The sequence below is a fragment of the Roseofilum halophilum BLCC-M91 genome (assembly GCF_030068445.1).
Taxonomy (GTDB): domain Bacteria; phylum Cyanobacteriota; class Cyanobacteriia; order Cyanobacteriales; family Desertifilaceae; genus Roseofilum; species Roseofilum halophilum.
On record NZ_JAQPOK010000027.1, the window covers coordinates 1 to 55,821 of the forward strand.

Below are 55,821 nucleotides of genomic sequence, written 5' to 3' on the forward strand. Positions count from 1 at the left end.
AATAAAATTAGTGAATCGGTAACACCTTCTGAATCCTTGCAAAGAGTAGTAGAAGCACCGACTTCTGACGATATCACTGAAACCGAGAATGTTAGTGAATCAGAAACGCCTTCTGAAACTGTACAACGAGCAGTAGAAGAAAGTGCTTCTGGCGAGATTTCAGAAGCAGATAGTATTACTGAATCTCCAGCAGTTTCTGAAACCCTGCAAAGAGAAGTAGAAGAGAGCATTGCTGACAATATTCCAGAAGCAAATAAAATTAGTGAATCGATAACATCTTCTGAATCCTTGCAAAGAGTAGTAGAAGCACCGACTTCTGTCGATATCCCAGCAACCAACAACATGAGTGAATCAGAAACGCCTTCTGAAACTGTACAACGAGCAGTAGAAGAAAGCGCTTCTGGTGAGATTTCAGAAGCAGATAGTATTACTGAATCTCCAGCAGCTTCTGAAACCCTGCAAAGAGAAGTAGAAGAGAGCGTTGCTGACAATATTCCAGAAGCAAATAAAATTAGTGAATCGGTAACACCTTCTGAATCCTTGCAAAGAGAAGTAGAAGAGAGCATTGCTGACGATATCACTGAAACCGAGAATGTTAGTGAATCAGAAACGCCTTCTGAAACTGTACAAAGAGTGATAGAAGAGAGCATTGCTGACGATATCACTGAAACTGAGAATGTTAGTAGATTGGAAGCTTCGTCTGAACTGGTGCAAAGAGGAGTAGAAGAAAAAGTTTCTGCCGATGTTTCTGAAACTGAGAATGTGAGTGAATCAGGAATGCCTTCTGAATCGGTGCAAAGAGTGGTAGAAGAAGGGGGATTTGAGTCTGGTGCGGAGGGGCAAAGTTTAAGAGGTTCTGATGCTAGGTTGAATGCTAAAGGTAATGTGTTGAATCGATTGTCTGCATCCGATCGCCTATTGCAAGGTCGCTGGGATGATGGTGGACAGGGTTTGATGAGGGGTGGGGGGCTGTTGGGCAGAAGGACAAAATCCCTGAATGTTAAACAGTCTGGGTTTTTGCCTGCGGGGATCTCTATGGGTGCTAAGGGGCAAGTTTCGAGTAGTGATTTGACCAATCAACCTCGAAATTTGGAGCGTTTAATTCAGGAGTCTTTGAAGAGTCGCACTGAGTTGAAGGAAAAGATTTCTCGACGTAAGGCTAGTGGGGTGAAGCCGATTAGTAAGAATGAAACAGAACTTTATGAATATTCAGAAAAGGTTACAGAAGAGGAGGAGGAGGAAGAAACAGAAGAGGATAAAACGGATGTGGTGGAATTGTTGGCTAGGGAGGTTTATGGGTTAATTTGTGAACGATTGGCGATTGAGCAGGAGCGATATGGGTCTTTTTACTCTGGTCGTTTGCCTTGGTGATTTGGTTAAATGGGAAGGATTAAGGATTAAGGAGCGAGAAAATGGGACTTTCGGATGCTTTAAAGTCTGCGACTAAGGGTGCGGTACTGACGGGTGCAGATTTGCTGATGATGGAGCAAGCTATTGAGGTTGATAAAGAACGAGAAGATACTTATGATATAGTTGAGGCCGAGAAGCAAAAAGCGGCACTTAAACTCTATCAGCAGCAGTTTCTACAAGGGGATATACGCTTAGTTAAGGCGGCGTTGATTCCGAGGGATGGGGAGGCAGCCGATATTATTCGCTTTATGTTTAATCCGGAGGAATTGCGGTTTAATCGGAGTGTGAAAATTGAGGATATGCAAGGGGCAAGGACGGAACGGGGTTTGCCTAAAGTGAATTTTGGATTTGTGGAACCTTATAAGCTTACGTTGTCGAATTTAATTTTTGATACTTATGAGTCGGGTACGAATGTTTTAAGGGAAATTCAACCGCTTTTAGATGCGGTGGATTTTAGTTCGTTTAAAGATCCGTTTGATGAACAAACGGTTAATGTAAATGGGAAAAAATATTCTTATCAGGAACGGACGTTGGCGGTTTCTCTGGGGGATTCTATGGTGTCTTCGTTTACGAAGTCTGTTAGTGGGGTTGATGTTTATGGTTTGGAGGAATATGGATCGGAAAATCTTTCTAAACAGGCGATTGAGTTAAGACGACCACCTGTGTTTTATTTTATCTGGGGAGATAAGATTTATATGCGTTGTATGGTGGAGTCTTTGGACTATAGTTTGAATATGTTTCGTCCCAATGGGATTCCAGTACGAGCGGTGGTAACTTTGAATTTGAAAGAGGTCGATCTTGGGGTGGCGAGTCGTAAGTTTAGCGAACGTCAGAGTTTTGTTCAAGGGGCTAGTTGATAGGGATGCAGATTAGGTTGTTTTGAGGAATTGAGATTATGGGTGATGAGACGCTGTTTGTTTCGACTCCGATGGTTGAGATTGAGGGAGCTACTGAGGAGGAGATGAGTCGCTTTATGCGGGATATTTTGCAAATTTCGGTGGAGGAGAGTTTGCATTTACCGGGGATGTTTACGCTGGTGGTTAATAATCCTTATAGTCCGTTGGATGATGAGACGGAAACTTGGCAACATGATGGTTTAATTCAAGTTGGTAAGAGGGTGAAGATTGGGTTTATTGGCAGTACGTCGGAGGAAAATGAACAGGCGAATCAGGATTGGTTGATTGATGGGGAGATTACGGGGATGGAAACTCATTTTACGAGTTCGACTCAAGCGCCGATTGTGATTCGAGGGTATGATTTGTCCCATCGTTTGCATCGAGGACGTTTTAATCGTTCGTTTCAGGATTATACGGATAGTGATATTGTACGGAAGATTGTGCGGGAGATGGGGATAGAGGGGGGAAATATTGATGATAGTGGGAAGACGCACGCTTATGTTTTCCAGGAAAATCAGACGAATATGGAGTTTTTGCGGGAGAGGGCGGCGCGAATTGGGTTTGAGTTGTTTGTGCAGAATGGGAAGTTGCATTTCCGCAAACCGACGGAGAGTGAGGTATTGCAATTGGCTTGGTTGAAGGAGGTGGAGAGTTTCCGGGTGCGGGTGACGAGTTCGGAGAAGGTGGATGCGGTTGAGGTGCGGAGTTGGGATTATCGGTATAAACGGCCGATTGTGGCTAAGGTCGATCGCCACAATTTAATCACTAATGTCGAAGGTAAGGGTGAGGGCATCATCGACACGAGTGATAATAATGACAGCAGTATCCATTTTATTGAGGATAATTTTGGCTCTAATTTACCGTCTCCCCGGTTGATTGTGGTGGATAAGCCGGTGTCGAGTCCGGAGGAGGCCGATCGCATGGCTCAAGCGATTTATGATGAGTTAGGAGGGGAGTTTATCTATGCGGATGCCCATGCAAACGGAACTCCTCTGATTCAGGTGGGTAAGGTGATTGAGCTAACGGGAATGGGGCGCTACAGTGGCCGGTATTATGTGACGGAAACGCGCCATCTCTATTATCAAGGGGTTTATACGACGGAGTTTAGTGTCCGGGGATTGCGAGGGGGGTCTATTTTTGATATTTTATCGCCCCAAAGTCGCCTGCGGCCGGGACAGACGCTGATGGTGGGTATTGTGACCCATAATCGAGACCCGGAGGGATTGGGACGAGTGCGAGTTAAGTTTCCGACACTGAATCCGGAACCCGATGGCAGCTCCCATGCGAGTCAGTGGGCAAGGGTGGTGAGTGTGGGTGGAGGTAAACATCGCGGGTTTGATTGTTTGCCGGAAATTAATGATGAGGTGTTGGTGGCGTTTGAACATGGGGATGTGCATCGGCCTTATATTCTGGGTGGGTTATGGAATGGACAGGATAAGCCGCCGGAACCGGTGAAGCGGACGATTTCCGATCGCGGAAAAGTGCGCCTAAGAACGTTCAAAACCCCCAGCGGCCATACGTTGCAGTTTGTGGAGGAAGACCAATATGCCAGTCGTGACGGCATTTATCTCCGCAGTAGTGGCGGTCATGAGATAGAACTTAATGATAGCGATCGCGCCCTAGAAATTACCACCAGCGGCCAAAACAAAATTCGCTTTGATGACCGCAACCAGCGCATCGAAATCCAAACTAGAGGCGGCCATCGCTACATCCTCGATGATACCCGGCACAAGATGACCCTGCAATCCACCGGAACCCTGAACCTCAATAGCTCTAGAGGCGTGCAAATCAACCCCGGAGTTGGGCAAGTCGGGGTATCTGGACATCTGAGCAGTCACACCCTGACAACCGGACAACTGACGATCGGATTGGGGGCAAATCAGGTTAATGTAGGAGAGGCGATCGCCAACTTACAACACCAAGTTAACCAACAGCAGCAAAGCTTCCAAAACTACATCCAACAGCAACAAACCCTCGACCAACGCCAAGATATGGCCAGAGCGCAACTCGCCCAAAACCTGCAACAAGCCCAAAACCAAGCCACCCAACTCACCCAAACCCAACAACAACTGCTTCAGCAACAACAAGCACTTCAGCAAGCCACCCCAAGCCCAAGTCCAAGTCCAACCCCCTAAACCCAGAGTGCCCAACTATGAGACAATATAACCCGTGTTCTCCAATGAGATCCAAACTGGAAATGCCCTCTCCCTATATCCCTCTCCCACGGGAGAGGGACTTGTTCTCCCGTGGGAGAAGGGGTTGGGGGATGAGGGCACAATGCTCCGGTTCCATCCCAAACATCCCCCCATCCCTTGAGTGACCTATCTTGGCCCTTATGGCCCCTCCTCCCCCTCTATCCCTACGGTCAACGGCGCACCCTACGCCAAGAAGTCGTCAAAGACACCATCTGGACATTTGACCAACTTCAAGGCATCCTCTACGTTGCCGTTCCCATTCGCATGACCATCATTAAACTCTCCTCTGGGGGGTTACTCGTCTATGCACCTGTTGCGCCAACCCGCGAATGCGTGCGACTCGTCAATGAATTAGTCGCCCTCCATGGAGACGTTAAATATATTATTCTCCCCACCGTCTCCGGACTCGAACATAAAATCTTTGTCGGCCCCTTCGCCCGTCGTTTCCCCCAAGCCCAAGTGTTTATTGCTCCTCACCAATGGAGTTTTCCCCTTAACTTACCCGTGACCTGGCTAGGGTTGCCGCCAAGCCGCACAGAAATTTTGCCCGCCCACAGTAGGCAAACCCCATTTAGTGCCGAATTTGACTATCATACGCTCGGCCCCATCGATCTCGGCACGGGACAATTTGAAGAAGTGGCCCTACTCCATCGGGCCACGGGTACAGTCTGCGTCACCGATACCATTATCTCTATACCTGAAAATCCACCGGCGATCGCCCAATTTGACCCCTATCCCCTCCTCTTCCACGCCAGAGACACAGCCTCAGACCCCATTCAAGACACCCCAGAAAACCGCCGCAAAGGATGGCAACGCATCTGCCTCTTTGCCCTCTACTTCCAACCCAGCGTCCTCGAAACCCCCCAATGGTCAACCGTCCTTAAACAAGCCATCAGCGCCTCAGACCGCTCCAAAAAAGCCTACTTCGGACTCTTCCCCTTCCACTGGAAACCCCACTGGCAACGGGCATTTCAACCCCTACAAGACCGGCTCTGGGTCGCCCCCATCCTGCAAACCCTGATCCTCAACCGCGCTCCCCAAGAAGTCCTCAACTGGTCTGAAAAAGTTGCCCGTTGGGACTTTCAGCGCCTCATTCCCTGCCACTTTAGCGCCCCCATCCGCGCCACCGGTTATGACTTCCGACAAGCCTTTTGCTTTCTCAAACAGCATCCCCTCACCCCCTATTCCTTACCTCCAGAAGACCTGAAACTCCTGCAAAATATCGATCGCAACTTATCGCAACGCCGCATTGTTCCCCCAGCGCAACCCAAAATATAAAGTTTTGTAACGAATTGCCGTATCCTGGGGCGATCGCCTGATAAAGCCCTAACCACAAGGGGAGGTCAATATGCTAACCACTCAGTATTATGTTAATCTTAAATATTTGAAATATCAACTTAAATTCCACTTATGCTACCTAAAGCGGATTTGCTCAAAGGCGTTGAACATCGAGAAGAAATGGCCCAAATTTTGGATCGGGCAGAACGAGCGATTAAAACTTGGGAAGTAGTAACGACAGACTTTTTATCGCCTGCGGTTTTAGCCGAATGTGAAACAGTGTTTAAGGGGTTGACAGAAGTTAATTTAGTATCTTGGGGGGGATATCCACAAGCGGAACGAAAACGGTTAGGCATTGCGCGGGAAGAACTGCCTTTACAGCCGGAAAATGTGGAAATTGCCCTATTGGAAATTGCGGGTAATTTTCTATTTGATACGGCAACCCATCGAGACTTTTTAGGGGCGATGTTGGGTACGGGAATTGTGCGGGAAAAAACAGGGGATGTAATTGTTTTAGGGGAGCGGGGAGCGCAAGTAATTGTGGTTCCGGAATTAGTAGAATTTCTAGAGATGAATTTAAATCAGGTGCGCTCGGTTCCAGTGAAAACCCAACCCATTGATATCGGGGAGTTGAAGGTAAGAGAACCAAAACGCCAAGAAATGACGACAGTAGAAGCATCAATGCGTCTGGATGCGATCGCCTCGGCCGGGTTTCGCGTCTCCCGTAGTAAAATGGTGCAAATGATTGAAACCAAGGATGTGCGCGTGAACTGGAAAGAGATTACCCAAGCCAGTTATACAGTAAAACCAGGAGATTTAATCGCCATTCGCGGAAAAGGACGGTTAGAGGTAAGCGATGTAGCGATCACCAAAAAAGAGCGCTATCGGGTGCAGATGGTTCGATGGGTTTAGCCTTGGGATTATTACCACTTAAATTCTTCGATTTGGGCGAAGTGTTCCTGAATCAGTTGATGGGGAAATTGATAGCGATCGCCGATTTTCTGGATCAACCCCTTACTACTAGCATAATTCAGAAAGCGCTGATAATCCCAAGGCATCAGATTCTCGCGATAGAGGCGATAGCGCAACATAAATTTTGGCAATAACCGGAAACTAAAACTTAAAATCCCAATCCCTGCCAAAACCGCACCGAGCATTAACCCCATCATCAACCCTAACCCTAATCCTTCCACTAAAGCCGCAATCCCCCCGCAGACGATCCCAAATAACAACGCCGTCGCGCTACCCACTCCCACTTGGTAATCCCGGTTTTGTTCCAGGGTTTGAAAATAACCCGTATTCACATCCGAAATCGCAAAACTGGTGCGATTTTCCTTTTGCATCCATTTCGCCAAAGCAATTAACCAATGTTTCGTCTCTTCTGGTTTCGGTTGTTGCTGAGGTCGATACCATTGTCCTTGAGAATCGGGACTTTCTTGGGCTAATAGACGACGAAGATAGGCATTAAAAAGATAGCGATATTGTTGCTCTGAATCCGAAATTCTAGCCCAAGCATGGATTAAAATTTCTTCATCAGCTAGGGTCATTAAATTCAGAAACAAAGGAGTTTTTGCCAACCCCATTAAAGCTGTATCTTCGCGCAAGTTATGCCATAGTTCCCGACTTCTCGCCTGGAATAAATACTCTTTGATCTGGGTGAAATTTAAGGGCTTTAACCAAACTGCCCCCTGAAGCTTGAGCCGAGTTGGAGAGCGCTTATAGGAATCAATTCTTGATGCCAAAATCAAGTTGAAGGACTGTTGAGTATTGCTTTGGAGTTCTTTGATCGCTTGTAGGGTTTGATTTTGACGATCAAAAGATAGGGTATCCAAATTATCTAAGAGAATGAGAATTTGTCCTTGAGACAACCATTTTTGAGCCAGTTTACGGGGTAATTGATAGTTGAGACCACATTGCCCAATGAGCCAGGTGTTTAAGCTGTATTTCTGCCATTGGGACAAATCAAAGAGCAGGGGAATGGGTTGATGGCTATAGGTTTGGGCCCTAGCGATCGCCTCATCTGCCAATTCTAAGAGGGTGGTGGTTTTGCCACTACCGATATGACCGAGTACCACCCAAACGCCCCCCGTTTGATCGAACAGATTAAACGGACTCGTATTTGGGTCTAATTGGGTGGTAGGCGCACCACTGAGTTTCACCTGAATATCCCCCGGCCGTCTCGCGCCTAACGGGTTCGGTTCAGTGCTTAAGGAAGTGAGTACCTGATGATGTAAAGACTGACTCAAATTCGCCTGAACATCATGGCGTACCTTGAGAAGGAGCTTCTGTCGAATCCGAGTCTGCTGGCGATCGCCAAAAGTCATGATCGTACTAAGATGTCGCAAGGACAGCGATAGGTTTTCGTTATCCTACCAGGTCTGGGATGTATTGCCTGCTGGGATACTTCGATCATGGTCATCCTTTCAACTTCCGTCAAGAATCTGGCTCAAAGTCTCGATCTTCCCCTAGGAGTCGATGACCGTCCGGTAGTATCGTCGTCCGATCGATCGTAGCATCCGTCAGATCTGCGGCTTCCGATCGAAATAAATTACATCGTTCCAGACGAGACTGGTGGAATTGAGCTGATTTCAGTTTTGCCCCTTGAAGATTCACAGCATAAAGATTCGCCTCCTGTAGATTGGCATAGGACAAATCCGCATTTTGCAGGTTAGCATAGGATAAATCTGTACATCTTAAGTCAGCATAACGGAGGTTAGCCCTGGAGAAATTAGCCGATCGCAATCGAGCATGAGATAAATTAGCTCCATGGAGTTGAGTATCGCTCAATAGACTCCCTTCTAAATCCACACGGGCTAAATTACCTTGACTTAAATTGCTATAGGGCAGGTAAGCTTGACTTAAGTTACTCTCTTGCAAATCAATTTTTCTTAAGTCAGCATCAAATAAGTTCAATTGCTGTCCCTCAATCCGTTGAAAATCTCGTCTTCCCTGTGCATATTGTTTGAGTAAAGCCTCTGAGCTGATTTTCTCCATCTTGCTTGTTATCTTGGAAACAGTACATGATTTACTGCTCGATTCCAGGCAACCCTAAAATCATAAGTAAAAATGCTTATTAAATTACTAAAATAACTTACCTTGCTTCCGTGGAAATCTTAAGGTTTCATAACTTTTTTTTTAGATTTGTAACGTAAACCACTTCTATTTTAAGATAACCTCACCCACAACCGCCCATGTCTCCATCTAACTCCTCTTACGACTCCATCGCCCAACACTATCATCAACGCACCAAATACGACCCGGAAACCATTGGTCAAAAAAATCAGGGACTCAACTGGGACAATCAACCCATTCCCTTCAAAGAGTATAAACTGGGAACCGCCATTGACCTCAAACCCTATCTGAGTCCCGATACCTCAGAGCGAGACTGGCAAAACCTATCCCGCTTTCTCCTCTGTAGCTACGGCATTACCGCTAGGGTTCCCACCCTCATGGGTGAATCCTTCTACCTGCGTTCCTCCCCTTCTGCGGGCGGATTATATCCAGCCGAAGTATATCTAATCTCCCAAGGCTCATCCCTGCTCAAACCCGGTCTCTATAACTATCAGTGCAAAACCCACAGCCTGCTGCACTATTGGGATAATCCCGTTTGGGAGAGCCTACAAGCGGCCTGTTTTAACCATCCTGCCTTAAACCAAACCTCTATGGCGATCGCCCTCACCGCCATCTTTTACCGCTCCTCCTGGCGCTATCAAGACCGGGCCTACCGGCGCATATGCCTCGATAGCGGTCATCTTTTAGGCAACTTAGAACTCGCCGGAGCCATGTACGGATACCGCCCCTATCTCCTTGGCGGATTCACCGACGATCGCATCAACGAACTACTCTATCTCGATCCCGAAACCGAAGGAACCCTCGCCATCCTCCCCCTAGTCCCCTACACCAAACCCGACATTCCCCCACCCTCACCTCCGAGCGCTCTACCCTCCGAGACCCAAACCGACTATCCTCCCCTTCCAGAAGGCAAACTTCTAGAATACCTCCATCAAAGCACCCGCATCCCTAAAAATCCCCCCCCCAAACCCGATCCCGCTCCCCCAGAATTAGATGATAAATACAATTTCCCCTTTTGCTTAAAAGTCTGCACCAAAAGCCGACCCCTAAACCTGGGAGACTTAGGGAGTACCCCTCCTCGTCGTACCACGGATGAAGCCCCTTCCCTAGAAAATACCATCCTCCAGCGTCGCTCCACCCGTTCCTATACCGGCGCTGACCTCTCCTTAGCCGAATTACAAGCACTCTTGGACTTTACCTATCAACCCCAACACTATCAAGAGCAATTTCTCGATCCCACCCCTGACTATTTCGACCTCAGTTTACTAGAAACCTTTATCGCCGTTTCTGGGGTAAGTGGATTAGAAGAAGGCTGTTATTATTATGCCCCCAGAGCGCAAGAGCTACGGCAAATCCGATTTAAAAACTTTCGCCGAGAGCTGCATTATCTGTGCTTAGGACAAGACTTAGGTCGAGATGCGGCTGCGATTATTTTTCATACCGCCGACCTAGGGAAAGCCGTAGCGAAATATGGCGATCGCGTTTATCGTTACCTGCATATGGATGCCGGTCATCTCGGACAACGGCTTAACCTGGCTGCCATTCATCTCGGCTTAGGAGTCAGTGGTATTGGTGGATTTTTTGACGATCGGGTGAATGAAGTGCTGGGAATTCCCGTAGATGAAGCCGTCATCTATATCACCACCCTAGGTCGTCCGCGCCGATTGGGTTAACGATCTCATTTTAGCTGTGTCACGGCACGACTCTTCTAAGGATTGGGGGGAAATTGGGATAACCAATCTTCTCCAATTCTTAAGGTTAAATCGGAGCTTAAGTCTCCGGTAGATGTGACTTCTAATGTGCCGATCCCCAACTCTTCTAAGAGAATTTTACCTCCTTTTAAATCTCCTTTTTGAACAACGACTTGAGTCGTTCTTAAGGGATGGGGCCAATCGGGGATAAAATAGAGATCATAATAACCTTTGGATTCTAAATAATTAGCGACTTTATTGGCTAATTCGGGTTCGGTGGTGGCGTTTTGAATGGCAATTCTGAGGGTTGTGGGGTCTCGACCGGTGGAAACGCTATAATCGGGGGTATCCCAAACGTTTCCCATCCAAAATTGCTGAAAATATTCTCGGAGGATGCGATCGCGGCCATCATCGTCCATAATCCAATAACTGGTATTCTCGAAGGGGGAGAATTGGGAAGAACCGGGGAGCATGACCATTTTCAGGGCCTCTTTGTCCATGTGCAGGGTAAACTGCATCAGAGCAATTCTCTCTTCTGCGCTCAAATTGGTATCGATATAGGGTTCCATGGTTCTCAGCACTTGCGGAAGTCGGGGAATGACCACGGGATTTTTGAGCCGTTGCTCGATAGCCTTGAGGAGTAATTGTTGACGCTGTACCCGACCAATATCACCGAGTGCATCCCCCCGAAAGCGGACAAAATCCTCCGCTTGTTGACCGTTGAGGGTTTGCCATCCGGGAAGGAGTTCAATGGTTAAGCCTTGGGTATAATCGATGTAGGACATGGGTTTGGGGACATAAACCTCTAGTCCTCCGAGGCGATCGACTAATTCGGTTAATGCTCCTCTTTGAATGCGAATGTAGCGATCGATCTCAAGCCCTTTCAGTAGCCTTTCAATGGCATTAATAGTGACATCTGGGCCACCTAAAAAGTTGACTTCATTAATTTTGCGCGTTCCCAGTTTGGGGACTTGCACTTGGGTATCCCTGGGAATGGAGAGCAGGTTAATGGTTTTGGTTTTGGGGTCAATACGCAAGAGCAATAGGGTATCACTGCGACCACTAAAACCAGGATTGGAGCCTCCATCGACTCCCATGATTAAAAGATTCATCGATCGCCTGAGACGATATTGAAAAGGATAACCCAAATTCACCAAAGGCGCTTGCTCTTGCGGTTCCTCTTGCACCATGGTAATCAGTTGTTTAGGGACTAACAAAGCGGCGATCGCCCCCAATGTGGCGGAAATCAAGGCAGTGATAATAATTACATAGCACCAGAATAACACCTGATTGGCTTGGATTATCCTAGAGCCACGATCCCATGAATCTTTGTGAGAAGAATAGTCAATCAGTCCAGACAAGTCCGTGAACCCATACACTCAACGATCAAAGGCTATTGTGACACATCGCTCCACATGCATCGTATATTGATCGATTAACAGATACTCTTAGCGAGAAAACTGCTATATGACGCAAATTCTGATTATTGGCTGTGGTGTCATTGGGGCAACGATCGCCTATGAACTCTCCTCGATACAGGGCGTGCAAATTACCGCGATCGATCGCACCCCTGGCATACAAGGCTGTACCAGCGCCGCCTTGGGAGTTCTGATGGGATGCATTAGCCAGAAAACCAAGGGTAGAGCCTGGCAGATGCGACAAACCAGTATTTGCCGCTATGATACCTTAATCCCGGAACTCGAAACCCTCTGTCAGCAACAGATTCCCTATAACCGCCAAGGGATTTTGATGCTGTGCAGTGATGAAAAAAAGTGGCAGCAAAAACAGAAATTAGCCCAAACGCGCCAGAGTCAAGGATGGGATCTACAACTTTGGAGTCGGGAAACCCTGCAAGATCGATGCCCCCATTTGAGAGTCGATCGCTGTTTGGGAGCCGTGTATTCTCCCCAAGATCGCCAGGTTCACCCCAAAATTTTAACCGAATGTTTGATTAAAGCGGCGCAAATGCGAGGGGTGCGGTTTGAGTTGGGCGAGGAAGTGGTTAATCTGGTGGCGGATGATGGGGGTTATCGGGTACAAACTCCATCCCACCAATGGCAAGCGGATCGCGTGATTATTGCTGCGGGTTTGGGCAGTCCATTTCTAGCCCAATATTTGCATCCTCCCCTCGATATTCGCCCAGTTTTGGGCCAGGCGATCGCCTATGAAGGGCAAATTTTAGGCGATCCGGAGTTTCAACCGGTGATTACCTCTGGTGATGTGCATTTAGTCCCGTTAGGAGCAGGACGCTATTGGGTGGGCGCTACGGTGGAATTTCCCGATGAAGAAGGTGAGGTGATGGCAGATGAGCAGTTGCTTGATGACGTGATTGAAGCGGCGATCGGCTTTTGTCCGAGTCTCCAACATTTAAAGATTACCGAGCAATGGTCAGGTTTACGTCCCCGTCCCCACAACCAACCCGCTCCCATTATTCGTCAACTTCCGGGTTACGAGCAGGTATGGCTTGCTACTGGTCATTATCGTAATGGGGTATTATTGGCTCCAGCAACTGCCCAGATTCTCAGGAAGAATATGGGAATTTTCAATTACAATTGAGAACCTCGATTATCTTTAAAGGTTATGCACTAATCTTAGCAAATTAGCGGAACTTAATCTTACCAACCGGATATGGCGCTATACTGTATAAAGCAGTCAACTGGCTATGGCTACTGACGTGGCAACTCTATTGCAATTAACTACAGAAATCCCCTTAAATACTTGGCTATCTGCTCCCTGGGAAGCCTTTGTCCAACAGGCTGACGCTCCAGAATCAGATCGGCTCAAAGGCTATTACTATCAGGGAAGGATGCGATTTGAACCCATGTCTACTGGCTCCGATCATTCTAATGACCATGCTTTAATTCTGTTTGCCCTTTCCTTTTTTGCGGCTAATCAGCGCATACCGATGACAGCAAAAGATAATTGTTCTTATCGCCGAGCTGGAGTGACGGAATTTCAACCGGATGCGTCCTATTATATTGGTGAAAATGCGGATGTTATTCCTTGGGGAACTCGGGTGATTGATTTAGAGAGTTATCCCTTACCGAGTTTGGCGATCGAAATCTCGGATAGGTCTCTAGGGGACGATTTGGGCGCGAAACGATTGCAATATGAGGAGTTAGGGATTGAGGAATATTGGATTGTGAATGTACAAGAGCAGGAAATAATTGCCTTTGCGATCGCCCCCGATCGCAGTTCTCGACGCATCCGTGAGTCACAAGTGTTACCAGGATTGCGCCTAGAAATCCTAGAGCAAGCCTTAGCGCGATCGCGTCAAGAAAATCAGTCTGCAACCACCGCTTGGTTAATGGAACAGTTCTGAAGGCGATTTACCCATGTTTAATTTTTTCGGCTGTTGCCGACATGAAAATTTTTAATTGATATGACGACTCTATTGCAATTAACTACAGAAATCCCCTTAAATACTTGGCTATCTGCTCCCTGGGAAGCCTTTATACAACAGGCTGACGCTCCAGAATCAGATCGGCTCAAAGGCTATTACTATCAGGGAAGGATGCGATTTGAACCCATGTCTACTGGCTCCGATCATTCTAAAGACCATACTACTCTTATTCTCAGCGTTGGCTTATTTGCCACCCTGCAAGGTATCCCGATTAATGGCCATGATAATTGTTCCTATCGCCGAACTGGAGTATCTGAATTTCAACCGGATGCGTCCTATTATATTGGTGAAAATGCGGATGTTATTCCTTGGGGAACTCGGGTGATTGATTTAGAGAGTTATCCCTTACCGAGTTTGGCGATCGAAATCTCGGATACGTCTCTAGGGGACGATTTGGGCGCGAAACGATTGCAATATGAGGAGTTAGGGATTGAGGAATATTGGATTGTGAATGTACAAGAGCAGGAAATAATTGCCTTTGCGATCGCCCCCGATCGCAGTTCTCGACGCATCCGCGAGTCACAAGTGTTACCAGGATTGCGCCTAGAAATCCTAGAGCAAGCCTTAGCGCGATCGCGTCAAGAAAATCAGTCTGCAACCACCGCTTGGTTAATGGAACAGTTCCAAGCTTAACCTTACAGTCCCAAATCTGGGTTTTCTGGTGCTGGGGTTGCCGGTGCTGTCGTCCCTGGGTTGTTAACTTGCGCTAACAGCGCTCCATCAATTTGTGCTTTCAGTTCTGCATCTGTCCCTAAATTACGGGTAATCTCATTAAAGCGCGTGGGGGTAAAACCATATGCCGCATTAATCTCCTTGGCTTGAGTACAGAAGTTAACCACGACTTCCATCACATCTGAAGATAAACCGGAAAGACTCTGGGGATCGTTACAGATAACAATCGGCGCTACACCACTATCAACTAAGGTTTGCACCTGGCCGAGGGCGACTTGGCGCATGGGTTCAATTTCGAGGATTACTTTGGCATAATTTTGCACTTCTTCCGGAGTCAGGGTCACGGGATCAACGGGAGCAGGAGAGGAGCTGCTCTGCTCTGGAGAAGAACCACAAGCGGTAGCGGCGATCGCTAAAGTGGCGATCGCCCCCCAACTGCAAATTCTTTGTCTTACATTCACCATCTGTAACTTCCCCTTAATCTTCATCAACTATGCCAACAAATCAACCAACACTTGGCGCACCCGCTCCAACTCTTCTGGAATAATTTGATGAGCCATATCAAACTCCTCATAGGTTACCGCAATTCCTCGGTTTTGTAACTCCTCACAGGCATTTTTTCCCTTCTCCAGGGGAACCACCGGATCGAAACGACCATGAAAAATAAACACTCGAGGTTGATAAGCAAATTCCACTTCTGCATGTAAATAACCACTCATGCAAATCAACCCCGCCAACGGTAAAGAAAACCCCACATTCAGGGTCATTCCTCCCCCTTGGGAAAATCCGGCTAAAACCATTCTTTTTAGGGGAACTCCCGTTTCTTTTGATAAACCTTCTAAACATTCTTTAAGCTGCTGATAGGACGCTTGCAGTTGTTGAGGGTTCGGAAAGTTTAAATCGTACCACATTAACCCTCCCGGAACTTGGGGATGGGGAAAAGGTGCATTAGGAAAGATAAACTGATAGTCCGGTAAATTCAAGGCTTCAGCTAACGGGTATAAATCGGGTGCATTTGCCCCCCAACCATGGAGGAAAATCACTAACCCCTGGGGAGGTTGGCTAGAGGAGACAAATTGCAGATAATCAAGAGACATAAGTAATCGGTAATCAGTAATGGTTTTGATTTGAATCTTGGATATTTTGCTCTACCTTGAAAAAAGTTTTGATTAGTATTATATACAATTTCAGTAATCAGTGGGGGACTTACGGCGAATTAGTTTAACTCGTTTGGGTTCACTATGATATCTTCTGCAATCACATCTTGAATGCGATCGCTCTCTCCTCGCAATAATAAACAATCATCAGCTTCTAATTGCATGGCTGCATCCACCGGATTATACAGTTTCCCATGGCGACGGACAGCTTGAATAACCACCTGATATTTTTCCCAAATCCCACGGGGAGTCAGTTGAATCAAATCAGAAGTATCAGAAAGGGTTAACCAATGGCTGATCCCCTCTAATAGGGCGCTACGGCCCTCCACTAAATCGCGAAAAGCAACGATTTCTTCGGGTTTACCCACCACTAATAATCGATCGCCCGATCGCAAGGTCATTCTATTTTTGGGATAATAGATCAGATCGTCTCCTTGCTGAATCGCCATCACCGTGACTCCGGTTAAATGACGGATATCGGTTCCGCTTAGGGTCATCCAATCTAAGGATGAAGTTTCCGAAAGTTTCACCCATTCATGGTGCAGAGATTCAGTGGCATCATTAATCCATTTCTGTTCTAGTCCCACCAAGTTTTCCGGGCGCACACTTTGATAATGATCCCGGTGGATCGCTTGAATCACCGATTGAATCGCCCATTGAGATTCGCCCAAAGTGGAGAGTAAATGGGCCCCCATTTCTAGGGCAGCTTCAAATTCCGGTTGTACGACTTCTTGGGCCCCTAATTGGGTAAGGACATCAATTTCACTATTATTATGGGAGCGAGCAACCACATCCAATTCCGGGGCAAATTCGAGGGCCCGTTTGAGGAGCAGTCGGGTACTAGCGGGATCGGGCAGGGCGATGGCCATTGCTTTAGCAGTTTCTAAATGGGCTTTTTCTAAGACCAATTCGGAGTCCGCATCGCCGAAAATATAGGGAATATTTTGATGTCTTAACCGTTGAATGGCGGCTTCACTATTTTCGATCACCAGGAGGGGATAGCCTTGATTGTGCAAGATTCTAATAATGGCTTGCCCCACGCGCCCATATCCGGCAACGATGACATGATTTTTTAAGGTTTCCGGTAAGGAAATAGATTTAACTTCTTGTTGACTTAGCAGTTGATTGAGTCCAGGAATTTTTTCAATTGATTCGGCTAACTGGGGAGCCAAGCGAATACTAATCGGGGTGATAATGAGGGTAATGGCAGTTGTGCCTAAAATGAGTAGGTATTTTTCGTTGGTTAACAGTCCCAGATCGAGTCCTTCTAGGGCGAGGACAAAGGAGAATTCACCAATTTGATTTAAGCCCAAGGCGGCGATCGCGGCGGTTTTGAAGGAATAGCCGAATTTGAGGACGATGGGGAAAATAATTAGGGCTTTGCCGAACATCACCATCATGACTAAGCCTAAAATGATGCCAAAGTTATCGAGCAAAATTTGCGGATCGATTAACATGCCGATGGAGGCAAAAAAGAGGCTGGCGAAGGTATCGCGCAGGGGGAGAACTTTGGCCAAGGCTTGATCGGCGTAGTCAATTTCGGCAATCATTAAACCGGCGACAAAGGCTCCCATTTCAATGGATAATCCCAAATGGGCGGTTACTAGGGCAACGCCTAAACAGAGGGCAATGGTAGTTAGGAGGAAGAGTTCGCTGCTTTCGGTACGGGCGATGGTTTTGATCAGGGGAGGAACAACCCATCGTCCGAGGGCGATCGCCAACGCTAAAAAGATGGTAACTTTCAGTAAGGCGGCTCCTAATGTGGGCCAGAGGTTTTCCGGGGCATCGAGAGCGGGTAAAATGGCTAACATTAACCCTAGGGCTAAATCCTGGGCAATTAAAATCGCCAGCATCACCTGTCCATGAAGGGTATTGACCTCTCCCCGCTCCGTGAGAGTTTTCAGTACCACAGCCGTCGATGAGAGCGATAAAATTGACCCCAGGAAAATCCCCTGAGTCCAACCACTCACCCAACCGAGGAGGAAAGAGGCGATCGCCACTAAACTGATGGTTAAGCCAATTTGTAATAAACTGCCTTGAATGGCAATTTGTTTCACCCGCTTTAATTCTGCCAGGGAAAACTCAACCCCCAAAGCAAACAACAAAAAAGCAACTCCAATCTCCGCTAAAGGCTTAATTTGTTCCGTTTCTGCCAGCAATTGCAACCCAAAAGGCCCCACCACAAACCCACTAACCAGATATCCTAAAAGTACCGGTTGTCGCAACCGAGTGGCCGCATAACCTCCCAGGGCAGAAGCGCTCAAAACAATCGTTAAATCTAGAATAAAGTGATGATCGGCTGCCATTTTTTTATATTTGAGATGGATGGGTGGACGAATATTTTGTGATTAGTAAATAAAGATACCGCCCGTACTTTGAATATCAATCACCCGACCCACACCATCACCGACGCGATCGGGTTTGTCCGTGCGAAGAACTTCAAACGTAATCGATGAACCCGAATGTATGGTAATGTTGTATTCAAAGCTAATCTCTGCATTGCGCTCATCTAAGGGAAAATAACCAATGGAAATATTAGGCTCTGGATCGCTCAGAACTAAACGCTCTGTTTCTCCTGGATCTAAGGACTCTGGCGCTTGCATGGGCGAGTCTGTGGTCAAACCGTAATCTAGGGTCAGACCGGTCTTGTTCACCAACTCAACCGTCATCGGAAATTGGGGATTATCAACACGGGCGATCGGTTGCCAAAAACCTTCCTGATAGGTACTTGCGGGAGGCGTTTGACTCACCGCCGTCATTCCCATAGAGAAAAAGAAGGATAACCCTAAAACTATTTCAATTCCTGTTTTGAGCATGTGTAATAAACTGTAGGACACTGCTCTACAGTTTATCATTTTTAGGGACATCCGATCCATTTTTTTGATTTTTCTCTTCAGAATCCATCGGCTCCTCCCTCTCTTCTGAAGGGAGAGATTTAAGAGGGACAGGGCTAGGAATAGATCTTTTTTTATTGGCTTGAAACTGGACTAATAACTCTAAATCTTTGAGGGCTTTTTCTGCTTTTTCCACTTTGTCCACCAGAGAAGTTGCTACTTGACTTCCGGTTTGGGCAAATTCAGTAAATTCCTGAATTCTTTGGCGAAAGCGATTAGCAACCCGTTTCATTTGTTGCCCCGCTTCAAAGGTTTGGGTCACCAGTTGACTAATTTCTGAGCTGACACTACTAAATCCTCTCATTTCTGAACTCATTTGATTGGCAATTATGGCCAATTGAACCGCTAGATGGCGCACCTGTTGACTCACTCTTTCAATCAGTTTTGAAGTATCATCAATTGTTTGCAGTTCTTCTTCTAATAAGTCCCCTGTTTTCACAATTTTATCCATTTGATTACAAATAACACCGACTCCAGAAGACGTAGCACGAAAAGCCCGTTTACCGGATTGGGATAAAATTTTGCCAATTTGAATAAATCGATGATTCAAATCTGCCACTTCTTCATTCTTGCGAACCAATTCCTGTTGCTGTACTTCCAACAGTTGATTGCGTTCATGGATGACGGCCAGTTGATCTTCAAGCAGTCGAGAGTAAGCTTCAACTTTTTGATGTTCTCGTTCTAGTTTAATGGTATTTCTTTGGGCTTCAATTTGTTTGTTTTCAATTTCCCGATTTAAGTCAGATAGAATTTGAGATTGAGCGAGAATTAGAGTTTGAAATTCCAATAAAAAATAAGCCGAAATTCCGGGAACACTCGGTTCTTGAAAAACCACGACTATCGGTTCATAAATCACGTTAGGATCGCGGGATAAGACGATATTGACGGCTGTACCAATTTTTTCAGTATAGGAAAGTTGTAAACATTTTCCTTTGGTTTTCATATTATTTAAGAAGTATTGAATCGGAGTTTTTAAGACTTTTTGTGTACCGTAGCTTTCACTCAAGTGTTCATAAAATAAACGCCGGGAAATCATTCCTAACAGGCGACCGGGTGTGGCGATAATTACCCCTGCTAGGTCTGGCCGTTGATCGAATTGAGTTAAGACAACTTGGGTTAAGGTTGTCGGACTGACTTGAAAATCTTGGAGATTTAAGTCAAGTAAGCAGGAATCAAGGGTGAGTTGAGCAGAATGGCTCATGGGTAATGGGTAATAGGTAATGGGTAATAGGTAATAGGTAATAGGTCATGGAGTTGTTTTTAATATACTCTAACCTATTCCCGTTTATTCCCTATTCCCTAGTGCGTAGCGCACAGAGCAACCGTAAGATGACCAATTGATGGCTTGTTGAAAATGGGGATGTTGGAGTAAGGCGGTGGCTGATGGGGGGATCAGGGGTCGGGAAAAGAGATAACCTTGTCCGTATTCACAGCCGAGCTGTTGCAGTTTGGAGCATTGAGCTGGGGTTTCGATGCCTTCACAGACGAGTTGCGCCCCCAGGTTATGGGCGAGGGTGATGATAGTTTGGGCGATCGCCTCTTTACTCCCATCGGTTTCAATCCCATCGACAAATTCCCGGTCAATTTTAATCTGGTCTAGAGGCAGTTGGTGCAAGCGACTGAGGGAGGAGTACCCTGTGCCAAAATCGTCAATCGACAGTTGCACCCCTAATGCTTTGAGCTGATGTAAGATAGACGCATCAAGTTGGGAGCTTTCCAGAAAGCTGGTTTCAGTAATCTCTAAGTTTAAGCAATGACCGGGAATTTGGTGCGATCGCAATAATTTTTCAATTTGCCCCACCAAATTAACCTGTTTCAGTTGCAATAACGACAAGTTCACATTCAACACAATATTCAAACCTTGGGGGATCTCCGCTCGCCATTGCTGCAATTGGCTGCAACTTTGCTCTAATACCCACCAGCCCAAGGTACTAATTAAGCCAATTTCCTCTGCAACGGGAATAAATTCCCCCGGTGAAATCCATCCTTTCTTAGAATGTTGCCATCTCAACAAGACCTCAAATCCTTTTAATCCCCCCGTCCTTAAACACACGACCGGTTGATAGCATAGGGATAACTCTTCTAATTCTAGGGCACGAGTGAGATCGTGTTCTAGCTGCAACCGAGCTAAAGCACGGGGATGCATGAGTTTTTCAAAGCAGACAAACCTGCCTCCCCCTTGGGCTTTCGCCTGATACATAGCCAAATCTGCATCGCGCAAGAGTTCTTCGGGGGACTGATAATCTTGATGACCAAACGTAATGCCAATACTTGCACCCAAGGAAAACTCATAATCTCCCATCCGGAAGGGAGTACGCATTAAGGAGACTAACTCTTCTGCGGTGGCGATCGCCTGTTGTGGATTGGTTAGGGAAGTCAATAAAACCGCAAATTCATCGCCTCCAAACCTTGCCAATCGATCTTTCGGACTGTCGGGATCGATACTAAAACAGGGGTCTAAAGTCATCCCACTCAGACAACCTTGTAATCTCTGAGCCACCTGTTTTAATAAATCATCTCCCACTAAATGCCCCAAACTATCATTAATAATCTTAAACCGGTCTAAATCAATAAAGAGAATCCCATAGAGTCCAGTTTGCTGAACTTGATAAGCATGAATGACCTGCTCCAGATGGTCAATAAACCAAGCCCGATTTCTTAAACCAGTTAATTTATCATGGTAAGCATCATAGTGCAGTTGTTCCTCGGCCTGACGACGAGCGGTAATGTCTTCTACAGTTCCCTCATAATACACTACATTTCCTTCTTCATCAGCAACTGCTCTTTGCGTTTCTGAAATCCAAATGATTTCCCCATCTCGACGATAAATTTGAGACTCAAAATCATAAACAATGCCCTGTTGTTGGGTTAGTTTTTTGAGTTGTTGACGGCGATTAGGGTCAACATAAAGTTGCCGATCGATATTGGTCAAACCCTCAATTAAGGCTTCTGGACTATCATATCCATATAAATGGGCTAAAAACCGATTTGCACTTAAATAACGGCCATCTGGGGTACTCTGAAAAATTCCTTGACTAATATTTTCAAATATGCTTCGATATTTTAACTCACTTTCCCGTAGGGCACATTCTGCCTCTTGACGTTTGAGTTCTTGGTGATGGGCTGTAATAAAGCGAGAAATATCCTTAGCCATTAACTCAATCATCTCACGATCGGCTTCGGTAAACGGTTGTTCCCGCACTTCTGAAGACAAGAAACTGAGAACACCATAAATTTTATCTTCTACAATAATTGGAGTGCCTAAGTAGGATTCCAGATTTAAATTCTTATAGGGAGGACATTCTCGCAGTTGGGGATGTTCGGCAATACAGCCACAACTCAGAGTTTGTTGATGATAAATAATTTCTGAACAGTAGGGGTCTGATAAGTTAAAACAAGTTCCTGGTTTTAATTGGGGAAAATCACTTTCTACAAATTCTAAGCAAATAATCTGTTGATTGACATTAGCAATAAATCCCGTAGTCAGTCCAAACAATTGGCATCCTGCTTGTAAGTAGGCGGAAAACAGTTCTTCAAAATCATGATAATTGCCGGTACTCAAGCGGTGGAGATAGGTAAGCCGGGTACTAAATTCAGAGAGTTTTTCGGCTTGCTGGTAACGTTCTGTTAAATCTAAATCAATACAGTATATTTCGGGTTTTCCTTTCCCATTGTAAAGGAGAACATTGCTGCAAAAAATAGCGATCGAGTTTTGATGCTTATTTTTGATAATTAATTCTTCTGGAGGGATAGAAATTCCTTGGGCAATCCAATTGTGATAGTCTTGGCGTAGACTTTGGGCTGTTTCGGGAGAAAGGATCAACTCTTCTAGGTTTTTGCCGATCGCCTCTTCCGCCTTGTATCCGTATAAATTCTCACTCGCTTTATTCCAGAAAAACACATTCAGATCTTTATCAAATCCCTGTACCGGAATTAAAGGCACTTCTTCAAATAAGCGCCGAAATCGTTGCTCGCTTTCCCTTAAGATGGCTTCACCTTGACATCGTTCAATGGCAATTCCAGCCAACCGAGTCGCAGACTCCATCAGTTTTTGATGTTGCTCTGTGGGGACGCTTGGAAATCGAGCATAAAAGCACAATGTGCCCAACACCTGATTTTGTAAAGAGAGGATCGGAATTGACCAGGCTGCTTGCAAGCCATAGGCTAAGGCTAAATCTTTATATTGGCTCCAGAGGGGATCGGTGGCAATATTTTCTACGATTACCGGTTCCTTGCGATAGGCGGCTGTACCACAAGATCCGCAGGCTTCGCAGATCTCTAAACCATCCATTACCCGGTTATAATCGGGGTGCAATTGGGGCGCTGCACCCAACCTTAAACAGTTGCTGTGGGGATCGGTGAGCAGGATTGAGCCGAGCAGTTCTGGGGCTTGACTTTCTAAAGCATGAATGAGTAAACTCAGGGTTTCTGAGAGGGGAGCATTTTTGGCGATCGCCTCTAGCACCTGTTTTTGTCCATCTAGCCACAGTTCCTTGTATTTGCGATCGCTAATTTCGGTAACAGTTCCCATCATCCGATAGGCATGATTCTCATTATTTTTAAATACCATTCCCCGATCGAGTACCCAAATATAGTGTCCATCATGACGACGCAGCCGAAACTCTAATTCATAACTGTTTCCTGTTTCTAAGACCAAATGCATCATTTCTTGATGCTTGTGTCGATCCTCTGGATGAATCAAGCAGAGAACACTCTCAAAATTTGCTTCTATTTCCTGGGGGTTAAGACCCAGAAGCTCATAGAGTTGGTCATTCCATATCACCTTGTCCGGTTCTATATCCCAGATCCAAACCCCATCCGTTGTGGTTTCCATCATCAAACGGAATTGAGCGTCTTGGATTTCTAGATGGATTGGTTGCATTCCCCCACGATCCTTGTTCTTCATGTATCCCTGAGCAGAGCTTTTCTTCAATTCCAAAAGATGACCTCCCCAAGTCATAGATTGACGATCTCTAGGTAACACTTAAATTTTTGGGAGATGGATCGAAATAAGATTGTTTTTGATCGATCTTGACTATAACTTAAAACCCCATTCACGTCATGATATGGGTCTATTTTACAAAATAACTGTTTAACTTAAGTCAATATGGATACGGGTTTGGCCGTTTGGTCTAATTGTCAATCCAGGGTAAGCTAAAAGATTGAACTGATAAATTTATGGAAGTCAAAGCCGATGCGATCGCCTTCTCTACTCCGTTGTATACAACTGACTTGCCTTTCTCTTCTGCTGGTGCTGACCTCTTGGAGTATGGCTCCCGATGCCTTAGCACTGACTCAAATCAAAATATCCGATCTCTCCTACGAAATGTGTCCTCCAGAAATCGGTGAAGGAGCAGTCACCAGTGGGGGATTGTCTCAACCGGCCAACTGCTTCCTCATCCATGGACAAGCCACTAACCCGACGGGAAAAACCGTTTATGATGCTGATATTTTTGGTCGCGTCTACGATGCCAACCGCAACCCTGTCATGCAAAATCGGACTCGTTTGGGGCTAATTGAGAAAGTACCACCGGGAGTCAGTGACTTTGAACTGAGAATCTCCGTGGCTGCCAATCAACCCACTCCTTTGATCCTAGAGCAATTCAAGGCTGCGGGTTTTAGTGGTCGAGTTCGGCGCTAAAAGCCCAATGACCCCTGGGCAAAGGAGACCTGAAGAGTGTTGAACACACCGCTCAAAAACTGGAGCAAGAAGATTGCCAAAATGGGAGAAAAGTCGAGTCCCCCCAGGGGCGGAATGATCGACCGGAAAATATTCAGATAGGGATCGGTGAGCTGACTCAGGAGGGAAAATGGGGGGTCAAACCAGTTGATACTGGGAAACCAACTCAATAAAACCCGAATAATCAGGAGGACAAAGTAGATTTGACAAAAAGTTGCTAGGGTGCTGGCAAGCAAGTACATAGGGATTCCATTCCTCAGAGATTACAGGATCGTTTGTTTTCTAATGTACCGGATCGCTTACCCGAAGTGGCAGAGGAATTTCCGAACCGGGTGGGAATGGCTAAGAAGGGTTATGTCCACTTAAAATACCCCCATTAAAAATTCAGGGAGCAAGATGCTCCCACTCCAGTCAGATCAAAGAATTCGAGGAGTGCGGGCATCTTGCCCGCTTCTCTTTTCAATTCACCGGATTTGATATTAGAAGCGCTCTAAATCTCGTGCCCGTTGTAACAATTGGGCGGCTGCCGTGGCCCACTGTTGATTGCCGTCGGTTTCATAGAGTTGTTGGGCAAAGGCTAATACCCGTTGGGCTTCTTGATATTCTTGTTGCTCTAGAAACACTAACCCCGCTCCATAATAGGCATTGCCATAATTGGGATTGGCTGCGGCAGCCTCTCGGAAGGCATTGAGGGCCCGATCCAGTTGACCTTGTTGTAATAAAATGGAGCCGATCGCATAATAGGCTTCGGCATAAGCTGGATTTTTGTTTACTGCTTGGCGCAAAGCCTCCAGAGCTGGGGCTAAATCCCCCTGTTCCTGATAAATCAGACCCAAATAATAATAGGGTTCCGGAGCGGTTGGCGAAAACACCATGGCCTGCTTAAATGAGGCGATCGCCTCTGTCCGTTTTCCCTGTAATTTTTGTAGCAATCCCAAATTGTAATGTCCGACTCCCAACTTCGGATCGAGTTCGATCGCCATCTGTAAATAATCCTGAGCCTGTTCTAAATTACTCCCTTCTAACAGGGCTGCCCCTAAATTTGCGTAGGCCATGGCAAAATTCGGATCGATCTGAATCGCTTGGTGAAAAGCACTTGCCGCCCCTTGAAGATCCCCCGTCTGTCGGAGAGCTAGACCTAAATTATACTGAGCCGGAGCCAAATTTGGCCCCAACCGCGCCGACTCCCGAAAAGCGGCGATCGCCTGTTCCACCTCTCCCGCTTGAATCAATTGCAAGCCTTGATGCAAAGACTCGACCGCCTGAGTCGGAACTTCAACCTGAGCCAACTTGAGAGGATCGAGTCCCCGTACTGCACTCCCAGAGAACACCGCAGCGATCGCCGTTGCGTAGCAGAAACCAAGCCACCACCGATTACCAAAGCCCATCATCATCAATTTTCACTTCATTGGAGGGTACTGAATTTTTCCTGGTATAGCACACTTTCAAGCCCCCCAGGGAGAGAGATAAAACCGTTAGACGGGCAACGATAAAAAAATTGATAAAAATTCATCAAAAATAACACTCATTCACGTTACTTCAAAAAAATACCCGAATTGCTTTAAAAGAGATTGCAATTTGTTCAATCTCCCTCCAGAAGAGGTAACCTCTAAAGTATTGAATCGATGGTGCATCATCCCATGAAGATGAGCGCCCATCTTACCCTCCTTTACCTAAAAAAATTGAGGAGAACCTTATGAACGAAACAGGAGTATTGTGCAGCCGTAATGTGGCCATTGTCGGCCCTTACATGGGTGGTAAAACCACGCTGCTCGAAAGCTTAGAATATGTGAGCGGCGCAATCTCGCGCAAAGGCTCGATAAAAGACGGAACCACCATCGGCGACGGATCGCCCGAAGCGCGATCGCAACAAATGAGCGTCGAAATCAACGTCGCCTCCACAGACTACCAAGACATTCACTTCACCTTCCTCGACTGTCCCGGTTCCATCGAATTTGCCCAAGAAACCTACAACGCCCTCATCGGCGTAGGTGCAGCCATTATCGTCTGCGAACCCGAACCCGATCGCATCCTCACCCTTGCCCCCCTCTTCAAATTCCTAGACGACTGGAAAATTCCCCATCTCGTCTTCATAAACAAAATGGATCGCGTCTGCACCGACGAAGAACGCTGTCTAACCAGTTTTTCTGCCCTGCTTACCGCTCTAAAATCCGTATCTTCGCGCCCCATTATTCCCCACCAATTCCCCATCGCTGCTGAAGACAAAATAATCGGCTATATTGACCTCGTAAGCGAACAAGCCTATCACTACCACCCCGACGCACCCGCCGATCCCGTCCCCCTTCCAGAGTCCCTCAAAGACGCAGAAACCCAGGCTAGAACCCAGATGCTCGAAACCCTAGCCGACTTTGACGACCACCTCTTGGAAGAACTCCTCGAAGACATCCAGCCCTCCCAAGAAGAAATCGTCAAAGACCTGAAAATGGAATTAGGAGCCGATTTGATCGTGCCCGTATTCCTCGGTGTCGCTTCCGAAGGCTATGGCGTGCGTCCCCTCCTCGATGCCCTGAAACGGGAAGCGCCCGCCCCCAACCTCACCTCAGAGCGGCGGGGAGTTGACCTAGAAAGCGATGCCCCCATTGCCCAAGTCTTAAAAACCTATTACACCCCCCAAGGGGGAAAAATGTCTCTGGTTCGCGTTTGGCAAGGCGAAATTACCGAAGGTTTAGTTCTCAATGGCGTGCGACCTGGCGGAATTTATCGCCTGTTCGGACAACAACAGGAATCTGTATCCAAAGCTGGCATTGGGGAAATCGTCGCCCTAGCGCGGATGGATGGGGTATACACCGGTGATACCCTATCGCCCACCAAAGAGGTGGAAGCCCTACCCAAGGCCAATATTGTCCAACCCGTCTATTCCATGGCGATCGCCCCTGAAAATCGCAAAGACGAAGTAAAACTCACCCCAGCCCTCAACAAACTCCTAGAAGAAGACCCCTCCCTCTATTGGGAGCAACATGGAGACACCCACGAAGTCATCCTCTGGGGACAAGGAGAAATTCATCTCAAAGTCAGCCTAGAGCGCCTCAAACGTAAGTACAACCTGCCCATGGCCACCCATTTACCCAAGGTGGCTTACAAAGAAACCATCCGCAAACCCGTTGAGAGCATTCACGGACGCTATAAACACCAAAGTGGCGGTCATGGTCAATTTGGCGATGTCTATTTAGATATCCGTCCCTTAGAGCGGGGAGAAGGCTTTATCTTCAATGAAACCATCGTCGGTGGTGTAGTGCCCAAACAATACATTCCTGGGGTAGAAACCGGAGTACGAGAATACCTGAGCCAAGGGCCGCTGGGCTTCCCTGTGGTTGATGTGAGCGTTACCCTCACCAACGGCAGTTACCACAGTGTAGACAGTTCCGAACAAGCCTTTAAACAAGCTGCTCGACTCGCCATGACCACCGGCATGAGCCAAGGTAAACCCATCTTACTCGAACCCATCTGCGCCATTACCATTTCTGCACCCACAGAATTTACCTCCAAAGTCTTGCAACTGCTCAGTGGTCGTCGCGGTCAAATCCTCGGCTATGAACCCCTGACTTCTTGGAAAGGATGGGATCAAACCTCTGCCTATCTTCCCCAAGCAGAAATGCAAAACTTTATTGTTGAGTTGCGCTCTTTGACTATGGGAGTCGGCTTCTTTGATTGGAAGTACGATCACTTGCAAGAAGTGCCCGATAAAGTCGCCGATCGCGTTTTAGCAACCCTGGGTGAATAACGATCGCCCTTTCAACAGGTCTCCTAAGCCAACGGGTGCGGAAAATTGCGCCATATCTTGCAGGAGCTGTTGTTCTAAGTCGGATAAGCGGTTAAAACGGCGCTGATATTGGTCTTGGATGGAGTCAATTAACAGGATATCTTGTTCTAGGAATTGGCGCACGTTGCGCTTCGAGTTCGTGGGGAACCTCTTCAGAGTCGGTGAGAACCTGTAACAGATGGGTAAGCGTCGCCGTTAAGGGGGGAGAGAACTGGAGACTGTAGTAGAGGAGGCGATCGAACTGAGTTTGGATGCGATCGATCAATTTCAGCGCCAGAGACGTTTTACCAATTCCCGGAAGTCCCAACAGCAAAATTAAACGAGAGCAACTCACCCAACTTTCCAGCGTTTCCAGTTCTTCTCTACGTCTATAAAAACAAGCAACTTCTGGCGCAAGTCCCCAATCAATTTGCGGTGGTTCCCTTTCCTTTTTGGAAGACTTAGGAACAGGAGAACCATTACCGCATACCTTAATATCTCCAATATGAACAATATCCTGGCCAAAATGTGAAATATTCGCATAGTGAAGCCTTTCTATCGTCGATCTCACATTAGACTTTTTTATATTTTCTCCCAATGCAATCTGAAAGTTAAGTCAAAATAGCGATCGCCTTACTGCCGCCACTTTAGTATATAATAGCTATGAAACAATTCATCCTCACTGATGCCAGCTTACGAAGATTTTTTTGTTGATCCTTTTATTCAAAAATCAATCAGCAGGTATGACTTGAATTTGATAATATTTGATATCAAGCAGGAGATGATTATCCAATGGAAAATCTAAATTATGCAGAAGCCATCCAAAAAATTATTCTTGAACATTGGCAATATCGACAGCAGGATCAAACTGTAGAGGCTAAAATCGTGTTTGATGAGGAGCGCCAACGTTATTTACTGCTGCATGTAGGTTGGGAAGATGAAAAGCGCATTTATGGCTGTCCGATTCATGTAGAGATTCAAGAGGACAAAATTTGGATTCAACGAGATTTTACGGAATCCGGTATTGCCCAAGAATTAATTGAGATGGGTATTCCTAAAGATAAAATTGTTTTAGGGTATCGTTCTCCTACGGTTCGTCAATTGATCGCTAATCATACTTAAAAACATATCAACTTAACCCATTAGTTATGATTAGCTCTTATAATCGAACCATGAATATTGGTTGCTAGAGGTACGGCAATGGATTTAAGCTATCATTATGACCGATCGCCAATCGCCCATTCCCGGTTTAAACTAATAGATTGGACTCACATTCGATAACACTTGGATTTATGGCCTTTTCCTCCATCTTGCGAACCTTGCGGCGATCGCCTCTAACGCAAGAGCTACTGACTAAACTGGGCGACAACCGCTCCTTAACGCTTCAGGGAATTCCCCGGTTTCCCAAGGGTTTAGTGGCTTCTGCGCTCTCACAAGCGGAATCTCGCTCATTGTTGGTAGTGACAGCAACCATGGAAGAGGCAAACCGATGGACGGCGCAATTGGAAGCCATGGATTGGGATGCGGTGCTATTTTATCCCACCACGGAAGCCTCCCCCTATGAATCCAGCCCTCCAGAACCGGAAATGGTTTGGGGACAGATGCAGGTGTTGGCGGAGTTGGTGTTGGGCGATCCAGAACGTCAACGAGCGATTGTTTGTACGGAACGGGCACTACAACCCCATCTCCCCCCCCTGGAAGCCTTTAAACCTTATGCTCTGCGGTTGCAAAAGGGGGATATCTGGGAGAGTAAGGCACTGGATCTCAAGTTAAGTCAATTGGGCTATGAGCGGGTGAATTCCGTGGAAACCGAGGGGCAATGGAGTCGCCGAGGAGACATTGTGGATATTTTCCCAGTGGCTTCGGAGTTGCCGGTGCGCCTGGAATGGTGGGCAACCGAGGGGGATGGGGATGCTCTGGAGAAGATTAAGGAACTCGATCCAGCCACGGGGCGATCGCTCGATCCCATCCCTGAAGTCATTTTAACCCCGACTGGGTTTACGCCCATTCTTGAGGAAGCACTCGCGGATCTGGGTTTGGATAACCTACCGGAAATTTCCCCAGCCTATTTGGGGTTAGGCTTCGACGCGCCCGGCTCCCTGTTGGATTATTTACCGGAAAATACCCTGGTGGCGATCGATGAACCCGCCCAATGTGAGAGCCATAGCGACAATTGGGTGCAACATATCCAAGAGCAATATGAAACCCTGGAGGAAGCGGTTACTGAGCGGAGTCGAAGTATTGAAGGAGTGGGTAAAGTGCCTCCCATTCATCGCCCGTTTGCCCAGTCTTTAATGCAAGGGCAAAATTATCCCTGTCTGCACTTATCGGAATTAGCGGAAAGTAATTCCGGAGCGCTTAACCTTGCTAGTCGCCCGGTTCCCGTTCTCCCCCATCAGTTTGCCAAACTTGCGGAAACCCTGCGGGAGGAGAGTAAAAAACGGACGCTGATTTTCGTGATTTCTGCCCAACCCTCGCGATCGGTTTCCTTGCTGCAAGAACATGATTGTGGGGCTAAATTTATCCCCAATCCCAAGGATTACCAGGCGATCGATTCTCTGCAAGTTCACTATACCCCGATCGCCCTCAAATATTCCGGAGTTGCCGAGCTAGAAGGCTTTGTGCTGCCAACCTTCAAAATAATGGTAGTGAGCGATCGCGAATTTTATGGGCAACATAGCCTCGCTACTCCCAGCTACATCCGCAAACGTCGCCGCGCTGCCTCCAAACAAGTCGATCCCAATACCCTCAAACCGGGAGATTATGTAGTTCACAAAAGCCATGGAGTTGGACGTTTCATCAAGTTAGAAAAGCTGACAGTCAATGACGAAACCAGAGAATATTTAGTCATTAAATACGAAGATGGCTTACTCCGCGTCGCCGCCGATCAAGTCGGATCGTTATCTCGCTTTCGCTCCACCGATGGCAAGCGCCCCGCCCTACATAAATTGGCTGGAAAAACCTGGGAGAAAACTAAAAATAAAGTCCGCAAAAGTATTAAAAAGTTAGCAGTGGACTTGCTCAAACTCTATGCAGCTAGAGCGCAACAAGAAGGGTTTGCCTTTCCCCCCGATTCCCCTTGGCAAGAAGAACTAGAAGAATCCTTTCCCTACCAAGCCACCCCCGATCAACTGAAAGCAACCCAGGATATTAAACGGGATATGGAATCCCCGCGCCCCATGGATCGCTTAGTTTGTGGTGATGTGGGCTTTGGGAAAACCGAAGTAGGAATTCGCGCCATTTTTAAGGCAGTCACGGCGGGTAAACAGGTGGCATTTTTGGCTCCGACGACGATTTTAACCCAGCAACATTATCATACCCTCAAAGAACGATTTGCCCCCTATCCGATTGAAGTGGGATTATTAAACCGCTTCCGCACCCCCACAGAACGGAAGGAGATTCAACAACGGTTAGCCACAGGGGAATTAGATGTGGTGGTTGGTACTCAAGCACTGTTGAGTAAGGAGGTAAAATACCGAGATTTAGGCTTATTGGTGGTGGATGAGGAGCAACGGTTTGGGGTGAATCAGAAGGAGAAAATTAAGGCGCTGAAAACCCAGGTGGATGTGTTAACCCTGAGTGCGACACCAATTCCGCGCACCCTCTATATGTCTCTGTCGGGGGTGCGAGAGATGAGTTTAATTACCACCCCACCCCCGTCCCGTCGCCCGATTAAAACCCATTTGGCGGCGTATAATTTGGAGGCAGTCCGCACGGCGATCCGTCAGGAGTTGGATCGGGGGGGACAGGTGTTTTATGTGGTTCCCAGGGTTGAGGGAATTGAGGAGATTAGTACCCGAATTCGGGAAAATGTGCCAGGGGTGCGATTGGCGATCGCCCATGGACAGATGGCGGAAACGGAGCTAGAAGCGACAATGCTCAGTTTTAGTAATGGGGAAGCCGATGTGCTGGTTTGTACCACCATCATTGAGTCGGGGTTGGATATTCCCCGCGTCAATACGATCTTAATTGAGGATGCCCAGAAGTTCGGCTTGTCCCAATTGTATCAGTTACGGGGGCGCGTGGGTCGGGCGGGAATTCAAGCCCATGCCTGGCTCTTTTACCCCCATCGCCGCGTCTTACCAGAAGCAGCTCAAAAGCGTCTGCGGGCGATCCAGGAATTTACTCAGTTGGGATCTGGGTATCAGTTGGCAATGCGGGATATGGAAATTCGCGGAGTCGGTAACCTGTTGGGGGCAGAACAGTCCGGACAGATGACGGCGATCGGCTTTGATTTATACATGGAAATGTTACAGGAGTCGATTCAGGAAATCCAAGGGCAAGAGATTCCCCAAGTCGATGATACCAGCATCGATCTGCCGATTACCGCCTTTATTCCTGCCGATTATATCCCCGATCTGGATCAAAAAATGCGCGCCTATCGCTCCGTAGCAGCAGCAAGTTGTGGTGATGAATTACGCTTAATTGAGCTGGAATGGGGCGATCGCTACGGAACCATCCCCCAACCCGCGCAACAACTCATCCGCGTCATGGAACTCAAACAACTCGCCAAATCCCTCGGCTTTTCCCGCATTAAACCCGACGGAAAACAGCACGTTGTTTTAGAAACGCCCATGGAAGAACCCGCTTGGAACCTATTAAAAGAAAAACTAGATCGTCGTTTCCATGCTCGCTTTGTCTATACACCCAAAAAAGTCACCGTGCGCGGCTTAGGCGTATTCAAACCCAATCAACAACTCGATCAGTTAATTAACTGGTTTTCGCAAATGCAAGCCGCGTTAACAATTAATAATTAATCATTAGCGCTATAAATCATCAAGTGTCAACTGCAAATACCACCCTGGAGAGGCATCATACTCTTCTAATTTCCGTTGAGCTGCACTTTGGGGATCTTCAGCACGCAAAATCGTAAACCCAACGGTTTTTAAGTTCGGTAAGGGGAGAGGAGGAGAAGCCGTTTTCTTTTCTTCCACTATCTCTTCCGCTTCATCCTCTATTACTGATGCCACTTCTTCCACGTCTGGTTTAACCCGTTTTTGCTGAAGCGTTACACAGGCTTTTTGATAGAAGGTCAAAATTTCGTCATAGTTATAGAGGAGTTCTTCTAGGGAAACTAGAGCTTTTGTGTCTCCGTTATCCCAATCGTTGACCACTTTATGAATCCCAAAATTTAGGCTTAAGGGCAACTCTTCTGCACACTCGGTAATGGCAAATAAGAAGGCTTTTAAGATAATCGTATCTGAGTCTTTCATTGCTGTTTAGATTTAGGGAACCTATGATAGGGAATAGGGCATTGGGTTCAGGAGACTCACCCCATTACCCAATACCACCATTAACCCCATTACGAAGATTAAGAGCGATTTTCGCGCTCTTCCTTTTGTCGCCTGCGGCGATCGTTCCAGTCTACTAAAGTAAGATAAACTACTCCGCCTGTTACCAAGACCAATAGGGCAAAAGCTGCCCAGACGAGACTGGTGAAAAGTGGAGATTCCATGAGCGTTCCCTCAGATGGTACTTAGAAGCCGTTTCTTGCCCAAACGACCATAGAGATAGAAAAGGTGAAAATCACCAGTAAGGAAACCCAACCTAAAGAGAGAATGTCCATAGTTAATCTTAAAACAACAGTATTACTCCATTGTTCATCATACAAGGAACAGGGAATGGGGAATAGGGAATAGGCAACAGTTCCCATCCTCTCCATCCCAAGGTTAATGTAGTGGGACTTCCACACGCTCTCCAGGAGTGGGGGAAAGGGCTTGGGTGCTTAAGCCCTGAGCCGATAATTTTTGCTGAAATTCTTCTACCGTGCCCTCAGCTCTGAGTAAGGAAATCAACAAACCCTCAAACTTCACATCACCACCGGCTGCTGTGGGTAACATCACTTGAGGCTTGACCCATTGTGCCACTTGGAGAGCGCTCTCGCTTCCCTTGATAATGGGCCCGACTAGGGGTAAACCCAGATCGATTATGGGCGTAATAACCACATCAATTTGTCCCTTGTCCTTTAGTGTAGGGGAATGATAACCGTGGGGTTCATAATAAACGGTTTTGCCGCTAGAGAGTTCCTTAAAGATATAGCCATTTTCCACCAGAGTCGGGCCAATGGGAGAACCGGGAACGGCTTGAATCTCGACCTGCTCATTGAGGCGATAGGTTTGGCCGTGGTCTAGGCCATGAATGTGAGTATAGCCGAACTCGGCAACGACTTTGGCTGCATTGGGGGAGCCAACGATGGGTAAGTTTTTGTTTAACTCTTTCAGGGTCTGGGGATGGGCATGATCTTCTAATCCCTGGGAGAGAACGACTAAATCGACTCCTTCTGGAATGGCTCGGTCTTGGGGGCGATATCCCTTAAATAACCAGGGCAGGTTACCAAAGACTAGGGGGCCGACTAACCAAGGGTCAATGAGAATCTTTTGTCCTCCGAGTTCGAGTAACCAAGAGTTGCTATCGAGATAGGTGAGATACATAAGGATGATTGGACGTTGAGCTTTGCTTTTATTGTAGGCATAGATTACGAAATGTTACGGCAAATGAGGAGGGAGGGCTTTAGTTCAAAACCTCTCCCACTTGCACGCGAGAGCCATTCATAAAATCACCTCCCAATTGGGCCCGTTTTCCGGCTAATTGCACTCTTCGCAAGACTAAACATCCTTTGCCCGCTTTGACCACTGGCCCCAATCCTTTGGCAAGGAAAACCACTTCTCCCACTTGGGCATCCTCTAAGGCTATATTCTGCAAATTTTGCTCGACCTTGATGAACTCTTCCGGCAATTCTAAATCCTCAGCCGCGAGCAAGGGAGCGGTTTCCATCACCTTTAACCCCTGCTCCCGAAACGGGGTGAGGCAAGAGGGGAAAAATGCTCGCACTTGGTTATGTAACTCTAGGGCGCTACGTTGCCAATTCAACTGATAATCGGGTTTATCAATCAAAGGTGCATAGGAGGCCAAATCATTATCCTGGGGGATGGGTTTAACCTGCTGTTGATTGAGTTTTAACACAGTGTCGATTAATAAATCTGCGCCCATCTGGGCTAACCGCTCGGCTAGGGTGTGGGCATTGTCCCATAAACTGATGGGAGTGACGGACTTGAGGAGCATATCTCCGGTATCCATACCCTTATCCATGAGTATGGTGGTAATACCGGTTTCGGTTTCTCCATGATAGAGAGACCACTGGATGGGAGCGGCTCCCCGATATTGGGGTAGGATTGAGCCATGGACGTTGACACATCCGAGCCTGGGCATTTTCAGAATCCTGGAGGAGAGAATTTGCCCATAGGCGACCACTACAAACACATCAGCCTGCATTTGCTCTAACTGCTCTAAAGTTGAGGAGTCTTTCTTGATGCGTTGCGGTTGCCATACGGGTAAATTTTCCCGGAGGGCAACGGTTTTCACGGCAGAGGGAATGGCGTTCCCCCCTCGACCTCGACGCTTATCCGGTTGGGTGACAACCCCCAGCACTTGTATTTGAGGATGAGATAACAAGCGCTCTAGGGTGGGGACGGCAAAGGCAGGTGTACCAAAAAAAATCACATTCATGGGTTACGGTTCTGTATGATGTTTGAGAAACGGTTCAGGATTGGACAACGGTTACCCTATTGTTTTAAGTTACCGGAGTATGTTGTTCAAAACCCATGTTCTAGACTTTCAATTCTGTATCCGTCCTCGATCGCTCAATTCTGACTCACGCTTTCAGTTTAAACTTTATGGCTTATTGTCGTCGGTATTTCCGGTTCTATTCCCAGATTCTACAACGGGACATGGAGGTTCTGCATTTTGGGGATTCTGGCTATCCCATGTTGTTGTTTCCGTCGAGCAATGGACGGTTCTTTGACCCTGAAGACCGGGGTTTGATTGCTGCTTTGGGGCGACATTTGGATATGGGCTGGACTCAGGTGTTTTGTTTGGATACCTTGGACTGGGAAACCCTGTTAGCTCCAGGATTAACGATTCAGGAACGCCGTCAGCGCTGGTTATTGCTGGAGAAACATTGGTATAAGGAGTTTATGCCCTATGCTTGTGATGAGGCCCAAAATGATTTTTTGGTGGCTGCTGGCTGTTCTTTGGGGGGAACCCATGCGTTAAATTTGGCGCTGCGCTATCCGAATATTGTTCGCCGGTGTATTTCGATGTCGGGAACTTATGATTTAACGACGTTGCCGGGAATTGTGGAGTTGGATGGGGAGGAAAGCGCCAAGGAGTTACATTTTATTAATCCAGTTGCGTATATGGCTAATATGAGCCGCGATCGCTGGTTAGAATTAGGAGGAGCTAATACTGACCTGAAACTGCTCACCGCTCAACATGACCACTGTCTGTCGGATTATCTGCGCTTGTGCGATATTTTTAATCGCAATGGCATTCCCCATCATCTCGAAATTTGGGATGGAGGTCATGATTGGTCAATTTGGCAGGCACAACTAGCCGCCTTTGCCTAACCCACAAACAGGAACCAGAAGATACCGAAAAACCGGGTTTCTGGTTTCCCTGCGGGTGCGCTGGAATCCATAGGGGCGATCGTTACATAACTCATTTAGGTTTGCTATAGAGCGAATCTTGACCGCTATGCAAGTTTGTCCTGTCAATAAGGATACTTTAGAGAGAGCAATGACGCTGAATTATAAAGATTTTGAAGATGCCATTCAGTTGGTTTGTGCATTAGAGCAGAATGTAAACATGATTGTTACTCGTAATCTTGACGATTTTTCTGATGCTGATATGAAAATTATTTCTCCTGTAGAGTTAATAGCTATTTTAGAGGGTTAAACCTACCCCCTACAAGAATTGGGAATTATTGATGATTGATATTACCAAATCAAGGCAAGATTTAAGACAAATCCGGGTAAAACCTCTTCTCCCGATAAGCTGGCAGGATTATCTAAAATTTGTTTCTCTTGTCCCTGACGATAAATTTCGACTTGATGGTTTTGGGGATTGATGAGCCAACCTAACTGACAACCATTATCTATATATTCCTGCATTTTTTCTTGCAGGGGTTTTAGGGAGTCGCTGGCAGAGCGTAATTCGATGAGAAAATCGGGACAGATGGGCGGGAATTTCTCTTGCTGTTCTGCACTCAATGCTTCCCATTTGGCTAAGGGTATCCAAGAGGCATCGGGGGAAAAAGTAGCCCCTTTAGGCAGTTTAAAGCAGGTGGAAGAATCAAAGACAACTCCTAATTGAGTTTGTCGATTCCATAACCCTAAATCTAGATTAATCTCTGAGTTCCGCTTTCCTGTTCCCCCTCCGGTGGGTGGCATAATGATTAAATCTCCTTTAGCCGTTCGCTCTAGTCGCAAGTCACGATTAGCCACACACAGTTGATAGAATTGCTCATCGGTAATGGAGGCGGTTTCTGGATTGCTTAAAATCAATGCTGTCATGGTTCGCTTTCCTTTCGATCCTTGAAAATGGGGGTTTACCAAATGAAGGCAAGATTTAACACGAATCCCGGTAAAACCTCTTCTCCCGATAAGCTGGTAGGATTATCTAAAGTTTGTTTCTCTTGTCCCTGACGATAAATTTCGACTTGATGGTTTTGGGGGTTAATGAGCCAACCTAACTGACAACCATTATCTATATATTCCTGCATTTTTTCTTGGAGGGGTTTTAAGGAGTCGCTGGCAGAGCGCAATTCAATGAGAAAATCGGGACAAATGGGCGGGAATTTTTCTTGCTGTTCTGCACTCAATGCTTCCCATTTGGCTAAGGGTATCCAAGAGGCATCCGGGGAAAAATTAGCTCCTTTAGGCAGTTTAAAGCAGGTGGAAGAGTCAAACCCTATTCCAGTGCCGTCAATATCCGCCCAATTAGCTAGTTGTTGAGCAATTTTTAAATTGCGGTTGCCCGTTGTTCCTCCAGTGGGTGGCATAATGATTAAGTCTCCTTTAGCCGTTCGTTCTAGCCGCAAGTCACGATTAGCCACACAAAGTTGATAGAATTGCTCATCGGTAATGGAGGCGGTTTCTGGATTGTGCAAAATCAATGCAGTCATAGTTTTGTACAGCGCTTTGCGCGGTAATGGGTTCTCTTAAAAGTCCTCATTTATAAGGTTTATTCTATTCGGTAACGAGGGCGTGACTGCAAACCAAGGAGTGCGAGCATCTTGCTCGCTGTTATCTACCCTAGGGAGCGGAGAAAACCAAGGAGTGCGAGCATCTTGCTCGCTGTTATCTACCCTAGGGAGCGGAGAAAACCAAGGAGTGCGAGCATCTTGCTCGCTGTTATCTACCCTAGCGAGCGAGACGCTCGCACTCCCAAAAACCTAAAGTCTCACTCCCTAGGGCGAAGCGCTATAAATACCGGCTTGCCAACTGCATTAAATCGGCAATATCAATATCTCCATCCCCATCGGCATCGAGTAAGCGGCTTAAAACTGGGTTCTTTTCTGCTTGACTGGCTCCCATTTCCACCACTTTTAGCACCAAGGGCACAGCAGTGGGTAAAACTGATTCAATGGTACTGGCTGGTAAACCGGTTTTGTCGGCGGCTACCTGGATTAAACTTTGCAGTTGGGGCAAACTAAAGAGGGCTTGTACTGCTTGGGGATTGGCCGCTAGTCCGCTATACTGATTGACGAGATTCTGGGCTTGATCTGGCTCTTGTTCTTTCAAGGCTGACTGGGAAAAGTTGGCAACGACGGAAAGGAGCGATCGCATTTGCCCTTCATCTGCCCCAGTATCATTGGATAATTGCTGCACCGTATTCACCAGCCCGCCGAGCTGCCCTAAACCGCCCTGCTCGCTGACTGCACCAACAACCTGATTCAACCATCCCATAATTCTTTCCTCCTAAACTTGCTACCCTAGACGTATTCCCCTACCCTACCAAGGAATAGGGCGCAAAACCATTCCCCGTGTCCCCGCGTCTCCCTGTCTCCGTGTCCTTCCTACCCAAATTTTAAAATCATTTCCTTGAAAGTTCCTCCATGCCCCTGCCTCGCCTCCTGATTCTGATTGTCGGTATTACACTGGTCTTAGGGCTGATGCTGTGGTTCATTGATGCCCTGCGCTGGTTTTACCTGCAAATTTCCTATACGTCCCCGCTCTTGGGAACGGTGGTTTTACTTTTAATTGTTGCCCTTTTGGGGGTATTGTTGGCGGGTGTTGTCTATTATGCCTGGATGTTCCGAGGGGGAACAACAGGGAAAAGCCGCAGTCAAAGGGTGGTGAAGGTTCCGACGGAGAAAAAGGAAGCGGCAGCCGAAACCCTGAAAGCGGTTAGGCAGCAGATGGATAAGATTCAGGATCGGGTGGCGCGGGAAGCCTTGTTGGAGCGATCGCGGCAAATTGAATCGAGTCTCCATGGTCGTAATGTGCGCGTGGTTGTCTTTGGGACAGGCTCATCGGGTAAAACTTCGGTGATTAATGGCTTGTTGGGGCAAATGGTGGGTCAAGTGGAACCCACCATCGGTACGACGCAAGAGGGACAAACCTATCATTTACCCCTGAAGGGATTAAACCGGGAAATCTTGATTACCGATACCCCTGGTATCCTAGAAATTGGGGAAGTGGGAAGCGATCGCGGCCAAATGGCTCGCCACTTGGCAACTCAAGCCGATTTACTGCTATTTGTGGTCGATAACGATCTACGGCAGTCCGAATATGAACCCCTGCAAGCCTTAGCCCAAATTGGTAAACGCTCTTTGTTGGTGTTTAATAAGACCGATTTGTATACGGACGAAGACCGGGAGCGGATCTTAACTCAGTTGCGACACCGGGTACAGGGACTGATGAGCAGTGGTGATGTGTTGGCGATCGCCGCCAATCCCCAAGCCGCCGTTCTACCCTCCGGCGATTTAGTGGTTCCAGACCCCGAAATTTTACCCCTAATCCGCCGCCTAGCCGCCGTTCTCAGAGCTGAAGGCGAAGATTTGGTTGCCGACAACATTTTGATGCAAGCCAGTGCCCTAGGGGACGATGCGCGGCGGATTTTGGATACCCAACGCAAGCGCCAAGCCGATCGGACGGTGGAACAGTTCCAATGGATCGGCGCAGGGGCGATCGCCGTTACCCCCATACCCGTCGTCGATTTACTCGCCACAGCAGCCGTCAACGCTCAAATGGTCGTCGAATTAGGGCGCATCTACGGCTGCGAATTAAACATGGAACGGGGGCGAGAATTAGCCCTCTCATTAGCCAAAACCCTCACCAGTTTGGGCATCGTGGAAGGAGCATTAAAATTAGTCACCACCGCCCTACAACTTAATGTGGCCACCTTCATCATCGGTAAAGCCATTCAAGGAGTCACAGCCGCCTATTTAACCCGCATTGCCGGGAAAAGCTTTATCGAATATTTCCGCCACGATCAAGACTGGGGAGACGGAGGAATTACGGAAGTGGTGCAGCGTCAATTCAAACTGAATAAACGGGATGAATTTGTCAAAGCCTTCATTCAAGATGCGATCGAGCGCGTCGTCCATCCCCTCACCCAAAGTGAATCAGAAGAATCAGAAGACAACAACTATCCCCCCCCTTGGACTCCTCCCGTCTCTGTCATGAAAGTGCCCGAACCCCTCCCCCCCAATTTCCCTGAGCCAGATGATTGGTTAGAAGAGTCCGACTCAGAATCAGAGAATTGGTAATATAGCTAGTCTAAATCAGTTGTGCAACAGACAATGCCCTCTCCCTTTCATGTCCGCAGGAAAATCCCTCTCCCACTCCGAGCTAATCCTGTAGGGGTTTCATTGAACTACTATTTGGTTAACAGAAGTTGATCAGTAATCAACAAGTTAGCACAGCTTCCATCATCATAGGCACTCAGGTCTTCAACCAGAAACCGGTTTTCTAGTCAGCTTGCCAGTGTTCTAGCAGTTGTTCGCGAGACCATTGTCCGAGTTTGAGTAGTGCGTCGGCAAATTTGTCTTTGGGAAGGGCGAGCATTTTGGGTTTGAGGGCTAAGAGTTCTTCATCAATTTCAGTAAATTTCTCCTGTAAAAAGGCATCGATGAGAGTAGCTCGCTCTTCTTCCCGTTCCCTAGCGAGTTCTTCTTGGTACAAGTTAGAGGATCTGATCCGTTCTTGTTGTGCAACCTGTTCCATGTGTGCTTCAATTTCTGGATCGGGTGGAAATTCCGACCATTCTTCACGAGACAGGAGAATTTTATAGACATTTAGATTCAGTTCAGGTACACCCGGAAGGTGACCTATGGGTGCTTGCTCAAGATCAACAATTAAATCACCATCAGTAATCCAACCCTCATCATCCCTGTACCAACCTAGAATTTTACCAAAGTCGTTTAAAACGATTTCTCTAGATTTTTCAGTTCCTCCCATGTCTCGATAAATTTGACTTTGAATACTAAAACCAAATTTACCATAGCTATGTTTGTTCCAAAGGTAATCCATAATTTGTAAATCTTCAGCAGGAGTTCTTTCTATGTCTTGTTGAGTAATATGCTCACAACTTGTATATCCAGTGACAGTCTGTAATTGAAAGGCTGTTTCCTCATCTGCTTCTTGCCAACGTCCACATTTGAGAAGATATTTTAATCGGGCATAACTTTGTCCAGAAGAAGATTGTAAGGGGATGTCATCTGAGGGTGCATCGGGTTGACTTGCTGACTGTAAGGGTTCAGCGTTAGCAGGAGGAACTGGTCGTGCTTGTATCGTATCGGATAAACCAGAACCTTTCATCTCTGCAAGCTGCACTTTAAGCGCTTCCTGTTCTTGAGTTAACCGATCCACCTGTTCCGCGAGTTGGATCAAACGCACCTCAAAACGAGTCTCTACCTCTTCCATAGTGTTCTCCAAGGGGATGTAAGATTGAGTGGGGGATGACCGGATGTTACCGTCACGATCGCCATAAACCCCACCCATGAGTATATCAGGATGGGAGCAATATTAAGCACTGGCTCGTGGTGAGGGCGGGTTTACAAAATTGATGGGTTGGTATTGTAGATTTGGGTGTAACCCGCCCCTACGGGGAATGGGTGAGGGCGGGTTTACAACATTGATGGGTTGGTATTGTAGATTTGGGTAGAACCCGCCCCTACGGGGAATGGGTGAGGGCGGGTTTACAACATTGGTAGGTGGGTTTTCTAGATATTGGGTAGAACCCGCCCCTACGGGGATATCAATGGGGTTTAAAGTTTTGTAATCTTAAGGCGTTGGTGACGACGGAAACCGAACTTAATGCCATCGCTCCACCGGCAATCATGGGATTGAGTAACCAACCGAAAATCGGATATAAAATTCCGGCGGCAATGGGGATGGAGGCGGTGTTATAAACGAAGGCGAAAAAGAGGTTTTGGCGGATATTATTTAGGGTGGCATGACTGAGTTGAATGGCGGTGATGATGCCTTGTAAGTCGCCAGAAATTAAGGTGATGTCGCTGGCGGCGATCGCCACATCGGTTCCTGTACCAATGGCTATCCCTACATCTGCCTGGGCTAAAGCGGGGGCATCATTGATACCATCACCCACCATGGCGACTAATTTACCCTTTTGTTGCAATTCCCGCACCTTATCGGCTTTGTTTTCGGGACGCACTTGGGCGAAAATCTGGGTAATTCCCACTTGAGAGGCGATCGCCTCTGCGGTATGCTGATTATCTCCCGTGAGCATCACCACCTCTAACCCCATGCGCTGAAGTCGCTTAACCACGGCTTCCGAAGAGGGTTTCAGAGCATCGGCGATCGCCAAAATTGCCTCCACTTCTCCATCTACTGCCATCCAAATCACCGTTTTTCCCGCACTCTCCCACCGATCCTGATACTCGCTCAATAGCACATCCTGAGAGGTTTTCACCTCCAGATTCACCCCCAACTCCTCCATCCATCGCCGCGTTCCCAATTGGATGAGGTAGTCAGAACTATAACCCTGCACTCCACAGCCAGGAATGGTCTTAAACTGCTCTGGATCGCTGAAAGGTTTTTTCACCCCCTGACGCTTGCTATAGTCTACTACAGCCTTTCCTAGGGGATGCTCAGAAGATTTTTCTAGACTGGCTGCAAGCTCTAACAGTTTCAATTCATTGCCATGGGCAGTTCCCAATGTGGTGATATAGTCCGTAACCGTGGGTTTGCCTTCCGTCAGAGTTCCGGTTTTATCTAAGACAATGGTTTGGATCTGATGGGCAAGTTGCAAACTTTCCGCTCCTTTGATTAAAATTCCCTGTTGTGCCCCTTTCCCGGTTCCCACCATCACCGAAGTGGGAGTCGCTAACCCCAAAGCGCAGGGACAAGCAATCACCAACACGCTCACAGTGGTTACCATGGCTAGGGTAAGATTGCCCGTGAGAACAATCCAGGTTAAAAATGTGATGACTGCTATGGCTAAAACCGCAGGCACAAACCAGGATGTGACGCGATCGGCTAATTTTTGAATGGGCGCTTTAGAACTTTGGGCATCTTTCACCAACTGGATAATCTGGGCTAAAACCGTATCTTTGCCCACCCGCATAGCTTCCATCTGAAAACTCCCCGTTTGATTGATCGTTGCACCAATCACCTCATCACCCGGTTGTTTATCGACTGCCACACTTTCCCCGGTAACCATGGATTCATCAATGGTTGAGGAGCCTTTAACGACTTTACCATCGACGGGAATTTTTTCTCCAGGACGCACCAAGAGGCGATCGCCCACTTGCACCTCAGTTAAGGGAATATCCTGCTCTTCCCCGTCTCGAATTACCCGTGCTGTTTTCGGTTGCAAGCCAATTAGAGCGCGAATAGCTGATGAAGTTTTGGATCTTGCTTGATGTTCCAGCATTCTCCCCCACAAAATCAGGGTAACGATCACCACCGCCGCCTCATAATACACATCGGCACTCAGTCCCTGAGCCTCAAAAAACCCAGGAAACAGGGTCGGAAACAAAGAATAAAAATAGGCCGAACCCGTCCCCAAAGCCACCAAACTATTCATATCCGCCCCTTTGTGTTCCAGGGCTTTCCAAGCGCCCACAAAAAACGGACGACCGCACCAAACCATCACCGGAGTGGACACTACCCATTGCAGCCAAGGGTTATGCAGCCAATGGGGCCAACCCGGTATCGAAATTCCCATCATCATCGGCAAAGACCCCACCACCAACAGAACCGAAGCGGCTCCTCCCAACCAGAGCTTGCGTTGTAACTTTTCGAGCGCTGGGTCTGATTCGTCTTCCTCCTCTTCCTGTACGGGCACATTGGCTTGATATCCCGCATTTTCTACGGCTTGCTGAATCTTATCCAGAGACACGGAACTGGGATTATACTGAACCGTTGCTTCGCAAAGAGCAAAATTAACGGAACATTTAGTTACTCCGGATACTCCTTGAATGACGCTTTCAATCCGTTGGGCACAACCGGCACATGACATTCCCTCTAGCTGTAGCGTTTGTTGTTGCATCACCTTTATCCTCTCATCTGTTCTCTAGAGTTTAAAATCTCCAGTGGGCTGGAGAGTCAAGGGAAAGAGTAAAATTTGAGGAATTCGACAGAGTGTAGTGGACTGTTTCATCTAAAATAGTGCATTATTCCAATTATCCTTCTGCCGCGCGTTTCATGTCCGCGACGCAAGGAAAGGGCTGTAAATTATGCATGATTCTGTTTTATTATCCTTTTTGCAATTAGCCAGCTCCACTTTACCTGTAGGGGCGTATAGCTATTCCGAAGGCTTAGAAACCTGGGTGGAACAGGGAAAAATTACCGATGAAACTTCTTTGGGGGGTTGGTTAAGGGATAGCTTGCGATTAGGTTCTATCCGGCTCGATGGTGCAGTGTTAATCCGGGGATGGGAAGCGATGGAACAACAAGATAACCAGAGGTTAAGGTATTGGAATCGTTGGCTTTTAGCGACGAGAGAAACGGAGGAATTACGACAACAAACGGTGCAAATGGGGCGATCGCTCTCCTTGCTGCTGCAAACCTTGGAACCGGATCTTGCACCCGTTGTACAGGACTTGGGGCCAGAATGGAGTTATCCCCTAGTTTTTGCGATCGCCGCTCATCATTGGCAGATTTCCCCCGCAGATGCGCTTTTAGCTTATCTGCAAACTTGGGTTTCTAACCTGATCGCTGCGGGAGTTAAGCTGATTCCCCTGGGGCAAACCACCGGTCAAAAACTGCTCTTTGAGCTTCATCCCCATATTCGGGCGATCGCCGACAAAATTCTAGCTTTAGAAGATGATAACCTTTATAGTTGTAACTGGGGTTTTGCCCTCTCCTGCATGGCCCATGAAACCCAATATACTCGACTCTTTAGAAGCTAAAACAATGGCTCTGGTTTGCTTATGACTCAATTGCGCGTGGGAGTAGCTGGCCCCGTTGGATCGGGGAAAACTGCATTAGTGAATTTACTGTGTCAAACCTTGCGAGACCAGTATCAAATTGCCGTAGTGACCAATGATATCTATACCCAAGAAGATGCCCAATTTTTGGTGAGATCGGGAGCGTTATCCGGCGATCGCATCGTTGGGGTAGAAACCGGAGGCTGTCCCCATACAGCAATTCGAGAGGACGCTTCGATTAATTTAGTGGCGATCGAGCAACTAGAGCAACACTTTAATCATTTAGATCTGCTCTTTGTCGAAAGTGGCGGCGATAATTTAGCCGCGACCTTTAGTCCAGAATTAGTCGATATTACCCTTTATGTTATTGATGTCGCTGCTGGTGATAAAATACCCCGCAAAGGCGGCCCCGGAATTACCAAATCGGATTTATTAGTGATTAATAAAATCGACCTCGCGCCCCTAGTCGGTGCAGATCTCAACGTCATGGAACGGGATGCTAAAAAAATGCGCGGCGATAAACCCTTTATCTTTACCAACCTTAAAAATAATACTGGACTAGCAGACGTAATTCAGTTTATTGAGCGCTATCTTTGACCTCTCATTACTCAGTCTTTAAACCCCAAATGATTGCCCACAGCACGCTGACGCAGGGGAACGCGGGTGTGAATGGGTGCATTGAGAACCCTAAGATGAGGATCGGCAACCACTAGGGTACTCGATCCACCGCCATCTAAATTTAAGGCCGTATCTACCCCCAATTCCACCAATAATGCTTGTAATTCCGGTAAAGACATGCCCTCACTATAAAACCGTTGACGGCCATCTACGACCAGAATAAATATTTGAGTTCCCGATGCATCCAATGCGATCGCCGTCCGAGGATAAGCACCATCATAAAATGACCCCGAACTTAAGGGAACCGCTTCCCCATCCCAAATTAAAATAGTACCTCCAGCAATTCCCTGTTGCGTATCTGGGGGACAAGCATCGCTACCGGGAATGACTGCGCGAGGAGAAGAGAGGAAACACAGAACCGGCCAACCCCCATTGACTGGGGAATATTCGATCCCATTGGCGATCGCCTGGCCAGAAATTCCCACGCGATCGCCCCCTTCGGGGTAAACTTGCCAAGGGGACTTGACCTCAAAGGGATAGAAAAAGCTACCATTGATCGCCAACTTCACCCCAAATTCCCGCACAAACTCCGAGGTTGTGCGAGCGCTAATTTCCATACCATCGGGCTGCGGATCGCCCGGAGTCACCAAGGGTTGCATTGAAGCCGTATTTAAATCAATTTTGACTTGATGAATCACCAAAGGACGCGGGTTTGATAGCACCAAACGGGTATAAATGACTCCCGGAAACAGTTCCTGTACCTGGGGGATACGAGCCGGACGGGAGAGTAATAAAATTAGATAAATTCCCCCAGGAATACTCAACAGTAATCCAAGGGTAATTAATCCAATTTTCCCCAGCCTTTTATAGTGTGAAGCCATATATCAGAATCATAGATACGATTCAAACAACCCTCTGACTCCATTGTAAAGGTCAAGACTCGATCTAGCCTGGCGATCGCCCCTCCTGATACAATGATCTCATCAGAGTTGCACAATTGACCACCGTGACCCGATTTATCCATGACCAATTTGCCAAACAATATCTCAGTGAACTGCTCTCGTGTTTCGGAACTGTAGAAACCAGCCAAGATATCGCCGCAACAACAAGCCATCAGAGAACTCGAAGCCTTGCCTTCAGGGAATCGTTGGCGAGCGAATGTGATAAAATTAGTCTACGAACTTTTAACCATTTTAGCCACGCGGCAAAACCAAGAACCAGATCCAGATGATCGGGAGCTAATCGTGACTTTAACTCAACTCTATGAAGAAGCGATCGCCCAACTGCGTGAAGAAGGACGTGAAGAAGGACGTGAAGAAGCCACCCTCGAGTTAATTGATAATCTTCTTCAAGCTCGGTTTGGAGAAGTGGATGAGGAGTTGGCCGCAATTATAGAGGCGATCGCCGCTCTGCCTTCACAAGAATTCACCCCTCTGCTGCTACAACGCTCTCGTGAAGAGCTATTAGCGCAATTTACTCCAGAACCAGAGCCAGAAGAATAGGCGATCGCGTGAACTTTGGAGCGAAAAAGGTAGGAGTGGTGAACACCCCTACCCCTTAATCAATCATGGAAAATAGCAATCGGTGAAATTAAGCGATCGCCGCCATTTTCACTTCATGATGGGTCAATAACTCTTGCAGTTCTTCCGCATCCACAGTTTCCCGTTCCACCAGCATTTGAGCCAACTGGTCAAGAACAGCCCGGTTATTGACTAACACAGCCTTAGCGCGGCGATAGGCCTGTTCGACCAGGTTCCGCACCTCATCATCAATAGCGGCTGCCGTTTCTTCCGAGAAATCCCGCTCGGCCGCAATATCGCGACCCAGGAACATATTCCCTTGCTGACGACCCAATGCCACAGGGCCCAGGCGATCGCTCATTCCAAAGCGAGTCACCATTTGCCGAGCCACCCGTGCCACCTGTTGCAAGTCATTCGACGCACCCGTGGTCACCTCCTCATCACCAAAGACAATCTCTTCAGCCAGTCGGCCACCCAGAGCAACCGCCATCTGATTTTGCAAATAACAACGGCTGTATAATCCAGAGTCCATGCGGTCTTCACTCGGCGTAAACCAAGTCAACCCTCCCGCACGGCCGCGCGGAATAATACTAATCTTCTGCACCGGGTCATAATCCGGCATCAGAGCGCCCACCAAAGCATGGCCCGCTTCATGATAAGCCACCAACTCCTTCCGTTTTTCGCTCATCACCCGGTCTTTCTTCTCCGGCCCAGCCAGAACCCGGTCAATAGCATCATTGATTTCATCCATGGAAATCTCAGTTAAATTGCGACGAGCCGCCAAAATCGCCGCTTCATTCAAAAGATTAGACAGGTCTGCACCCGTAAACCCAGGAGAACGACGAGCAATCTTATCGAGATCCACATCGGGCGATAAGGTTTTCCCCTGAGAGTGAACCTTAAGAATTTCCAAGCGTCCAGCATAGTCCGGACGGTCTACCACCACTTGACGGTCAAAGCGACCCGGACGCATCAAAGCCGCATCCAGCACATCAGGACGGTTAGTGGCAGCAATAATGATAATGCCTGTATTGCCTTCAAACCCATCCATTTCCGTCAGCAATTGGTTCAGGGTTTGTTCCCGCTCATCATTGCCACCACCGAGACCTGCACCCCGTTGACGACCAACGGCATCAATTTCATCAATAAAGACGATACAGGGAGCATTGGCTTTGGCTTGTTCAAACAAATCTCGGACGCGGGAAGCACCTACCCCAACAAACATTTCTACAAACTCAGACCCAGAGATGGAGAAAAAGGGAACGCCTGCTTCACCGGCTACGGCTTTAGCCAGTAGGGTTTTACCCGTTCCGGGAGGGCCAACTAAGAGGACACCTTTAGGGATTTTAGCGCCGACTGCCGTGAAGCGATCGGCGTTTTTCAGGAAGTCTACGACCTCAGTTAACTCTAATTTGGCTTGCTCAATCCCGGCTACGTCGCCAAAGGTAACCTGAGTTTGGGGTTCCATTTGTACTCTAGCCTTAGACTTGCCAAAGTTCATGGCCTGAGATCCGGGGCCACTTTGGGCCCGTCTGAGGAGGAAAAACACCCCGACAACCAGCAAAATAGGGATGAACAGACTGCTTAAGGCCCGCACCCAAGCCCCATCATCACTGGGGGGTAAAACTGAGATATCAACATTGTTTTGAGTGAGAATGTTGAGTAAGTCTGGATCATTGGGAAGGTTGACCAGAATTTTTTCACCATTTTCTGCGGTCACTAGCGCTCTGGTACGGTCAGCACTGAGGTTTACCCGCTCGACCTGTCCCGTTTCTACTTCGTCAATCAGTTGACTGTAGGGCCAGGTTTGGGTGGGTTGGGGTTGTTGGTCAAACAACGCAGTTCCCAGAGCAATGACGACGATCGCCAGCAAAGCATATAGTCCCGCATTTCTCCACCGTTTGTTCACGCCTGTTTGATCCTCCTGTTGTGTTTTCGGGTATTAAGACGGCTTTTGTTCGTGATTATTAATCTTATATTAACGAATATTACGAAACTGTGAGCGATCGGCTCAATAATGGGGAGCAGCGATCGCTCTGCATTCCCAGTTGAATCAGGGATTGCAGAGTTTAACGATTTTATGATGATGGGCCATTAAACGGGTGGTATAGGGGAGCAAGTGTGGAAAACCATACCCTACCCGCCACTAAGGGGCGATCGCTCTATCTTTTTAACTCTCAGAATAAGAGTGATAAAATAGCCTAAAATTCCTGAAAACTCCAACCCATGATCTCTGTATCCGGTTATCAAACCCTCAACTTACTCTACGAAAGCACCAACTCAGAAGTTTATCGCGCTATCCGAGCAACTGACGGGCAACCCGTAATTCTCAAACTCCTGAAACAAAACTATCCCACCCCCTCAGAACTCAGACGCTACAAACAAGAATATGAACTCACCCACTCAATCAACCTAACAGGAGTGGTAAAAGCCTACGACTTGCAACCCTATAAAAATACCCTAGTCATTATCCTAGAAGACTTCGGCGGAGAATCTTTAAAAACTTGGAAAGCAAACCAGTCAGAATTGAACCTCCATCACGAGCTATCCCTATTCATCAAAATAGCCGACTGTCTTGGACAACTCCACGCCGAAAATATTATCCACAAAGACATTAATCCCGCCAACCTCGTCTTCAACACCGAAACCCAAGAACTCAAAATTATTGACCTCGGCATTTCTACTGAACTGAGCAAAGAAAACCCCACCCTCAAAAACCCCACCACCCTCGAAGGAACCCTTCCCTACATCTCCCCAGAACAAACCGGGAGAATGAACCGTTCCCTAGACTATCGCACCGACTTTTATTCTCTTGGTGTAACCTTTTTTGAACGGCTCACCAATCAACTGCCCTTCACCACCCAAGATGACCTAGAATTAGTCCACTGTCATATTGCCAAAGAACCCCCATTAGCCACCGAAATTAATCCCCAAATCCCTCCCATTCTGTCGGACATCATCAGCAAACTGATGTCGAAAAACGCCGAAGACCGATATCAAAGCGCCTGGGGATTAAAAGCCGACCTAGAAACCTGCCTGACTCAACTGGAACAAGAGGGCAAAATTGACCCCTTCCCTCTAGGAAGCCAAGACCTATCAGACAAATTTCAAATTCCCCAAAAACTCTACGGCAGACAAAAAGAAATCGAGCAACTCTTAAACACCTTTGAACAAGTAGACCAGCACAGTCAGATGATGCTAGTAGCCGGTTACTCAGGCATCGGTAAATCAGCCCTAGTCCAAGAAATATACAAACCCATTACCCAAAGAAAGGGATACTTTATCGCCGGTAAATTCGATCAATTCCAGCGCAATGTCCCTTATTCGGCAATTGTGGCTGCCTTCAAAGCATTTGTACAGCAACTGCTCACGGAAAGTCCAGAAAGCTTGGAAAAATGGAAAAGTAAATTTTTAGATGCTCTGGGTGTTAATGGACAAGTAATCGTTGATGTGATTCCAGAAATTGAACTGATTATTGGCCCCCAACTTCCCATAGATGAATTAGGGCCAGCCGAATCACAAAACCGGTTTAACTTAGTCTTTCAAAACTTTATTCGCTCCTGTTGTAGTCCGAAACATCCCCTAGCGATCTTTCTGGACGATCTCCAATGGACAGATAGAGCAACTTTAAAGTTAATCGAACTGATCGTGATGGATCAAGACCTAAAAAACTTATTATTGATTGGAGCTTATCGAGACAATGAAGTAAATGTAAACCATCCTTTTATAATTTTGGTGAATAAGCTCAAAGATAATCAAATTGGTATTCATGAATTGACCTTGGAAAATTTAGCTATAAATGACGTTAGACATCTGATCGAAGACACAGTGATGCAAGAGAATGAGAAGGTTCAAGAACTGTCCAAGATGATTTTTAAAAAAACACAAGGAAACCCATTCTTTGTCAATCAATTTTTAAGCAACTTATACTCTGAAAACTTGATTGAGTTTAATTATCAAAACCAAGTATGGGAATGGGATTTGTACAAAATAAAGTCTCAAAATATCACAGATAATGTGGTTGAATTGATGATTGGGAAGTTAAGGAAACTGCCCTTGAGTACCCAGGAAGTTTTAAAGCTAGCAGCCTGTATTGGCGCTAATTTTGATTTAACCACCTTATCTCTTGTCTCAGAAAATCCTGCGCCTGACGTATTTAATTGCATAATTCCTGCAATTCAATCGGGGTTAGTTTTATCTTTATCGGAATTAGATCAAGAACTTTTGATTCAAGATTACAGGTTTGTACATGACCGAGTACAACAAGCTGCTTATGCTTTAATTCCTGAAGAAGAGAAGCCATTAATTCACCTAAAAATTGGACAACTGTTGCTCAAAAGTAGCTCTGAAGAAGAGCAATTAGAAAAAATATTTGATATTGTCGGTCATTTGAATATTGGTTTTGATAGACTCACTAATGCTGAAGAAAAAAATAAAATTACTCAGTTAAATCTTGAAGCAAGTAAAAAGGCCAAATCATCAGCCGCCTATATGGGTTCATTAGAATACCTGAAAGCTGGTATGCATCAATTGAGTGATGACAGTTGGGAAAAGCATTATAAGTTAACCTTTGAATTTCATAAGGAGCGTTGTGAAGTTGAATACTTGAATTACAATTATGATGAAGCTGAAAAATGGGCGGATATCACATTACAAAAAGCTCAATCAACGTTAGATAAATGTGAAATTTATAGGCTTCTATGCGTGCAAAATACTCTATCAACTAAGTATGAAGAAGCGATTGTTAATGTAACGACTGCTTTGGACTTATTGGGGATTTATTTTCCCAGTTCAACGGCAGATACAATTGAACTACAAGCTTGTCTTGATGTGGAAATAAAAAATATTAAAACTCATTTGAGATATCGCAAAATATCCGAGCTAGAAGAGTCTGAAGAATGTACCGATCCAGAAAAACAAATGGCAATGAAATTGCTGCACTGTGGAACATCATCGATGTTTTTGACCAATCCAACTATGTGGTGGATTGTTAGCACAAAGTTGGTTCAAATGTCCTTGAAGTATGGGTTGGTCATTGACTCAATTTTTGGATTTTCTGCCTATGGCATGTTTTTGGCAAATGAAGAAGAGTATGCCCTTTCTTATGAATTTGGAACCTTAGCGATCGATCTCACTGAACGATTTAATCATGGGGGAACAAAATGTCAAGTTCTTCATGTATTTGCCACTTATATTAATGGGTGGAATAAACACTTAAAATATGCCGATCCCCTCAATGATGAAGCGTTTGCATTAGCTTTAGAGTCTGGCGATATCCACTATGCTGGATATACGATAATGGTGGGTTGCTATAACTTGTTTTATCAAGGTAAACCGCTTGACGAGATGACAGAGCAAATCAAAAAATATCTCTTGTATACAGAGCAGAGCAGTCATCAATTAGCAAAGGATTTGTTATGGGCAGCTCATTTGGTAATTCTGAACTTAAGAGGTTTAACTTCAGATATTGATTCATTTGATGATGGAGAAAAAGCAGAAGGCGTTACTCTAAATAATTGGATAGAATGTAAGAATTTCATGGTACTTTGTTATTATTACATCATCAAATCTAAAGCCTATTATCTGTATTGTAAACTGGATGAAGCCCTGGATTGTTTGTCAGAAGCGGAAAAATTACTCCCTTTTATCTCCATTAGCATTCCAGTTGCCCAACACAACTTCTATTCGTCTTTAACTCTCTTGCGTTTGTATCCTGATGCCGATCTGGAAAGTCAAAAACAATCCATAGAAAAAGTCCGAAAAAATCAAGTGAGGATGAAAAAATGGGTGGATAATTGCTCCGAAAACTTTTTGCATAAATATTTATTAGTTGAGGCGGAAGTAGCTCAGGTTTTAGGAAATACTTTAGAAGCCATGGATTTATATGATCGTGCGATTGCAGCAGCCCATGAAAATGATTATGTTCAGGAAGAAAGTTTAGCTAATGAACTGGCTGCTGAGTTTTACTTGAAATTCAAGAAGCCGAAATTTGCTCAAATTTATATACAACAGGCTTATTATGGATATAGAGTTTGGGGAGCAATGGCTAAAACGGAGCAGTTGGAGAAACTTTATCCAGAGTTGTTAGGTTTATCGGTTAATTCACAAAAGAGTAGTGTTTCTATTACTAGAATTTCTACCAGTAACAATTCTAGTGTGTCCTTGGATTTATCGACTGTCCTCAAAGCAAATCAAGCGATTTCTGGGGAAATTGTCTTAGAAAAGCTGTTAATTGCTCTGATGAAGATTATTATGCAAAATGCCGGAGCGCAGAGTGGATATTTACTGATGGCAGATCGAGATCGGTTAACGATTGAAGCCTCCCAGACTCTAGATTGTGATGAGATTCAGGTATTACAAGAAATTCCTGTAGAAGACCATGCTCAAATAGCTCAGAGTCTGATTAATTATGTCCGTCGGACGCAGGAGAGTGTGGTGCTTAATGATGCGACGAATCAGGGTAACTTTATCAACGATCCTTATATTAAACAATGTCAACCGAAATCAATTCTGTGTGTTCCTCTGATTAGTCAAGGAAAGTTAATTAGTATTGTCTATCTAGAAAATAATCTGACGGTGGGGGCGTTTACGGAGAATCGAGTAGAGATGATTAAGTTGTTATCGGGACAAGCGGCGATCGCCCTGGAAAATGCGTATCTCTACCAAAACTTAGAACAAAAAGTACAACAACGTACCGCAGAACTGGCATTAGCGAATCAGGAAATTGGCATCTTAAATGAGAAACTCAAGGCAGATAATAGACGGTTAAGTTCAGAGTTAGATGTAGCCAAAAAACTTCAGGAAATGGTGCTACCCAATGCTGAAGAGTTAGAGGATATTGCCGGTTTAGACATTGCTGGATATATGCAACCGGCCGATGAGGTAGGGGGAGACTATTATGATGTTCTCAAGGATGGAGAGCGGCTGAAAATTGGGATTGGAGATGTGACGGGACATGGGTTAGAAAGTGGGGTGTTGATGCTGATGGCTCAAACGGCAATTCGCACCCTACAGAAGGTGAATGAAACCGATCCGGTGCGGTTTTTAGATATCCTCAATCAGACCTTGTATGACAATTTGCAACGGATGAGCAGTGATAAAAATATGACGTTGGCAATTTTGGATTATCATCAGGGGAGGGTGAAACTAAGCGGTCAGCATGAGGAGGCGATTGTGGTTCGTTCTCATGGGGAAATAGAGTTAATTGATACAATTGATTTGGGTTTTCCGATTGGGTTAGATGACCAAATTGCAGATTTTATTAGTCAACACTCTATTGATTTAAATGCTGAAGATGTGATGGTATTGTATACGGATGGGATTACAGAAGCGGAAAATAGGGAACAGGAGCAATATGGATTAGAGCGTTTGTGTCGGGTGGTGCAGGAACATCGGCAAAAATTAGCCCATGAGATTCGGGAACAGGTGGTTGAGGATGTGCGAGAATTTATTGGCGACCATAAGGTGTTTGATGATATTACTTTGGTGGTTTTGAAGCAGCGATGAAGAAATTTGAACATCCGATCGCCCTGGAAAGTTTTGCTATGATCGATCGCGAAATCGGCCCCCATACTCTAAATGCCCAGGAATATGCGATCGCCCGTCGCATTATCCATAGCACCGCCGACTTCGAGTTTAAGGACTTGCTCTGGTTTAGTCCAACCGCCATTGAGTCGGGTATCAATGCCCTGCACCAACAATATCCCATCATTACCGATGTCTCCATGGTACACATGGGAATTCGCAATTTAGTCACTCAAACCTTTAATAACCCTCTCTGGGTGGCAGTCGAAGCAGTCCCCGAAGCAGAACCGGGAAAAACCCGCACAGAGACGGGAATGCTCCAATTAGCCCGTCAGTTTCCAAAAGGCATTTTTGCGATCGGAAACGCACCCACGGCTCTGTTAGCCCTGTGTGAGGAGATCGAACAGGGGAGGGTGCAGCCTACCCTAGTTATTGGCGCTCCGGTGGGGTTTGTGTCAGTGGTGGAATCCAAATCCCGTTTGGCGCAGTTGGCAGTTCCCCAAATTATCGTTAAGGGGCGCAAGGGCGGCTCGCCCGTGGCGGCAGCCATTGTCAATGCTTTGATCCATCTATAGCAAACCTAAATGAGTGATTTAACGATTGCCCCTCATCCCCCTACCCCCTTCTCCCACAGGCGCTGCCCTGCTTGCCCTGAGCGTAGCCGAAGGGAGCGAAGTCGAAGGGAGAAGGGGGAAAGTCCCTCTCCCACGGGAGAGGGATACAGCGCTTCGCGCGGCAGAAGGGTAATGGGTAATTGGTAATGGGAAAACCATTTTTCACGCTATAATCCCCATTTTTCAGGCTTTTCATGGGAAGGCACTCAACCCTTAAAATTTCGATAACTGTACCTCATAACATCGAAAAGCGCTGTATAG

The 55,821-nt window shown here is 46.6% G+C and carries 45 protein-coding genes and 1 pseudogene; 21 read left to right on the forward strand and 25 right to left on the reverse strand.

Going from position 1 to position 55,821, the window contains the following annotated elements:
- The 5 genes and pseudogenes from PJF56_RS03480 to PJF56_RS03500 all read left to right on the forward strand — a co-directional run.
- Positions 1–1,371: pseudogene (locus tag PJF56_RS03480) on the forward strand (hypothetical protein); the annotation flags it as partial.
- Positions 1,372–1,412: 41 nt separating this feature from the next.
- Positions 1,413–2,267, forward strand: a complete 855-nt coding sequence (locus tag PJF56_RS03485; RefSeq protein ID WP_283761255.1) for a CIS tube protein — start codon at positions 1,413–1,415, stop codon at positions 2,265–2,267.
- Between the two features lie 35 nt (positions 2,268–2,302).
- Positions 2,303–4,441 (forward strand): VgrG-related protein, encoded by a 2,139-nt coding sequence (locus PJF56_RS03490; RefSeq protein WP_430540870.1) that lies wholly within the window; start codon positions 2,303–2,305, stop codon positions 4,439–4,441.
- A gap of 177 nt (positions 4,442–4,618) precedes the next feature.
- On the forward strand, positions 4,619–5,779 hold the full coding sequence (locus PJF56_RS03495) for a DUF4336 domain-containing protein (RefSeq protein ID WP_283761257.1): 1,161 nt from the start codon (positions 4,619–4,621) through the stop codon (positions 5,777–5,779).
- Positions 5,780–5,911: 132 nt separating this feature from the next.
- Positions 5,912–6,691 (forward strand): photosystem II electron transport protein, Sll1252 family, encoded by a 780-nt coding sequence (locus PJF56_RS03500; RefSeq protein WP_283761258.1) that lies wholly within the window; start codon positions 5,912–5,914, stop codon positions 6,689–6,691.
- Between the two features lie 11 nt (positions 6,692–6,702).
- On the opposite strand, the gene PJF56_RS03505 is transcribed toward PJF56_RS03500, so the two are convergent.
- Together PJF56_RS03505 and PJF56_RS03510 are read right to left on the reverse strand one after the other, a co-directional pair.
- Positions 6,703–8,103, reverse strand: a complete 1,401-nt coding sequence (locus PJF56_RS03505; RefSeq protein WP_283761259.1) for an NACHT domain-containing protein — start codon at positions 8,101–8,103, stop codon at positions 6,703–6,705.
- A 109-nt stretch (positions 8,104–8,212) separates the two neighbouring features.
- A complete protein-coding gene (locus PJF56_RS03510) occupies positions 8,213–8,773 on the reverse strand; it encodes a pentapeptide repeat-containing protein (protein WP_283761260.1) in 561 nt (186 codons plus the stop codon).
- A gap of 197 nt (positions 8,774–8,970) precedes the next feature.
- On the opposite strand from PJF56_RS03510, the gene PJF56_RS03515 reads away from it, so the two are divergent.
- Positions 8,971–10,524 (forward strand): SagB/ThcOx family dehydrogenase, encoded by a 1,554-nt coding sequence (locus tag PJF56_RS03515; protein ID WP_283761261.1) that lies wholly within the window; start codon positions 8,971–8,973, stop codon positions 10,522–10,524.
- A 35-nt stretch (positions 10,525–10,559) separates the two neighbouring features.
- On the opposite strand, the gene PJF56_RS03520 is transcribed toward PJF56_RS03515, so the two are convergent.
- Complete coding sequence (locus PJF56_RS03520) at positions 10,560–11,903, reverse strand: LCP family protein (protein ID WP_283761262.1); 1,344 nt, start codon at positions 11,901–11,903, stop codon at positions 10,560–10,562.
- Between the two features lie 106 nt (positions 11,904–12,009).
- On the opposite strand from PJF56_RS03520, the gene PJF56_RS03525 reads away from it, so the two are divergent.
- From PJF56_RS03525 to PJF56_RS03535, 3 genes are all read left to right on the forward strand, one after another.
- Positions 12,010–13,098 carry an NAD(P)/FAD-dependent oxidoreductase gene (locus PJF56_RS03525; protein WP_283761263.1) on the forward strand — a complete coding sequence of 363 codons (1,089 nt, stop codon included), beginning with the start codon at positions 12,010–12,012 and terminating at the stop codon, positions 13,096–13,098.
- Positions 13,099–13,204: 106 nt separating this feature from the next.
- Positions 13,205–13,864, forward strand: a complete 660-nt coding sequence (locus PJF56_RS03530; RefSeq protein WP_283761264.1) for a Uma2 family endonuclease — start codon at positions 13,205–13,207, stop codon at positions 13,862–13,864.
- Between the two features lie 60 nt (positions 13,865–13,924).
- Complete coding sequence (locus PJF56_RS03535; protein WP_283761265.1) at positions 13,925–14,578, forward strand: Uma2 family endonuclease; 654 nt, start codon at positions 13,925–13,927, stop codon at positions 14,576–14,578.
- A 2-nt stretch (positions 14,579–14,580) separates the two neighbouring features.
- Here PJF56_RS03535 and PJF56_RS03540 read toward each other — a convergent pair whose 3' ends face one another.
- The 6 genes from PJF56_RS03540 to PJF56_RS03565 all read right to left on the reverse strand — a co-directional run bounded on the left by PJF56_RS03540 (position 14,581) and on the right by PJF56_RS03565 (position 23,550).
- Positions 14,581–15,081 (reverse strand): DUF4168 domain-containing protein, encoded by a 501-nt coding sequence (locus PJF56_RS03540; RefSeq protein ID WP_283761266.1) that lies wholly within the window; start codon positions 15,079–15,081, stop codon positions 14,581–14,583.
- Between the two features lie 27 nt (positions 15,082–15,108).
- Positions 15,109–15,714, reverse strand: a complete 606-nt coding sequence (locus tag PJF56_RS03545; RefSeq protein ID WP_283761267.1) for an alpha/beta hydrolase — start codon at positions 15,712–15,714, stop codon at positions 15,109–15,111.
- A gap of 119 nt (positions 15,715–15,833) precedes the next feature.
- Positions 15,834–18,080: a monovalent cation:proton antiporter family protein gene (locus PJF56_RS03550; RefSeq protein WP_283761268.1), complete on the reverse strand. Its 2,247-nt coding sequence runs from the start codon at positions 18,078–18,080 to the stop codon at positions 15,834–15,836.
- Positions 18,081–18,122: 42 nt separating this feature from the next.
- Positions 18,123–18,611 carry a hypothetical protein gene (locus PJF56_RS03555; protein WP_283761269.1) on the reverse strand — a complete coding sequence of 163 codons (489 nt, stop codon included), beginning with the start codon at positions 18,609–18,611 and terminating at the stop codon, positions 18,123–18,125.
- A gap of 4 nt (positions 18,612–18,615) precedes the next feature.
- Positions 18,616–19,869 (reverse strand): hypothetical protein, encoded by a 1,254-nt coding sequence (locus PJF56_RS03560; protein ID WP_283761270.1) that lies wholly within the window; start codon positions 19,867–19,869, stop codon positions 18,616–18,618.
- A gap of 84 nt (positions 19,870–19,953) precedes the next feature.
- Positions 19,954–23,550 (reverse strand): EAL domain-containing protein, encoded by a 3,597-nt coding sequence (locus PJF56_RS03565; protein WP_283761271.1) that lies wholly within the window; start codon positions 23,548–23,550, stop codon positions 19,954–19,956.
- A 312-nt stretch (positions 23,551–23,862) separates the two neighbouring features.
- Between PJF56_RS03565 and PJF56_RS03570 the strand changes: the two genes are divergently transcribed.
- Positions 23,863–24,309 (forward strand): hypothetical protein, encoded by a 447-nt coding sequence (locus tag PJF56_RS03570; protein WP_283761272.1) that lies wholly within the window; start codon positions 23,863–23,865, stop codon positions 24,307–24,309.
- On the opposite strand, the gene PJF56_RS03575 is transcribed toward PJF56_RS03570, so the two are convergent.
- Both PJF56_RS03575 and PJF56_RS03580 read right to left on the reverse strand, forming a co-directional pair.
- Complete coding sequence (locus PJF56_RS03575) at positions 24,306–24,590, reverse strand: YggT family protein (protein WP_283761273.1); 285 nt, start codon at positions 24,588–24,590, stop codon at positions 24,306–24,308. The genes PJF56_RS03570 and PJF56_RS03575 overlap by 4 nt on opposite strands.
- 237 nt (positions 24,591–24,827) lie before the next feature.
- Complete coding sequence (locus PJF56_RS03580; protein ID WP_283761274.1) at positions 24,828–25,742, reverse strand: tetratricopeptide repeat protein; 915 nt, start codon at positions 25,740–25,742, stop codon at positions 24,828–24,830.
- 302 nt (positions 25,743–26,044) lie between these two features.
- On the opposite strand from PJF56_RS03580, the gene PJF56_RS03585 reads away from it, so the two are divergent.
- Positions 26,045–28,090: an elongation factor G gene (locus PJF56_RS03585; RefSeq protein WP_283761275.1), complete on the forward strand. Its 2,046-nt coding sequence runs from the start codon at positions 26,045–26,047 to the stop codon at positions 28,088–28,090.
- On the opposite strand, the gene PJF56_RS03590 is transcribed toward PJF56_RS03585, so the two are convergent.
- Complete coding sequence (locus tag PJF56_RS03590; protein ID WP_283761276.1) at positions 28,070–28,252, reverse strand: hypothetical protein; 183 nt, start codon at positions 28,250–28,252, stop codon at positions 28,070–28,072. The genes PJF56_RS03585 and PJF56_RS03590 overlap by 21 nt on opposite strands.
- Positions 28,215–28,679, reverse strand: a complete 465-nt coding sequence (locus tag PJF56_RS03595; RefSeq protein ID WP_283761277.1) for a P-loop domain-containing protein — start codon at positions 28,677–28,679, stop codon at positions 28,215–28,217. Before PJF56_RS03595 ends, PJF56_RS03590 begins: the two co-directional genes overlap by 38 nt.
- Positions 28,680–28,900: 221 nt before the next feature.
- Here PJF56_RS03595 and PJF56_RS03600 point away from each other — a divergent pair, with 221 nt between their 5' ends.
- Complete coding sequence (locus tag PJF56_RS03600) at positions 28,901–29,230, forward strand: XisI protein (protein ID WP_283761278.1); 330 nt, start codon at positions 28,901–28,903, stop codon at positions 29,228–29,230.
- Positions 29,231–29,400: 170 nt separating this feature from the next.
- Positions 29,401–32,865 carry a transcription-repair coupling factor gene (gene mfd, locus PJF56_RS03605; RefSeq protein WP_283761279.1) on the forward strand — a complete coding sequence of 1,155 codons (3,465 nt, stop codon included), beginning with the start codon at positions 29,401–29,403 and terminating at the stop codon, positions 32,863–32,865.
- A 9-nt stretch (positions 32,866–32,874) separates the two neighbouring features.
- Here the strand turns inward: mfd and PJF56_RS03610 are convergent, their stop codons facing one another.
- The 5 genes from PJF56_RS03610 to fmt all read right to left on the reverse strand — a co-directional run bounded on the left by PJF56_RS03610 (position 32,875) and on the right by fmt (position 35,614).
- Entirely contained in the window at positions 32,875–33,321 is a 447-nt protein-coding gene (locus tag PJF56_RS03610) for a hypothetical protein (protein WP_283761280.1), read from the reverse strand.
- 98 nt (positions 33,322–33,419) lie between these two features.
- Positions 33,420–33,563 (reverse strand): hypothetical protein, encoded by a 144-nt coding sequence (locus tag PJF56_RS03615; protein WP_283761281.1) that lies wholly within the window; start codon positions 33,561–33,563, stop codon positions 33,420–33,422.
- 21 nt (positions 33,564–33,584) lie between these two features.
- Positions 33,585–33,761 carry a cytochrome b6-f complex subunit PetN gene (petN, locus tag PJF56_RS03620; RefSeq protein ID WP_283761282.1) on the reverse strand — a complete coding sequence of 59 codons (177 nt, stop codon included), beginning with the start codon at positions 33,759–33,761 and terminating at the stop codon, positions 33,585–33,587.
- Between the two features lie 16 nt (positions 33,762–33,777).
- Entirely contained in the window at positions 33,778–34,539 is a 762-nt protein-coding gene (locus tag PJF56_RS03625) for an MBL fold metallo-hydrolase (RefSeq protein WP_283761283.1), read from the reverse strand.
- Between the two features lie 79 nt (positions 34,540–34,618).
- Positions 34,619–35,614 (reverse strand): methionyl-tRNA formyltransferase, encoded by a 996-nt coding sequence (gene fmt / locus PJF56_RS03630; protein WP_283761284.1) that lies wholly within the window; start codon positions 35,612–35,614, stop codon positions 34,619–34,621.
- 167 nt (positions 35,615–35,781) lie between these two features.
- Between fmt and PJF56_RS03635 the strand changes: the two genes are divergently transcribed.
- The gene (locus tag PJF56_RS03635) at positions 35,782–36,513 is read left to right on the forward strand and encodes an alpha/beta hydrolase-fold protein (RefSeq protein WP_283761285.1); all 732 of its coding nucleotides are present in this window, start codon (positions 35,782–35,784) and stop codon (positions 36,511–36,513) included.
- Between the two features lie 115 nt (positions 36,514–36,628).
- Positions 36,629–36,841 (forward strand): PIN domain-containing protein, encoded by a 213-nt coding sequence (locus tag PJF56_RS03640; protein ID WP_347179433.1) that lies wholly within the window; start codon positions 36,629–36,631, stop codon positions 36,839–36,841.
- Between the two features lie 41 nt (positions 36,842–36,882).
- Here PJF56_RS03640 and PJF56_RS03645 read toward each other — a convergent pair whose 3' ends face one another.
- The 3 genes from PJF56_RS03645 to PJF56_RS03655 form a co-directional block, all read right to left on the reverse strand.
- Positions 36,883–37,458 carry a Uma2 family endonuclease gene (locus PJF56_RS03645; protein WP_283761287.1) on the reverse strand — a complete coding sequence of 192 codons (576 nt, stop codon included), beginning with the start codon at positions 37,456–37,458 and terminating at the stop codon, positions 36,883–36,885.
- A gap of 35 nt (positions 37,459–37,493) precedes the next feature.
- Positions 37,494–38,069: a Uma2 family endonuclease gene (locus tag PJF56_RS03650; RefSeq protein ID WP_283761288.1), complete on the reverse strand. Its 576-nt coding sequence runs from the start codon at positions 38,067–38,069 to the stop codon at positions 37,494–37,496.
- Between the two features lie 298 nt (positions 38,070–38,367).
- Positions 38,368–38,853 carry a DUF937 domain-containing protein gene (locus PJF56_RS03655; RefSeq protein WP_283761289.1) on the reverse strand — a complete coding sequence of 162 codons (486 nt, stop codon included), beginning with the start codon at positions 38,851–38,853 and terminating at the stop codon, positions 38,368–38,370.
- A gap of 149 nt (positions 38,854–39,002) precedes the next feature.
- Here PJF56_RS03655 and PJF56_RS03660 point away from each other — a divergent pair, with 149 nt between their 5' ends.
- Positions 39,003–40,658: a YcjF family protein gene (locus PJF56_RS03660; protein ID WP_283761290.1), complete on the forward strand. Its 1,656-nt coding sequence runs from the start codon at positions 39,003–39,005 to the stop codon at positions 40,656–40,658.
- Between the two features lie 202 nt (positions 40,659–40,860).
- Here PJF56_RS03660 and PJF56_RS03665 read toward each other — a convergent pair whose 3' ends face one another.
- Positions 40,861–41,814: a GUN4 domain-containing protein gene (locus tag PJF56_RS03665; protein ID WP_283761291.1), complete on the reverse strand. Its 954-nt coding sequence runs from the start codon at positions 41,812–41,814 to the stop codon at positions 40,861–40,863.
- A 334-nt stretch (positions 41,815–42,148) separates the two neighbouring features.
- The gene (locus PJF56_RS03670; RefSeq protein WP_283761292.1) at positions 42,149–44,404 is read right to left on the reverse strand and encodes a heavy metal translocating P-type ATPase; all 2,256 of its coding nucleotides are present in this window, start codon (positions 44,402–44,404) and stop codon (positions 42,149–42,151) included.
- A 187-nt stretch (positions 44,405–44,591) separates the two neighbouring features.
- On the opposite strand from PJF56_RS03670, the gene PJF56_RS03675 reads away from it, so the two are divergent.
- Together PJF56_RS03675 and ureG are read left to right on the forward strand one after the other, a co-directional pair.
- The gene (locus PJF56_RS03675; RefSeq protein ID WP_283761293.1) at positions 44,592–45,266 is read left to right on the forward strand and encodes an urease accessory protein UreF; all 675 of its coding nucleotides are present in this window, start codon (positions 44,592–44,594) and stop codon (positions 45,264–45,266) included.
- 21 nt (positions 45,267–45,287) lie between these two features.
- On the forward strand, positions 45,288–45,881 hold the full coding sequence (gene ureG, locus PJF56_RS03680; protein WP_283761294.1) for an urease accessory protein UreG: 594 nt from the start codon (positions 45,288–45,290) through the stop codon (positions 45,879–45,881).
- Between the two features lie 11 nt (positions 45,882–45,892).
- Here ureG and PJF56_RS03685 read toward each other — a convergent pair whose 3' ends face one another.
- Positions 45,893–46,783, reverse strand: a complete 891-nt coding sequence (locus PJF56_RS03685; RefSeq protein ID WP_283761295.1) for a phosphodiester glycosidase family protein — start codon at positions 46,781–46,783, stop codon at positions 45,893–45,895.
- 249 nt (positions 46,784–47,032) lie between these two features.
- On the opposite strand from PJF56_RS03685, the gene PJF56_RS03690 reads away from it, so the two are divergent.
- Complete coding sequence (locus PJF56_RS03690; protein ID WP_283761296.1) at positions 47,033–47,404, forward strand: hypothetical protein; 372 nt, start codon at positions 47,033–47,035, stop codon at positions 47,402–47,404.
- 88 nt (positions 47,405–47,492) lie between these two features.
- Here PJF56_RS03690 and ftsH3 read toward each other — a convergent pair whose 3' ends face one another.
- Entirely contained in the window at positions 47,493–49,331 is a 1,839-nt protein-coding gene (gene ftsH3 / locus PJF56_RS03695) for an ATP-dependent zinc metalloprotease FtsH3 (RefSeq protein WP_283761297.1), read from the reverse strand.
- Positions 49,332–49,648: 317 nt separating this feature from the next.
- Here ftsH3 and PJF56_RS03700 point away from each other — a divergent pair, with 317 nt between their 5' ends.
- On the forward strand, positions 49,649–54,928 hold the full coding sequence (locus PJF56_RS03700; protein WP_283761298.1) for an AAA family ATPase: 5,280 nt from the start codon (positions 49,649–49,651) through the stop codon (positions 54,926–54,928).
- Positions 54,925–55,521 carry a cobalt-precorrin-8X methylmutase gene (locus PJF56_RS03705; protein WP_283761299.1) on the forward strand — a complete coding sequence of 199 codons (597 nt, stop codon included), beginning with the start codon at positions 54,925–54,927 and terminating at the stop codon, positions 55,519–55,521. The genes PJF56_RS03700 and PJF56_RS03705 overlap by 4 nt, the downstream gene beginning before the upstream one ends.
- The last annotated feature ends 300 nt before the right edge of the window (positions 55,522–55,821 follow it).

Coding starts and splice junctions, on each gene's coding strand:
- PJF56_RS03610 (WP_283761280.1), bottom strand. CDS start 33,321: ATGAAAGACTCAGATACGATTATCTTAAAAGCCTTCTTATTTGCCATT.
- PJF56_RS03665 (WP_283761291.1), bottom strand. CDS start 41,814: ATGGAAGAGGTAGAGACTCGTTTTGAGGTGCGTTTGATCCAACTCGCG.
- PJF56_RS03525 (WP_283761263.1), top strand. CDS start 12,010: ATGACGCAAATTCTGATTATTGGCTGTGGTGTCATTGGGGCAACGATC.
- PJF56_RS03515 (WP_283761261.1), top strand. CDS start 8,971: ATGTCTCCATCTAACTCCTCTTACGACTCCATCGCCCAACACTATCAT.
- PJF56_RS03575 (WP_283761273.1), bottom strand. CDS start 24,590: ATGTACTTGCTTGCCAGCACCCTAGCAACTTTTTGTCAAATCTACTTT.
- PJF56_RS03560 (WP_283761270.1), bottom strand. CDS start 19,869: ATGAGCCATTCTGCTCAACTCACCCTTGATTCCTGCTTACTTGACTTA.
- PJF56_RS03540 (WP_283761266.1), bottom strand. CDS start 15,081: ATGGTGAATGTAAGACAAAGAATTTGCAGTTGGGGGGCGATCGCCACT.
- PJF56_RS03510 (WP_283761260.1), bottom strand. CDS start 8,773: ATGGAGAAAATCAGCTCAGAGGCTTTACTCAAACAATATGCACAGGGA.
- PJF56_RS03660 (WP_283761290.1), top strand. CDS start 39,003: ATGCCCCTGCCTCGCCTCCTGATTCTGATTGTCGGTATTACACTGGTC.
- PJF56_RS03655 (WP_283761289.1), bottom strand. CDS start 38,853: ATGGGATGGTTGAATCAGGTTGTTGGTGCAGTCAGCGAGCAGGGCGGT.
- PJF56_RS03485 (WP_283761255.1), top strand. CDS start 1,413: ATGGGACTTTCGGATGCTTTAAAGTCTGCGACTAAGGGTGCGGTACTG.
- PJF56_RS03685 (WP_283761295.1), bottom strand. CDS start 46,783: ATGGCTTCACACTATAAAAGGCTGGGGAAAATTGGATTAATTACCCTT.
- PJF56_RS03535 (WP_283761265.1), top strand. CDS start 13,925: ATGACGACTCTATTGCAATTAACTACAGAAATCCCCTTAAATACTTGG.
- PJF56_RS03500 (WP_283761258.1), top strand. CDS start 5,912: ATGCTACCTAAAGCGGATTTGCTCAAAGGCGTTGAACATCGAGAAGAA.
- PJF56_RS03530 (WP_283761264.1), top strand. CDS start 13,205: ATGGCTACTGACGTGGCAACTCTATTGCAATTAACTACAGAAATCCCC.
- mfd (WP_283761279.1), top strand. CDS start 29,401: ATGGCCTTTTCCTCCATCTTGCGAACCTTGCGGCGATCGCCTCTAACG.
- PJF56_RS03580 (WP_283761274.1), bottom strand. CDS start 25,742: ATGATGATGGGCTTTGGTAATCGGTGGTGGCTTGGTTTCTGCTACGCA.
- PJF56_RS03565 (WP_283761271.1), bottom strand. CDS start 23,550: ATGCAACCAATCCATCTAGAAATCCAAGACGCTCAATTCCGTTTGATG.
- ureG (WP_283761294.1), top strand. CDS start 45,288: ATGACTCAATTGCGCGTGGGAGTAGCTGGCCCCGTTGGATCGGGGAAA.
- PJF56_RS03505 (WP_283761259.1), bottom strand. CDS start 8,103: ATGACTTTTGGCGATCGCCAGCAGACTCGGATTCGACAGAAGCTCCTT.
- PJF56_RS03545 (WP_283761267.1), bottom strand. CDS start 15,714: ATGTCTCTTGATTATCTGCAATTTGTCTCCTCTAGCCAACCTCCCCAG.
- PJF56_RS03670 (WP_283761292.1), bottom strand. CDS start 44,404: ATGCAACAACAAACGCTACAGCTAGAGGGAATGTCATGTGCCGGTTGT.
- PJF56_RS03645 (WP_283761287.1), bottom strand. CDS start 37,458: ATGACAGCATTGATTTTAAGCAATCCAGAAACCGCCTCCATTACCGAT.
- petN (WP_283761282.1), bottom strand. CDS start 33,761: ATGGGAACTGTTGCCTATTCCCTATTCCCCATTCCCTGTTCCTTGTAT.
- fmt (WP_283761284.1), bottom strand. CDS start 35,614: ATGAATGTGATTTTTTTTGGTACACCTGCCTTTGCCGTCCCCACCCTA.
- PJF56_RS03615 (WP_283761281.1), bottom strand. CDS start 33,563: ATGGAATCTCCACTTTTCACCAGTCTCGTCTGGGCAGCTTTTGCCCTA.
- PJF56_RS03600 (WP_283761278.1), top strand. CDS start 28,901: ATGGAAAATCTAAATTATGCAGAAGCCATCCAAAAAATTATTCTTGAA.
- PJF56_RS03705 (WP_283761299.1), top strand. CDS start 54,925: ATGAAGAAATTTGAACATCCGATCGCCCTGGAAAGTTTTGCTATGATC.
- PJF56_RS03700 (WP_283761298.1), top strand. CDS start 49,649: ATGATCTCTGTATCCGGTTATCAAACCCTCAACTTACTCTACGAAAGC.
- PJF56_RS03550 (WP_283761268.1), bottom strand. CDS start 18,080: ATGGCAGCCGATCATCACTTTATTCTAGATTTAACGATTGTTTTGAGC.
- PJF56_RS03585 (WP_283761275.1), top strand. CDS start 26,045: ATGAACGAAACAGGAGTATTGTGCAGCCGTAATGTGGCCATTGTCGGC.
- PJF56_RS03625 (WP_283761283.1), bottom strand. CDS start 34,539: ATGTATCTCACCTATCTCGATAGCAACTCTTGGTTACTCGAACTCGGA.
- PJF56_RS03675 (WP_283761293.1), top strand. CDS start 44,592: ATGCATGATTCTGTTTTATTATCCTTTTTGCAATTAGCCAGCTCCACT.
- PJF56_RS03635 (WP_283761285.1), top strand. CDS start 35,782: ATGGCTTATTGTCGTCGGTATTTCCGGTTCTATTCCCAGATTCTACAA.
- PJF56_RS03570 (WP_283761272.1), top strand. CDS start 23,863: ATGCGATCGCCTTCTCTACTCCGTTGTATACAACTGACTTGCCTTTCT.
- PJF56_RS03650 (WP_283761288.1), bottom strand. CDS start 38,069: ATGACTGCATTGATTTTGCACAATCCAGAAACCGCCTCCATTACCGAT.